This window comes from Mucilaginibacter sp. RCC_168, assembly GCF_041355315.1.
In the GTDB taxonomy this organism is placed as follows: Bacteria; Bacteroidota; Bacteroidia; order Sphingobacteriales; family Sphingobacteriaceae; genus Mucilaginibacter.
Window position 1 is genome coordinate 57,672 of sequence record NZ_JBFUPN010000026.1, and the last position, 53,934, is coordinate 111,605.

Annotated in this window: 39 protein-coding genes (1 of these 39 cut by a window edge); 28 read left to right on the forward strand and 11 right to left on the reverse strand. The window is 42.6% G+C overall.

Going from position 1 to position 53,934, the window contains the following annotated elements:
- Nucleotides 1–2,377, reverse strand: partial view of a TonB-dependent receptor gene (locus tag AB6735_RS22935; protein ID WP_370998424.1) — the 5' portion only. The gene continues 89 nt to the left of window position 1, outside the view; 2,377 of the gene's 2,466 nt are visible here — the first part of the coding sequence; the start codon lies at nt 2,375–2,377; its stop codon lies off the left edge, out of view.
- A gap of 124 nt (nt 2,378–2,501) precedes the next feature.
- Between AB6735_RS22935 and AB6735_RS22940 the strand changes: the two genes are divergently transcribed.
- The gene (locus AB6735_RS22940; RefSeq protein WP_370998425.1) at nt 2,502–3,155 is read left to right on the forward strand and encodes a metal-dependent transcriptional regulator; all 654 of its coding nucleotides are present in this window, start codon (nt 2,502–2,504) and stop codon (nt 3,153–3,155) included.
- A 101-nt stretch (nt 3,156–3,256) separates the two neighbouring features.
- Here AB6735_RS22940 and AB6735_RS22945 read toward each other — a convergent pair whose 3' ends face one another.
- Entirely contained in the window at nt 3,257–3,760 is a 504-nt protein-coding gene (locus AB6735_RS22945) for a hypothetical protein (RefSeq protein WP_370998426.1), read from the reverse strand.
- Between the two features lie 216 nt (nt 3,761–3,976).
- On the opposite strand from AB6735_RS22945, the gene AB6735_RS22950 reads away from it, so the two are divergent.
- Entirely contained in the window at nt 3,977–5,539 is a 1,563-nt protein-coding gene (locus AB6735_RS22950) for a M20/M25/M40 family metallo-hydrolase (RefSeq protein ID WP_370998427.1), read from the forward strand.
- A gap of 97 nt (nt 5,540–5,636) precedes the next feature.
- Here AB6735_RS22950 and AB6735_RS22955 read toward each other — a convergent pair whose 3' ends face one another.
- Entirely contained in the window at nt 5,637–7,040 is a 1,404-nt protein-coding gene (locus AB6735_RS22955) for an MBL fold metallo-hydrolase RNA specificity domain-containing protein (protein ID WP_370998428.1), read from the reverse strand.
- A gap of 167 nt (nt 7,041–7,207) precedes the next feature.
- Here AB6735_RS22955 and AB6735_RS22960 point away from each other — a divergent pair, with 167 nt between their 5' ends.
- Nucleotides 7,208–7,579 (forward strand): BlaI/MecI/CopY family transcriptional regulator, encoded by a 372-nt coding sequence (locus AB6735_RS22960; RefSeq protein WP_370998429.1) that lies wholly within the window; start codon nt 7,208–7,210, stop codon nt 7,577–7,579.
- A gap of 2 nt (nt 7,580–7,581) precedes the next feature.
- A complete protein-coding gene (locus tag AB6735_RS22965; RefSeq protein WP_370998430.1) occupies nt 7,582–9,435 on the forward strand; it encodes a TonB family protein in 1,854 nt (617 codons plus the stop codon).
- 118 nt (nt 9,436–9,553) lie between these two features.
- On the opposite strand, the gene AB6735_RS22970 is transcribed toward AB6735_RS22965, so the two are convergent.
- Nucleotides 9,554–9,691, reverse strand: a complete 138-nt coding sequence (locus AB6735_RS22970) for a hypothetical protein (RefSeq protein ID WP_370998431.1) — start codon at nt 9,689–9,691, stop codon at nt 9,554–9,556.
- A gap of 317 nt (nt 9,692–10,008) precedes the next feature.
- Here AB6735_RS22970 and AB6735_RS22975 point away from each other — a divergent pair, with 317 nt between their 5' ends.
- Complete coding sequence (locus tag AB6735_RS22975; protein ID WP_370998432.1) at nt 10,009–10,419, forward strand: SPW repeat protein; 411 nt, start codon at nt 10,009–10,011, stop codon at nt 10,417–10,419.
- A 109-nt stretch (nt 10,420–10,528) separates the two neighbouring features.
- On the opposite strand, the gene AB6735_RS22980 is transcribed toward AB6735_RS22975, so the two are convergent.
- Nucleotides 10,529–11,773, reverse strand: a complete 1,245-nt coding sequence (locus AB6735_RS22980) for a BamA/TamA family outer membrane protein (protein WP_370998434.1) — start codon at nt 11,771–11,773, stop codon at nt 10,529–10,531.
- A gap of 604 nt (nt 11,774–12,377) precedes the next feature.
- Between AB6735_RS22980 and rplM the strand changes: the two genes are divergently transcribed.
- The 6 genes from rplM to pyrH all read left to right on the forward strand — a co-directional run bounded on the left by rplM (nt 12,378) and on the right by pyrH (nt 17,392).
- Nucleotides 12,378–12,815, forward strand: a complete 438-nt coding sequence (gene rplM / locus AB6735_RS22985; RefSeq protein WP_370998436.1) for a 50S ribosomal protein L13 — start codon at nt 12,378–12,380, stop codon at nt 12,813–12,815.
- 25 nt (nt 12,816–12,840) lie between these two features.
- A complete protein-coding gene (gene rpsI, locus AB6735_RS22990) occupies nt 12,841–13,227 on the forward strand; it encodes a 30S ribosomal protein S9 (RefSeq protein WP_076371737.1) in 387 nt (128 codons plus the stop codon).
- An 18-nt stretch (nt 13,228–13,245) separates the two neighbouring features.
- Nucleotides 13,246–14,106, forward strand: a complete 861-nt coding sequence (rpsB, locus tag AB6735_RS22995; protein WP_370998438.1) for a 30S ribosomal protein S2 — start codon at nt 13,246–13,248, stop codon at nt 14,104–14,106.
- Nucleotides 14,107–14,322: 216 nt separating this feature from the next.
- Nucleotides 14,323–15,174, forward strand: a complete 852-nt coding sequence (gene tsf / locus AB6735_RS23000; RefSeq protein ID WP_370998439.1) for a translation elongation factor Ts — start codon at nt 14,323–14,325, stop codon at nt 15,172–15,174.
- A 162-nt stretch (nt 15,175–15,336) separates the two neighbouring features.
- A complete protein-coding gene (nagA, locus tag AB6735_RS23005; RefSeq protein ID WP_370998441.1) occupies nt 15,337–16,458 on the forward strand; it encodes an N-acetylglucosamine-6-phosphate deacetylase in 1,122 nt (373 codons plus the stop codon).
- Nucleotides 16,459–16,687: 229 nt separating this feature from the next.
- Nucleotides 16,688–17,392, forward strand: a complete 705-nt coding sequence (pyrH, locus tag AB6735_RS23010; protein ID WP_090469938.1) for a UMP kinase — start codon at nt 16,688–16,690, stop codon at nt 17,390–17,392.
- 229 nt (nt 17,393–17,621) lie between these two features.
- Here the strand turns inward: pyrH and AB6735_RS23015 are convergent, their stop codons facing one another.
- Entirely contained in the window at nt 17,622–20,126 is a 2,505-nt protein-coding gene (locus AB6735_RS23015) for a M1 family aminopeptidase (protein WP_370998443.1), read from the reverse strand.
- A gap of 295 nt (nt 20,127–20,421) precedes the next feature.
- Here AB6735_RS23015 and AB6735_RS23020 point away from each other — a divergent pair, with 295 nt between their 5' ends.
- From AB6735_RS23020 to AB6735_RS23050, 7 genes are all read left to right on the forward strand, one after another.
- Complete coding sequence (locus AB6735_RS23020) at nt 20,422–22,794, forward strand: ABC transporter permease (protein WP_370998445.1); 2,373 nt, start codon at nt 20,422–20,424, stop codon at nt 22,792–22,794.
- Nucleotides 22,795–22,883: 89 nt separating this feature from the next.
- Entirely contained in the window at nt 22,884–25,280 is a 2,397-nt protein-coding gene (locus AB6735_RS23025) for an ABC transporter permease (RefSeq protein ID WP_370998446.1), read from the forward strand.
- Nucleotides 25,281–25,336: 56 nt separating this feature from the next.
- The gene (locus tag AB6735_RS23030) at nt 25,337–27,718 is read left to right on the forward strand and encodes an ABC transporter permease (RefSeq protein ID WP_370998447.1); all 2,382 of its coding nucleotides are present in this window, start codon (nt 25,337–25,339) and stop codon (nt 27,716–27,718) included.
- Between the two features lie 75 nt (nt 27,719–27,793).
- The gene (locus AB6735_RS23035; protein WP_370998448.1) at nt 27,794–30,166 is read left to right on the forward strand and encodes an ABC transporter permease; all 2,373 of its coding nucleotides are present in this window, start codon (nt 27,794–27,796) and stop codon (nt 30,164–30,166) included.
- 45 nt (nt 30,167–30,211) lie between these two features.
- Entirely contained in the window at nt 30,212–32,587 is a 2,376-nt protein-coding gene (locus AB6735_RS23040) for an ABC transporter permease (protein WP_370998449.1), read from the forward strand.
- Nucleotides 32,588–32,625: 38 nt separating this feature from the next.
- Nucleotides 32,626–35,007, forward strand: coding sequence for an FtsX-like permease family protein (locus AB6735_RS23045; protein WP_370998450.1), 2,382 nt, complete (start codon nt 32,626–32,628; stop codon nt 35,005–35,007).
- A gap of 10 nt (nt 35,008–35,017) precedes the next feature.
- The gene (locus AB6735_RS23050) at nt 35,018–36,556 is read left to right on the forward strand and encodes an alpha/beta hydrolase-fold protein (protein WP_370998451.1); all 1,539 of its coding nucleotides are present in this window, start codon (nt 35,018–35,020) and stop codon (nt 36,554–36,556) included.
- Nucleotides 36,557–36,619: 63 nt separating this feature from the next.
- Here AB6735_RS23050 and AB6735_RS23055 read toward each other — a convergent pair whose 3' ends face one another.
- Nucleotides 36,620–37,030, reverse strand: a complete 411-nt coding sequence (locus AB6735_RS23055) for a BrxA/BrxB family bacilliredoxin (RefSeq protein ID WP_370998467.1) — start codon at nt 37,028–37,030, stop codon at nt 36,620–36,622.
- Nucleotides 37,031–37,241: 211 nt separating this feature from the next.
- Here AB6735_RS23055 and AB6735_RS23060 point away from each other — a divergent pair, with 211 nt between their 5' ends.
- The 4 genes from AB6735_RS23060 (at nt 37,242) to AB6735_RS23075 (ending at nt 41,296) form a co-directional block, all read left to right on the forward strand.
- Complete coding sequence (locus AB6735_RS23060; RefSeq protein ID WP_370998452.1) at nt 37,242–38,105, forward strand: M23 family metallopeptidase; 864 nt, start codon at nt 37,242–37,244, stop codon at nt 38,103–38,105.
- Between the two features lie 89 nt (nt 38,106–38,194).
- The gene (locus AB6735_RS23065) at nt 38,195–38,575 is read left to right on the forward strand and encodes a polymer-forming cytoskeletal protein (RefSeq protein ID WP_370998453.1); all 381 of its coding nucleotides are present in this window, start codon (nt 38,195–38,197) and stop codon (nt 38,573–38,575) included.
- Between the two features lie 185 nt (nt 38,576–38,760).
- On the forward strand, nt 38,761–40,077 hold the full coding sequence (ahcY, locus tag AB6735_RS23070) for an adenosylhomocysteinase (protein WP_370998454.1): 1,317 nt from the start codon (nt 38,761–38,763) through the stop codon (nt 40,075–40,077).
- Between the two features lie 223 nt (nt 40,078–40,300).
- Entirely contained in the window at nt 40,301–41,296 is a 996-nt protein-coding gene (locus AB6735_RS23075; RefSeq protein WP_370998455.1) for a serine hydrolase domain-containing protein, read from the forward strand.
- Nucleotides 41,297–41,311: 15 nt separating this feature from the next.
- On the opposite strand, the gene AB6735_RS23080 is transcribed toward AB6735_RS23075, so the two are convergent.
- Both AB6735_RS23080 and AB6735_RS23085 read right to left on the reverse strand, forming a co-directional pair.
- Nucleotides 41,312–42,313 (reverse strand): polysaccharide deacetylase, encoded by a 1,002-nt coding sequence (locus AB6735_RS23080; protein WP_370998456.1) that lies wholly within the window; start codon nt 42,311–42,313, stop codon nt 41,312–41,314.
- The gene (locus AB6735_RS23085; protein ID WP_370998457.1) at nt 42,294–42,428 is read right to left on the reverse strand and encodes a hypothetical protein; all 135 of its coding nucleotides are present in this window, start codon (nt 42,426–42,428) and stop codon (nt 42,294–42,296) included. The genes AB6735_RS23080 and AB6735_RS23085 overlap by 20 nt, the downstream gene beginning before the upstream one ends.
- Before the next feature lie 456 nt (nt 42,429–42,884).
- On the opposite strand from AB6735_RS23085, the gene AB6735_RS23090 reads away from it, so the two are divergent.
- Nucleotides 42,885–43,619: a pyridoxine 5'-phosphate synthase gene (locus tag AB6735_RS23090; RefSeq protein ID WP_370998458.1), complete on the forward strand. Its 735-nt coding sequence runs from the start codon at nt 42,885–42,887 to the stop codon at nt 43,617–43,619.
- A gap of 160 nt (nt 43,620–43,779) precedes the next feature.
- Here AB6735_RS23090 and AB6735_RS23095 read toward each other — a convergent pair whose 3' ends face one another.
- A complete protein-coding gene (locus AB6735_RS23095; protein ID WP_370998460.1) occupies nt 43,780–44,232 on the reverse strand; it encodes a hypothetical protein in 453 nt (150 codons plus the stop codon).
- A 416-nt stretch (nt 44,233–44,648) separates the two neighbouring features.
- Between AB6735_RS23095 and gcvP the strand changes: the two genes are divergently transcribed.
- Nucleotides 44,649–47,540: an aminomethyl-transferring glycine dehydrogenase gene (gcvP, locus tag AB6735_RS23100; RefSeq protein ID WP_370998461.1), complete on the forward strand. Its 2,892-nt coding sequence runs from the start codon at nt 44,649–44,651 to the stop codon at nt 47,538–47,540.
- A gap of 674 nt (nt 47,541–48,214) precedes the next feature.
- Entirely contained in the window at nt 48,215–48,613 is a 399-nt protein-coding gene (locus AB6735_RS23105; protein ID WP_370998462.1) for a response regulator, read from the forward strand.
- Here AB6735_RS23105 and AB6735_RS23110 read toward each other — a convergent pair.
- Nucleotides 48,610–49,377 (reverse strand): MBL fold metallo-hydrolase, encoded by a 768-nt coding sequence (locus tag AB6735_RS23110; protein ID WP_370998463.1) that lies wholly within the window; start codon nt 49,375–49,377, stop codon nt 48,610–48,612. The genes AB6735_RS23105 and AB6735_RS23110 overlap by 4 nt on opposite strands.
- A gap of 132 nt (nt 49,378–49,509) precedes the next feature.
- On the opposite strand from AB6735_RS23110, the gene recJ reads away from it, so the two are divergent.
- From recJ to AB6735_RS23125, 3 genes are all read left to right on the forward strand, one after another.
- Complete coding sequence (gene recJ / locus AB6735_RS23115; protein WP_370998464.1) at nt 49,510–51,207, forward strand: single-stranded-DNA-specific exonuclease RecJ; 1,698 nt, start codon at nt 49,510–49,512, stop codon at nt 51,205–51,207.
- Between the two features lie 92 nt (nt 51,208–51,299).
- On the forward strand, nt 51,300–52,040 hold the full coding sequence (gene lptB, locus AB6735_RS23120; RefSeq protein ID WP_370998465.1) for an LPS export ABC transporter ATP-binding protein: 741 nt from the start codon (nt 51,300–51,302) through the stop codon (nt 52,038–52,040).
- Nucleotides 52,041–52,253: 213 nt separating this feature from the next.
- Nucleotides 52,254–53,777 carry a GH3 auxin-responsive promoter family protein gene (locus AB6735_RS23125; RefSeq protein ID WP_370998466.1) on the forward strand — a complete coding sequence of 508 codons (1,524 nt, stop codon included), beginning with the start codon at nt 52,254–52,256 and terminating at the stop codon, nt 53,775–53,777.
- Nucleotides 53,778–53,934: the final 157 nt, after the last annotated feature.

Genomic DNA, 53,934 nt, shown 5'->3' on the forward strand with positions numbered 1-53,934 from the left:
AATACTTTAACCGGTTTAAGTTTGCCTGGTATGCGGTATCAAATAAATTATCACCTTGTATAAAAAACTCATAAAAAGAAGTTTTTGCCTTTTCTGCTTTAATCGTAAAACCAAGACCCGCGTTAAACAGGGTGTATCCTTTGGTAAAAGTTTCGGTATTATCCAGTGCATAAAAATGGTTCTGATTAGCATAAGCGTCGGCCTCGATACGGGCATTTAGCTTGGTAAATACGCCATAAGTTCCTGGCAAAGTAGCTCTCAATGCCGACCGGATATGCAGCGGCGGTATAAAAGGGAGGTATTTAGCAGCCTCGCCATATTTATCTATGAGCGCCTGGTTTTTGTTTAACCCGTTTACGTATGATATGCTATTATCAAGTGCCAGCCATTTAATACTTTGGGGATGTAGATTTAGCGTTAATTCAGCACCATAAAGGCGGGCTTTTGATTGCTGGTACTGGTAGGTACTGTTACCGGGTACAATAATGACCGGATTACCATTGGCATCATTCAATTTAGCCTGGTAAATATAATTGTTGATGTTATTGTTGAATACCTCGGCAATAATGTCCATATCAGGCAGGTAAGCGATAAACCCAAGATCCTGTTGCAGGCTGAATTCGGGGTTAAAACTGCGGTTACCCAGGTAAACGATATGTGCACCAGGATCAAGTCCGTTTGAACCAATCTCGGTAATATTCGGCGCCCGGTAACCCCGGGCAATATTAGCTTTAAGCAGCAGGCGATCGCTGATATTATAGGTAAGGCCTAAACTGCCCGAAAAGCCCCGGTAATTATGCGTAAAAGCTGGAAATTGCAAACTCGCGCCCGCCGTATCGGGTAGATGTACTTGTTTTCCAAAACCGGTTTGCGCATCAGTGCCCACATAAAAATTATTCCAGGTGACGTGCCTGGTATCATATCTTAGGCCACCGGAAATATCAATATGGCCAAAGCTTTTCTTGGCAAACAGGAAACCCCCGGCATCAAACAAGTTGTAATCGGGTATTGGAAAATCGGTAGCCGTTTTACTGCGGTTGCTTTGATACATGCCATTGATGCCCGCCGTAGTTTCAACTCCGCCAAATGAAGGGAGATTATATCGCACATCGTAATTAATGGTATTCAGCACCACGTACAGCCCTGCCTGCTCCGGGATTGTGGGGTGGTTATATTCCCGGCGAATACTTTGCTGAAAGCCTAATGAAGTATTGATGCTGCCATCCCCAATTTTGAAAGAGTTGGTGTTGTATACCCTGTAATGCTGTATGCGCTGGTGTAAAGGGGTGATGGAATAAGAATGTAATTCGTCGTTAGAAACTATAGGGCGGTTTTTGATATTGTCTTGTCCGGCCTCATAGATCTGTTGGGTAAAACGGCGACTGAGCGAATCGCGGCTGCCATCAGGGATCTCCTGCCGGTTATCATATAATGTAGCGCCAATTTGTGAGTAACCCCATGATTTATCAACCCGGGCAATGCCAGAGAGGTTAAATTCACGGAAACCGGTGTTATAAACAAAGCCATCAATTTTGTTCTGGTAGTCGTGCGCCGTTTTGGCTGTTGCCCGGAAAGCATATTTCCAATTGTTTTGCTTGTAGGATAAGCCCACGGAAGTACCGATCATGCCGTTGTTGGTATGGTAATCGGTTATGAAATCGCCGTTGAGTTTGCCGTCGTCGCCATTAGGAATGTAGGGAATCAGGTTGATCACACCAGCCAACGCATCGGAACCGTAAGTTAAACTGGCTGGACCCTTTACCACTTCGGCGCGACCAATACCGTACTGATCTATCTCGATACCGTGTTCGTCGCCCCATTGCTGGCCTTCCTGTCGGATACCATCGTACAAAGTTAAAACCCGGTTATAGCCGAGGCCACGGATAAAAGGTTTGGAGATATTAGGTCCGGTGGTAACTGCGCTTACACCTGGTACGCCTTTGACAATAGCATCAATGATATTGTTATTGACATGCTGTTCGATCTCTTTTTTACCCATTACCGTTATAGGAACCGGGTTGCTGCGTAGCTGCGTGGCCCGTGATACGCCGGTTACAACCACTTCGTTGAGTTTTGATGGCTTTTCTTTCAGGGTTACGTTTTTTATAACCGGTTCATCGTTGTTAATGGTGATGCGGATGGTGTCGGCTTCATAGCCGATGCTGGTAATGGTAATGCCGTAGGTGCCCGGAGGGATGTTTTTGATCTCAAAATAGCCTTTAGTATTGGTGCTTGCGCCTCTCCCAAGCCCTTTAATGCTCACCGACGCGTATGATAAGGGTTCATTATTGGCAGTAATACGACCCTTTAAAATGCCATTTTGAGCAAAAAGCTGATTAGTTATCAATAATATAAAAAGTAAAAGTAGTACCCGCATATAACATAAATTTATGCAAACATATTTAAATAATTTGATTAATTAAATATATAAAATTAGATAAGACTAATTTTATAATAAACGAAATGATTTTAGCTATGTTTGTGTGTAATCATAAAGGTGGATGTACACATTATCAGAAGAGAATTACCTAAAATCAATTTATCGGCTTAGTCAGCAACTTAATTTTAAGATAACGCCTACCGCTATTGCAGAGTCGTTAAAGAACAACCCGGCATCGGTAGTGGATATGATTCGCAAGCTGACCGATAAGCAGTTAATAGAGTACGACAAGAAAAAAGGTGTAAAACTGACCCCGGTTGGTTTAAAAGACGCGGTGCTGATTGTGCGCCGTCATCGGCTTTGGGAGGTGTTCTTGTTGGAAAAATTAGGGTATCATTGGGATGAGATCCATGATATTGCTGAAGAACTGGAGCACATCAGTGATGCTACCCTGGCCGACAGGTTGGATAAATTTCTGGGTTTTCCAGAATATGATCCGCATGGTGACCCCATCCCAAAAGCAAATGGTAAGGTACCCAAACCTTATTCCGTAACCTTAGCCGATCTGAAAACAGGAGACACCTGCAGGGTAGCAGCTGTAAAAGATACCAGCAGTTCGTTTTTACAATATCTGCAAAAATTAGATATAGGTATAGGTACCAACATCAAGCTGCTGGAAAAAATACCTTATGATAATTCACTGGTGATCAGTATCAGCGGCAAGGAAAGTACTACCGTATCACAAAAATTTGGTGAAAATATTTTGGTAGACTGAAGAGCTGAAAGCCTAAGGTAAAAAGCTTAAAGCTAATGAGAAATAATGAAAAAGGCCCAAAACTGAAGAAGCTTTGGGCCTTTAGCTTTCCGCTTTAAGCTCTATTGTGTTTTCCCGTTTATTTTGGCCGATTCTTCCAGTTCATTATCAACCTGGTCGTCAAAATACAAGCGATATATTACCCAATCATTTTTGGGCTTGTAAAACATAAAGGTAAAGCGTACCGGTTGGTTTTGATGTTTTACCAGGTAGCTGTATAATATCAGGCTGTTTGATGCCTTGCGCTGTACAATCAGTTCCTTGCCGATATACAGGCCGATCAAAGAACGGGTGGTATCAATTTTGGCTATTAATCCACGCAAACTGGTGGAATCAACTAATGGGTTGGTTTTAAAAATATTGATGATAGCCCTTGAAGTACCATCTTTTTCATATGTTTTAAAAAACTTATCAATGTAAGCGGTCGCACCGGTAACAGTGGTGGCAGGCGCTTTAGTAGGGGTGGTTGTAGCCGCTGATGTTTGCGCATAAGCGCTGTTACAGATAATAAAAGCTATGGCTAACAGAAATATTGATTTTAATGCTTTAGGATTGAAGTATTGCATACTGATGATTTATTAGCTAAAATAAGTAATTAAATAATAGGAGTCCTTCTTCATGGTAAAATGATGGTAAATTTATTGTTAGAAGTCACTTTTTAATAGAATGGCTTGTCGGTTCTAAAGCAATCACTTGTAACAAATTTGTTAGGATTGAGGTACTGTTTTTTCTAATGATTAATAGATAGATTTGTTATTGACTGATCACATAATTTATTATTCATGAAATTAAAACTACTTTTTTCATGCCTCGTTTCTGTAGGCATTACCTTACCTGTATTCGCACAGGAAACCGTTGACCCAGCCATTGTTCAAAAGATCCGTGAGGAGGGCTTAAACCACTCCAAAGTAATGGAAACCGCGTTTTATCTTACAGATGTTTCCGGGCCGCGTTTAGCAGGCTCACCCGGCTTAAAGCGGGCGCAGAACTGGGCGGTTAACCAATTGAAAACCTGGGGACTGGCCAACGCCAAACTGGAAGCCTGGGGCAAATTTGGCAAAGGCTGGGAAGTTCAAAAAAACTATGCCGCCATCACATTGCCCTATTACCATGCCATTATTGCTATCCCGAAAGCCTGGACGCCAGGCACAGGTGGCTTGATCAAGGGAGATGTTACAATAGTAAAGGCTGATTCGGCTGCAGAGTTAGATCAATATAAAGGTAAGCTGCAGGGTAAGGTGGTTATATTTGATATCAAGCCACTGGTTGAGCGTAGTTTTAAGGTAGATGCGGCCCGCTATACAGACGAAGAACTTGCCGAAATGGCCAATGCTACTATGCAACCAGCCGAAGGGCGCCGGCAATTTGATGCCAACTCGCCCCAGTTTGCCGCTATGCGTAAGTTGCGTGCTTTTCAAACTACTTTAAGAGCATTTATACATGATGAAAAAGCGGCACTGATATTGAGCCAGGCCCGCGGAACCGATGGTACGGTATTTACCACCAATGGCGCATCATATGCAGATACTGCGAAAGCGGTATTGCCTGAGTTGGAAACCAGCAGTGAAGACTATCAGCGGATATTACGTTTAGTAAAGGCCGGTCAGAAAGTGGAGTTGGAGGCCGATATCAAAACCCAGTTTTTAACTGACGATCTGCAAGGTTATGATGTAGTTGCCGAAATTCCGGGCACGGATAAAAAATTAAAAGACCAGGTAATTATGATAGGAGGCCACCTGGATTCATGGCATGCTGCCACCGGTGCCACGGATAACGCCGCAGGCAGCGCGGTAATGATGGAAGCCATGCGCATTTTAAAAGCCATCAACTTTAAACCAAAACGCACCATCCGTATAGCACTATGGAGTTCGGAAGAGCAAGGTTTATTCGGATCACGTGGATATGTATTGAATCATTTTGGGGATCCTAAAACGATGCAATTGAAACCAGAACAAGCTAAATTATCAGCCTATTATAACCTGGACAATGGTACAGGGAAAATACGTGGTATTTATTTGCAGGGCGATTCCGCAGCCGGCCCTATATTCAAAACATGGCTGGAGCCTTTTAAAGATCTGGGCGCTACTACAATAACCATCCGCAACACTGGCGGTACCGATCATCAGTCGTTCGATGCGGTTGGTATTCCAGGCTTTCAATTTATACAGGATGCTATTGATTATGGTACACGCACGCACCACAGTAATCAGGATACTTATGACCGGTTGATAGAAGACGATCTGAAACAAGCCGCAACCATCATCGCATCATTTGTTTACAATACATCGGAGCGTGCCGAAATGATACCAAGAAAGGCATTGCCTAAGGTACAGCCGGCTAATTAAAAAAAATTGTCATTCTGAGCGGAGCGAAGAATCTAATCTTCAACATGCTCTGGTAGCAGATAGATTCTTCGCTCCGCTCAGAATGACAATTTAGATACTATTCCAACTCTATCTTTTGATGTTGGAATGGTATTTCTACTTGCTTAAATCCTGCATCTTTCAGCTTATTGCTAAAGTGCTGTTGTACTTCATATTCACCATGAACCAAAAATATCTTTTTAACTTTTTCAACATCCTGGCAGGCCAGAAAATGTAATAGGTCTTCATAATCACCATGAGCGCTCATGGATCTGATTGATTTTACCTCGGCCTTTACTTCATACAATTCACCATATATATGCACTTGGTGGTCGCCATTAAGCAGGTGCCCGCCCAGTGAATTCGGCTCACAGTAGCCTACCATTAAAATAGTATTCTTATCATTATTGATGTTATTTTTAATATGATGCTTTACCCGGCCAGCCTCGGCCATTCCAGATGAGGAGATGATAACACAAGGGCGCTGGTCGTTGTTCAAGGCCTTTGATTCTTCTGTTGATTGTATAAAACGTAAACCTTTAAAGCCAAAAGGATTGGCATCGGTTTTTAAAACCTCTTTTACTCCTTTGTTATACACTTCCGGGTGATTCATCAGCACCTCGGTTGCTTTTTGCGATAGCGGACTATCTACATAATAATTAATATCTGGCAATACGCCCCTTAGTTCCAATGCATTTAGGGCATACAATAATTCCTGGGTACGGCCAACGCTGAATGCCGGAATGATCACTTTCCCTTTTTTGATCTCGCAAGTTTGTTTGATAATATCCAGCAGGGCATCTTCAATAGGCCCCTGCTCCTTATGGAGTGAATCACCATAGGTTGATTCCAGCAAAATATAATCTGCCTGCTCAAATGTTTCTGGATCGTTCAGTAACATATCGTCATAGCGGCCTACATCACCACTAAAAGTAATATGGGTGGTCTTGCCATCTTCCAGGATAGCTAAATGTACCGCAGCACTGCCCAAGATATGCCCGGCATCTGTAAAGGTGAGTTTTACCCGGGGAGTTATTTCGTATTCTTCGTGGTATTCAACAATTTTAAATAATCGCAGGGCTGCCATCGCCTGCTCGTCGGTGTACAGAGGCTCCAATAATGGCTGACCTTTACGGGCCCGGTGCTTATTATTGTAGGCGACGTCCTGCATTTGTATATGTGCCGAATCAAGCAAAAGGATCCTTGCGAGATCCATCGTGGCTGATGTACAAAAGATAGGACCAGTGAAACCTTCGGCCACCAGGCGCGGTATCAATCCGCAATGATCGATATGCGCGTGTGAGAGTACCAGATAATTTACTTTCTTGGGGTTGAAGCCAAAATGTTCGTTTAGGTCTTCCGAGTGTTCGCCCATGCCCTGGAACATGCCGCAATCCAATAAAATGGTTGTTTCGTCCTTAAGGCGGATCAGATGTTTGCTGCCGGTAACATTACGGGCGGCGCCATGAAAAGTTATATTCATTTATAATAGGTATGAAAGTACTTAACGAAGATGCACAATAAAGCGGATAAAAAATAAAAACTAAAACTTTAGTTGTTATTTTGATTTATAGTATCTAACTTAGATTAACCAATTGGATAATTTGATGCAGTGTTGGTTAATGCATCAGGAAAATTTACTCACGTACTATGGAAATTAAAGAATTAACGCGCGCCGAAGAACAAATTATGCAGGTATTATGGCAATTGGAGAAAGGGTATGTAAAAGATGTGATCGATCAGCTACCCGAACCAAAACCTGCTTATAACACGGTGTCAACTATTATCAGGATATTGGAAACAAAGGGTTTTGTAGGGCATGAGGCATTTGGTAAAAGCCATCAATATCATCCTGTAGTAAGCAAAGATCAATACCAGAACTTTGCTGCCGATAAGTTATTGAGTGGTTACTTTGACAACTCGGTGAACCGGATGTTATCCTTTTTTGTAAAAAAGGAAAAAATAGACCTGAAAGAGGCTGATGCCATTATGAAACTGATTGAAAAACTTAAAGACCAATAGTTATGAGCTGGTGGCAATATTTATTACTGGTAAATATTTACCTGGTACTGTTTTATGTATTTTATGTTTTACTGCTGCGCAAAGAAACCTTTTTTCAGCTTAACCGCATCTACCTGGTAACGGCCGCGTTACTATCGTTCGTTATACCAATGATCCAGGCAGATTGGGTGCAAAATTTGTTTATTACACAGCAGGTAAAATATACCATATACAGCAGCCCCGTAATCATTTACAGTTTTAAACCGGTTGCCGCCAGTCGCATTAGTATTGGTCAGATACTGGCCGTTTTGTATGGCACGGGTATATTGTTTTTATCGGTAAGGCTCACCTGGCAGCTTATCAAATTAAAAAGAGTGATCAACCAACCGCAGGCAACTGCCGCTTACTCTTTTTTTGGTACGGTACGGCTGGATGAGGCGAGTTCAAATAATACCATCATTGAGGCTCATGAGCAGGTTCATGCACAGCAATGGCACTCGGCCGATGTAATGCTGATTGAACTGGTAATGATCGTTAACTGGTTTAATCCGGTAGTATATATGTACCGTTTCGCTATTAAACACATTCATGAATACATTGCCGACAGGCAGGCTGTACAAGCTGGCACCAACAAAGCCGAATACGCCTTATTACTGCTGAGCCAAACGTTTGAATCACCGGCGCATCAGCTGGTTAATCCATTTTTTAATCACAGTTTATTAAAACAGCGTATTATCATGTTACAAAAAAATAAATCACAGCGCATATCGCTCATTAAGTATGGTCTTTCTGCTCCTCTGTTTATATTGATGCTTATTTTATCATCAGCAACTATTAATAATAGCAAACCGGTTTCTGTTATCAATAATAGCGCTCACCAACTATTTACTACACCTGCGACACCGGGTTTTTTAAGTGATGCGCTTCGTGAAGACAAGCCGTTAGAAAAAAAAGAGATCCCCCGCGCCATTCACGAAATTGGAATAGATACTGTCAGAAAAAAAGGCACTGTATATACATCTGTTGAAAAAGTACCGGAATTTCCAGGTGGGCTTGATGCCTTTGGTCAATTCTTAGGTAAAACTATCAAGTATCCCAAAGCCGATCGTGAGAACGGCACACAGGGAAGGGTTATTGTAACCTTCGTGGTAGAAAAAAACGGCTCCCTATCAGGATTAAAAGTATTAAGAGGTGTTAGTAGAACAATAGACGCCGAAGCCGTCAGGGTATTGAAATTGTCGCCTAAATGGAAGCCCGGTATCGAAAATCATAAAAAAGTAAGGGTTCAATATACCGTTCCGATCAGTTTTACCTTAAATGATGTTGCTGCCAAACCTGCAAATGAGGATACCAATACTGTATTTACCTCAGTTGAACAAGTGCCTGAATTTCCAGGTGGCCTGGAAGCCTTTGGAAAATTCCTGGGTGAGAATGTAAAATATCCAAAAGCCGACCGTGAAAAAGGTATCAAAGGACGGGTTATTGTCACCTTTATTGTAGAACCTGATGGGGCATTATCAAATATCAAAATTACCCGTGGTCTTAGTGAAACTATTGATGCAGAAGCCGAGCGGGTATTGGAGATATCACCTAAATGGAAGCCGGGCCTACAAAACGGTAAAGCCGTTAGGGTTCAATACTCTGTACCAATTAGCTTTACCTTAGCTAATGATGATAAATCAGGTAAGCCCGGGCCAGATAAAGTGGGAGTCATCGGAGCCGATCAGAATAAGGGAAAAATTAACCTGATTGCGCACAATACAGGCAAATGGGGTCGGGGCACTTCTCCTATTACTTTTAGCGATGGGAGTATCCTGAAAACCGATGCAGTACATCTAATAGATAATAAGGTTGCAGCGCCCTTTACACTCAAATAATATTGAATGTTGCATCGCGCTTAAAAACCGATGGGCTACAACAAGAAAATAATATCCTTAACCTTATCCGCAAAAAGCCTTTCATAGTTATATATGAAAGGTTTTTGTGTTTTGCGGGCTATTTTTTCTTTTTACCGCCTTCAGTAATAGGTTTTACAGAATCTTTTTTTCCTGATTGATAATCTGAGGGTGCTTTTTTGCTGCCTTCGGCCGCGGGTTTCTTTTTTTCCTTAATAGCTTGCCTGTCCTTGCTCATAGTTTTATGTTTTTTAATGTTTTTTTATAACAGGATGCAGATATTTACATCTGTTAAAAAGTACTGTTGACTGAGGTGTTTTTTCGGGACGATTCAGTTGATGCCCGGTTTAATGCAGAAAATGGTTGCATTAATTCAAAAACGCAATATCTTTGATCGGTTTTTATAGCAACTGATTAAAGATAGCTTATTTAAATTGATAATAGCTTTTTATATTATGCACATTTTAGTACCAAATGCCTGCATAATTTCTTAGCTTTGACACAGTTTTTGATACATATACTATTTATACAGATAAATTATACAATTCGTTTAAAATGAAAAGTTTTATTTCACCAACACTTTATGCGGCTTTTAACTACGTGATCGCTATTGTATTACTGACTTCACCGTGGTTATTTGGTTTTGAAGGTCATAAAATAGGAGCAGCTTTATTGTTACCCATGATCTTAGGATGGTTTCAGTTGATCATGGCGATTTTTAGTAATCACCAGTTTGGTTTTATTAAACAATTCCCTTTGCAAATGCACTTCTTTTTGGATGTACTGGGCGGCTCATTCCTGTTTTGCTCACCATGGATATATGATTACGCTCACATCACATTTTGGCCGCAGGTAATTATGGGTGGCTTACTCGTGATCTTTGGCGCATTTACTAAAGGTTCAAGGTTTTCAACTCCAGCTGTTCATCATCACGATGGCGGTTTAGCTACACTTTACCAAGACTAAGTAAGATTTAAGATGGTATACAAAGAAAAGGGATGCAAATTTTTGCACCCCTTTTCTTTTACCAGATTCCAGGCATTACAAGAAAGGCGACTCTAAGCCAACCTTTGTATTAAAATACCTCGTTAAGACCTAAGAAAAAGCCACTTGAGCCATAGCTGCCTCTGCCATAATCAATACATAGGTTGGAGCGGGTGTATTTGTTAAACAGCAACCGTAACCCTACTCCAGCTCCCGGCTCCCAATACCTAAGCAGTTTGATGTTGCGTTGATTGTCGGCCGATTCGATATTTACAAAAGTAACGCCGCTTAGGAGTTTATTGTCCGTGATCGGGAAGCGGTATTCCATCTCGTTATATACAAATGAGAGCCCTTTAAAACGCCCAATAATAAAGGCCCGTCCAATACGGCCATAAGCATCGCTACCCGTGCCTGGGAGATCAAGATAAGGCAAGGATCCGCTAAGCAGATAGTTAGCCCAATGCCAGAAGGCCAAAACTTTCTCGGGGTTACTGTCAGACAGGCTCCAGTATTTCCTGAATTCAATTTTTAGCTGTAGTGCTTTGCGGTCGCTGCCGAGCCAGGTTTCATTTTCCTTTAAAATAACATCGGCATAAATGCCTCGGAACGGCCGGTTGGGTTGGTCGCGGTTGTTGAACTGAAAGTTAACCAGTATGCCATTGGCCGCATACGCATCCGGCGAATAACCGTTTTTAATGCTGTACCTGAAATTATGGGTAGCTGTTATGGGTATGTTTTTGCGGTCGTCATCAATATGACTGTAAAAGTTAAAGCTTAAACCAGCGCCCGCATAAATATGGTTGGCCAGTTTACGGTATATCCGCTCGTTAATTTTGATGTATACGTACCGAACCGGGTACTCATCCGGGTTGTTTTCATAATGCTGACCACCCATATGAAAATCGCCTTCGCCAAAGCTGCGGCGCCCGGTGCCCAAACCGTTGTCTTTAGCTATAGTTTTACCAATTTGCATCACCCCCTGCAGGTTCCACCTATTTTCTGACGAGAATGCGTTATGCTTAAACTCGAACGTAGAAAGCTTATTGGTAGAGATATAAGCCCCCGCATTAATGACAGACATGGTAGTATTTTCCGGATTGCCGAAATACTTACCGCCCGATGTAATGGCCCCAATGGCGAAACCAACGCTGGGATTATAAGCTGCTGATGGTAATACCGACCAGGTAGAGGGCTTCTTTTTTTTGCCGGTATCTACTTTAGGGCTTTTGCCTCCAAAAAATGAACTTAAAATGCCATTGGCGTCCCTTTGCGTTTCCAGCGAATCGGCGTCCACGGAGCTTGTTTGTGCCAACAGGATGTTCGCGCTCAGGATCATTAAGCATAAGGCAAGCGCATAGCGACAGCGGCAAATCAACAGGGTCAATTAGATTTATTAATTAGAGTTAGTGCTAATATAGAATTATATGGTTACGATTAAAATACTACCCGGATAATTGATTGTTAAATTTTGAGCGACATCTTGGTCGGCAAAACTTTTTAAACCTTAAATTTTAACAAATTTCTGGTCGAAAACAGCATAAAAACCGCTCATAATCTCTCGAAAACATCGATTTTAACACTTTTTAACAAATTTTAAAGCGGTTTTACTATGTTTATGAAACTTTAAAAAGTATCCCCGCGGGAAAGCTAGTCACAATGTCCTTACAGTCGCACAGGTCACTATTGTTCTGCCCGCTTTCGCCCGAAGCTTATCTGCTAATGGGGAAAAGAAAAATCAATAATTCACTAACTCACTAATTCAATAATTAAAAAGCGTTAGGGCAATGAGGCGTGGAGAGGAATATGCCCATTGTTTTTTACTGCTATAACTTCTTTAATAAAAAGCTCAAAACCATTTGTAAATAACATAAATAGCTGTATCTTTGCAGTCCCGAAAATGCGGGGTATAATAAACGTTTAAACAATTTAATTTAAAGCAAGTGAATACGTTAAGTTACAAAACTGTCTCAGCCAACAAAAAAACCGTTAACAAACAATGGGTTGTTGTTGACGCACAAGGCGAGATTTTGGGGCGCTTGTCTACGAAGATCGCCATGATCATCCGTGGAAAAACCAAGCCAGATTTCACCCCGAACGTAGACTGCGGTGATAATGTAATAGTTATCAATGCAGACAAGGTAAAGTTGACCGGAAACAAATTCAGCGCAAAGCAATATGTTTCTTACACTGGTTATCCAGGTGGTCAGCGTTTCATTTCTCCTAAGGAGTTAATGGCGAAACATCCAACACGCGTAATTGAAAAAGCGGTGCGTGGTATGTTACCTAAAAATCGTTTGGGTAAAGCATTATTTGGTAATCTGCATGTATATGCAGGTTCTGAGCATCCTCATGCAGCACAAAACCCAACAACCATTTAACTTTTTATTTTAAAGGAGAAAAAAAATGCCAACAACTAACACTTCAGGCAGAAGAAAAACAGCCGTTGCCCGCATCTACCTTTCAGAAGGAAATGGTGCGATCATCGTAAACGGTAAAGATTACAAAGAGTACTTCCCAACATTGCCATTACAATACATCGTTACTCAGAGCACTGAGGTTTCTGGTTCAACCGGAAAATTTGATGTTAAAGTAAATGTTGCAGGTGGTGGTATTAAAGGACAGGCAGAAGCCGTTCGTTTAGCTATTGCGAAAGCCATTGTTGAACTTGATCCTGAAAAGAAACCTTCACTACGCGCTAAAGGTATTATGACACGTGATGACCGTATGGTTGAGCGTAAAAAACCAGGTCGTAAGAAAGCACGTAAGAGATTCCAATTCAGTAAACGTTAATCAAAGGAGGACAACAAAATGGCAAGAACAACATATCAGGATTTACTGGATGCAGGTGTACACTTTGGTCACCTTACCCGCAAATGGGATCCGAAAATGTCACAGTACATTTTCATGGAGCGCAACGGTATCCACATTATCGATTTAAATAAAACCTTAACTAAGGTTGAAGAAGCTGCTTCAGCTATAAAACAAATTGTAAAATCAGGCCGTAAGGTATTATTCGTAGCTACAAAGAAACAAGCGAAAGATATTGTTGCCGATTATGCAAAAAGCGTAAACATGCCATACATCACCGAGCGTTGGTTAGGTGGTATGTTAACTAACTTTGCAACCGTACGTAAGTCGATCAAAAAGATGTCAAACATCGATAAATTGACTAAAGACGGTACTTACAGCAACCTTTCTAAAAAAGAAAGACTGATGATTCAGCGTGAGCGTATCAAATTAGAAACCCTTTTAGGTGGTATCTCTGACTTGAACCGTTTACCTGCAGCATTATTCCTGATTGACGTTAAGAAAGAGCACATCGCGGTTTCTGAAGCATTAAAGTTGAACATCCCTACATTTGCTATGGTTGATACCAACTCTGATCCTTCAAACATCGATTTCCCGATCCCTGCGAATGATGATGCTACCAAATCAATTTCATTGATCACCAGCATTATCATCAAAGCTATCGAAGAAGGTTTGGACGAACGCAAACGTGAGAAAGAAGACGAAGCTGAAAAAGAAGCAGCTGTTGCTAAAGCAAAAGCTGATGCTCCTGAAGTAGCTGACAGAGCTGAAGGTGGTAAAAGAGCCCGCAAAACTGCTGAAGTAGCAGACGTTGTAGCTGATGCCGATACCGAAGCTCCTGCTGCCGAAACAGAAGAGTAATATTGAAGTCGTAAGTACGGAGTCGCGAGTCTGAAGTATTTAGACTTTGGACTTCATACTTACGACTTTTAACTTTTAGAGGTTGTGAGTTATAAGCTTTTATATCTGCAATTCACGACCCATAATTTTAATAATAAAAATAGTTACAGGTTATAGTGAGGCTCTAATTTAGCGGCCAACTGATAACTTAAAACTCACTACTTAAAACTAATAAAGATGTCTACAGTACAAATATCTGCAGCCGACGTAAACAAACTGCGCCAGCAAACTGGTGCCGGTATGATGGATTGCAAAAAAGCATTAACCGAAACTAACGGTGATTTTGAAGCAGCTATCGATTTTTTAAGAAAAAAAGGCGCTAAAGTTGCAGCAAGCCGTCAGGACAGGGAATCAAACGAAGGCGTTGTTATTTCACGCACTTCTGCTGATGGTAAAACCGGCGTTATTGTTGAGCTTAACTGCGAAACTGATTTCGTGGCTAAAAATGCTGAATTTATTGCTTTTGCAAATGAAATTGCAAACAAAGCAGTTGAAAACCAACCCAAAAGTATCGAAGAGCTTTATGCCCTTTCTATAGATGTTGATGCTACCACCACTACTATTGGTGAAGCGGTTATCGACAAAACAGGTAAAATAGGCGAAAAGATTGGTGTATCTAAATTAGAAGTGATCACAGGCGAAAAAATTATCGCTTATGTACATGGTAACTTCCGTTTAGGTGTACTGGTTGCTTTAAATGCCAACCCTGAAGGTGCCGACGAAGCTGGTAAAGACGTAGCAATGCAAATTGCCGCTATGAACCCAATCGCGGTTGATAAAGACGGTGTTGATGCTACTACTGTTGAGCGCGAATTAGAGATCGCTAAAGATCAGATCCGTGCAGAAGGCAAACCAGAAGAAATGGTTGAAAAAATCTCTTTAGGTAAGCTGAACAAATTCTACAAAGACTCAACCCTGTTAAACCAGGAGTTTGTAAAAGATTCATCCAAAAGCGTTGCTCAGTTCCTGAGCTCTGTTGAAAAGGGGTTAACAGTAACCGCCTTTAAGCGAGTAGCTTTAGGAGCTTAAATATTTTATCCCCCTCGTTTTAACGAGGGGGATTTTTTTTGTCATAAAAATCCACGCGTCATTGCGAGGTACGAAGCAATCCCCGATTTGCAGAGCCGCTCTGTATAGTTTAGAGATTGCTTCGTACCTCGCAATGACGGTTTGGTAAAATAGAACAGTTATATGATAACAGCGCTTCACAATCTAAAACTGATTTCTGGTGGCCAGATCACCGAAGGTAAAGCCGTTTTAATTTCAGATGGCCAGATCATTGATGTTATTGCAGATACTGCCATTCCGCAGGATGCTGTAAAGAAGGATCTGCAGGGTAACTACCTTGCTCCCGGATTTATCGATTTGCAGATATACGGCAGCGGCGGACAGCTGTTTGCAGGTAAACCCACGGTTGAGGCGTTGGCGCAGTTGGAAAACGACCTGCTGAAACAGGGAACCACCGGCGTGTTTGCTACCATTGGTACCAATACCAATGATATAGTAGAGACCGGAATTGAGGCCGCTAAAATATACCGTGCGCAAAGTAAAGGCGCTTTTTGGGGTCTCCATTTAGAAGGGCCTTACCTGAATCCGGCAAAAAAGGGGGCACACCCGGAAAAATTTATCAAGAAAGCTACCCTGGCCGAAGTGAAGGGCTGGTTGGAACGTGCCGATGGCGTGATAAAAATGATCACCATAGCGCCCGAGCTGCAGGATCAGGAAGTGATCGATTACCTGTTTAACCAGGGTATCATTATTTCATCAGGCCACAGCAATGCTACTTATGCCGAAGGGAAATCATTTTTAAATAAACCGGTACAGGCGGTAACTCACCTGTTTAACGCCATGCCGCAGATGCACCATCGTGAGCCGGGTTATATCCCTGCTATTTTTGAAGAGCGGCCATATACCAGCGTGGTGGCTGATGGCATCCATGTTGATTTTGCGATGATCCGCTTGGCTAAACGCGAACTGGGTGATAAGCTTTTTTTAATAACGGATGCGGTTACCTCCACCAAAGAAGGCGCTTATCAGCATGAATTAAGGGGCGACCGTTACACTATGCCCGATGGTACGCTGTCTGGCTCTACCTTAACTATGTTAAAGGCGGTTGAAAATTGTGTAAAAAAGGTAGGTATTGACCTGGCCGAGGCGGTAAACATGGCATCTTTATATCCGGCGCAATTAGCCAAGCAAACCAAAAAAGGTAAAATTGAGAAAAACTTTGATGCCGATTTGGTTGTTTTTGATGCGGAGTTTGAGGTGAAAGACACTATACTGAAGGGAGTAAGCACTAAGTACACTAATTGAGGCGAATTACACGAATTGCCTTGTTATTTGTGAAATTCGAAAAAATTGGAGCTAATTCGTGTCTATTTTTTTAACAAAGACAACATAAAATTTTAACACTGGCTTTTATTCTTTATTTTTGCCGAACTACCCATTATATGAACAGAGCTTTATCAATTCATGATATAAACGCAAGCAGGTTCTGTCTATTCCTATTACATCTATTTCTATTCATAACAAACCACACCAGATGAAGTATAAAAGAATCTTACTCAAACTTTCGGGCGAATCGCTGATGGGCGCAAGGCAATACGGTATTGATAACAACCAGGTATTGCAATATGCCCATGACATTAAAAACGTATATGATGCAGGTATTGAAATTGCGATTGTTGTTGGTGGCGGTAATATTTTCAGAGGATTAAGTGCCGAGAAATCGGGTATGGAACGTGCCCAGGCTGATTACATGGGTATGCTGGCCACAGTAATTAACTGCATGGCGCTGCAAAACGCGCTGGAAAGCATTGGGGTGGAAACACGCCTGCAATCGGCCATAAAGATGGAACAGATCTGTGAGCCTTATATTCGCCGTCGTGCCATGCACCATTTAGAGGTGGGCAAAATTGTGATATTTGGCGCCGGTACAGGTAATCCTTATTTTACTACCGATACAGCAGCTTCACTACGTGCTATTGAAATTAAAGCCGATGTGGTACTGAAAGGTACACGGGTTGATGGTATATACACTGCCGACCCGGAGAAAGATCCATCAGCTACACGTTACGACGAGATCTCATTCCAGGAAGTTTATGATAAAGGCCTCAACGTAATGGACATGACCGCCATCACTCTTTGCCGCGAAAATAAACTACCAATTATTGTGTTTGATATGAACCAATCAGGTAATTTCATGAAAATAGCCCAGGGCGAAGCCGTGGGTACATTAGTACATTAAATATAATTCCAACAAGAGCATTCCTTTCTGCGCGTCATTGCGAGGTACGAAGCAGAAGCCCCCTCTAAATCTCCCCCAAAGGGGGAGACTTCAAAAAAGTATTTTAAAGCCCTCTCCTTTGGAGAGGGTTGGGTGAGGCTTTTCCTCTGTGCCTCGCAATGACGTGGGGGATGAAACAACAAAAAGGCCGCCATAAAATGGCGGCCTTTTTGTTTAAATAGCAGTGAGATTATTTAACATCAGCACCACCAAGTTCCTTAGCTACATTATCTGCGGCAGTGGCCGATGCGGTATCATTTAACTGTGTACGTTGTGTTTTGATAGTTTGCATTGTGGTCGCTATAAATTTGTCGGCACCGTACATTTTATATTTAATACCAAACTCTTTAAGTTCAGCAATACCCTGTTGAGCATATTCCGGCTTTTCAACCCTGCCAATCATATCGGCAAATACTCTTACGCTGGCGAACTTATTGTTAATAGTACCATTTTTAAAGGTATCAAATACATAAGGCCATTCGGCTGTTCCTCCTTTTGTGGCGTACAGGCTAAATATAGCGGTTGTTAAAGCGCCTTTATTATCTTTCTCGAATGCTTTGGCTTGTTTTAAGGCTTCGGGTGCATCCACCTGGCTAAGCGCCGTTAATGCGGCTCCCTGCACCGCGTATGACTCGCTGTTAAGGGCCTGTTTGAACAAGGTTATATTACCAGAAGCATTTAACTTACCTAAAGCGGAGATAGCTGCTGCTTTGGCCAGGTTATTATCATCGGTTTGTGCCAATGAAGCCAATACAGGTTGTGCCGCGGTTCGGATATCGTCATTGGTGAGGTTCAATGCCCTGATAGCTTTGATACGCAAGCCATAGTATTTGTCTTTTAAAGCGGCTATGATAATTTTTTGATTAGCTTTTTCCTTTTGATTGGTGGCAGCAGCTTCAATGGCCTCAAACCTGTCCATATACAAAGGTGCGTTAAAGTACTGGTAGGAGAACTCCTCTATACTTTTATTGTCGGTTTTTTTAGCCAGCAAAATTTTATCGCCATCCACATTCACCAGGTCGGGTTTGGTAGCCAGGTGGAAGGTTAACGTATCCGCCTTATCATTCATCCACACTTTATGTCGTTCTTTTTTACCCCCAGCATAAATATCAATAGCCATAGGCAATTTAAAGGTTTGGCCATCCTGGTTTTGCTGCAGGTAAACGGTTTGGGTTTTGGTAGCATCGTCCCATTTATAGCTGATGGTTAAAATTGGATGACCGGCACCATAATACCATTGGTTAAAATACCAGTTCAGATCTAAACCACTGGCTTCTTCCAATGCCAGGCGTAATTGCTGGGCTTCGCCATTTTTGAAGGCATTTGTTTTGAGGTAAATACCCAGCCCTTTGAAAAAGGCGGCATCGCCCAAATAGTTACGCAGCATATTTAAAATACGACCACCTTTTTGATAGGTAACTGCATCAAAAACATCTTCCTTGTCGTCATAATGAAAACGTACAAGATCCTTGTTTTTGCCCTCAGGCGACCTGAAATAGGTTAACATGTCATTATGGTTATGCTCGTCGCCGGCATCTTTGCCATACTTATGTTCGGCCCAAAGGGTTTCGCTAAAGTTGGCAAATGATTCATTCACGGTTAGGTTGCTCCAGCTTTCGGCGGTTACATAATCGCCAAACCACTGGTGAAAAAGCTCATGCACAATGGTACTGCGGCCATCGTTGTAGTATGCATCAAGCAATTCGCGGTGTGTGCCCTGTACGTATTCGCCATGTAAAGTAGCCGTAGTATTTTCCATAGCGCCGCTTACATAATCACGTACCACTATCTGGGCGTATTTGTTCCATGGATAATCAACACCTAAGGTTTTGGAGTAAAACTCGATCACCTCGGGCGTAAATCCGAATATTTCTTTGGCGTAAGGAGCATATTTGGGCTCCAGGTAATAGTTTACCTCTTTATCGCGCCATTTGTCTTTATAGATCTTGAAGTCGCCAACGGCCATCATGAACAGGTATGGCGAGTGTGGGAGATCCATTTTCCAGTAATCGGTACGGGTACCATCGGCATTGGTTTTTTGTGATACCAGTTTTCCGTTTGATAGGGTAACGTACCTGGAGGGCACGGTCATGGTGATCTCTTCGGTAGTTTTTTGACTTGGCTTATCAATGGTCGGGAACCAGGCCGATGAGCTTTCGGTTTCGCCTTGTGTCCAAATCTGTGTGGGTTTATCCTTTTCGGTACCGTCTGGGTTGATGAAATATAAACCCTTGGCATCATTGATAGCGGCGCTGCCTTTTGATTTTAGCTCGTTAGGCTTAGCCGTGTAATCAATGTAAATGGTATAGTTTTCGTTGTTATGATAAACCTTATCCAGTTTTATGGCTACCGAAAGGCTATCCTGGTAAGTAAATTTCAATGGGATATTTTTACCATTTTTTACTATTGATATGTTTTTAAGATCCATGCCTTTGGCATCAAGCCTTAAGCTGTCGGTCGGGTAAAAATGGGGTTTTAAAGTAACCCACTCTTTGCCGTACAGGTAACGTTTCTTATAATCAAAACGTACATCGAGTTTGGTATGTACCAGGTCGTTAACCTTGGTTGGTACTGCACGATAAATTTTCATTTCCGGATCGTCCGGTTTCGGCGCCTGTTGGGCGTACGATGGGATGAGAGTTGCCGTTAACGCACAGGCTAACAGCAGTGTTGAAAATGGTTTGAGATCAGTCATAGAGCAATATTAGTATTTTGCCTTTAAAAAATATAAAACAAGGGGCGTAATTGTGAATTTGGCACATTCCCGGTTTAAACGGATTACGTTAAGTAGCTATGACGCTTTATGTGTACTATATGTTACTACGGATAAAATTTATTTCGGTATACATCCGCATAAAAGCGAACACCACCTGTACGGATTCGAACAGTATGAGTTGTTTTTGTTATTTAACTAATTGATTTATAAAAGGTTAAATAAATGGCACAATATTTTAGCCTAAGTGGAAGACGCAACAATACAAGCTTTTAATATGATCAAGAATTATTTAAAAATTGCCTGGCGTAATCTGCTCAGAAACAAGGCACATACATTTATAAACATCGCCGGTCTTTCCATTGGTTTGGCTTGTAGCCTGCTTATTATGCTTTGGGTGCAGAATGAGTTAAGTGTTGATGCTTTTCATAAAAATAAATCCCGCTTGTATAATGTATACGAGCGCCGGTATTTTGATCATAAAATTTCAGGGCAATTCCGCACCCCTGGTGTTTTGGCCGATGAGATGAAAAAGGTGCTCCCGCAGGTTGAATATGCTGTTAATGCCACTTATTACGAGCAAGGTACCTTTAAGGCTGGGGATAAAATATTAAAACTGGATGGCGCGGCCGCCGGCGACGATTTTTTCAAAATGTTCAGCTATCCGCTTTTACAGGGTACGGTTAAAGCCGCTTTAAATTCACCGCTTAGTTTAGCCATATCGCGTAAAATGGCCCGCGACTTTTTTGGAAGCCCTGAAGCCGCCATAGGTAAAACCATACGCTATGAAAATAAAAAAGATTTAAAAATAACGGCGGTATTTGATGATGTACCTGCCAACGCCTCTAATAAATTTGAATATGTAATGAACTGGTATGCCTTCCTTGAGGAAAACCCGAGTTCAAAAGACTGGAACAATAACGGGCCTTACACCAGCATTATGCTTCGCGCTGATGCTGACCCTGCTTTGTTTGAGAAAAAAATAACCCACTTTCTGGACAACTATAACAAGAGCCAAAAGAAAGGGACTTTTACAGTTGAGTTAGCTATACAACGCCATGATCAGGAGTATCTTCACGGTACTTTTGAAGACGGTAAACTGAGTGCCGGGCGTATTGAATATGTAAATCTGTTTAGTATTGTGGCTGTTTTTATTTTATTGATAGCTTGTATCAATTTTATGAACCTCACCACGGCACGGTCGGTAAAAAGAGCCCGCGAGATTGGCGTACGGAAAGTTGTTGGTGCGGTACGGTCGGTACTGATCAAACAATTCATCGGCGAATCGTTATTTGTTACTACGCTTGCGGTAGCCATTTCCTTAATACTATTGGTTTTACTGCTGCCTTTGTTTAACCAGGTAACCCAAAAACAAATTGCACTGCCATTTGATCAAACCGGGTTTTGGCTAAAACTTATCTCGCTTACGCTTATTACCGGTCTTGTTTCCGGTAGCTATCCTGCCCTGTTCCTGTCGTCATTTAATCCGGTTACGGTTTTAAAGGGTACTCTTAAACTGGAAGCTGGTACCACCTTGTTCCGAAAAGGATTGGTGGTTTTTCAGTTTGTGCTTTCTGTAGTACTGGTAACGGCTACTATTGTGGTGGCCCGGCAAATGAACTTTATTCAATCGCGCAATTTAGGTTATGACCGGGAGAATCTCATTTTTATACCGGTAGATGGCGAGCTTTCATCACAATATGATCTGTTTAAACAGGAAGCTTTAAAAATGCCGGGGATCCAGGCGGTCAGTGTTTCGGGCGCGAGACCTACACAAATAACCAGTGGAACAGTTGGTGTTGACTGGGCCGGGAAAGACCCCGATCTCCGGATCAGGTTTAACCAAAGCGCTGTTGGTTATGATTATATAAGCACACTAAAATTAAAGATGGCAGCCGGGCGCGATTTCTCCAAAGATTTTCCTACAGATACCGCCGGCTACATAATCAATGAAACGGCTTTAAAAAGAATAGGCTACACTAATCCTATAGGTAAATCATTAACCTTATGGGATAATAAAGGTACTATCATTGGCGTGGTTAAGGATTTTCATTTCGATTCCATGCACGAGCAGATCAACCCTTTGATCATTTGGCTGGGTAAAAACGGTACCTATGGTAATTTACTTATCCGTACAGAGCCGGGTAAAACCAAACAGGCCCTGGCCAGCCTGGAAACGCTGTGCAAACAGATCAACCCTGCGTTCCCGTTTAATTATTATTTCTCTGATGAGGAATATCAGAAGCTGTACCGCAGCGAACAGATAGTAGGAAAGCTGGCTAACGCGTTTGCTTTCCTGGCTATTTTTATTTCGTGCCTGGGGCTTTTAGGTTTAGCTATGTTTACTGCCGAGCAACGGGTAAAAGAGATCGGCATCCGCAAGGTATTAGGCGCCAGTGTTGGGTCGCTTTTCAACCTGTTATCATCTGAATTTTTGGTACTGGTATTTATTGCCCTGGTTATTGCTTCGCCTATAGCCTGGTACGCCATGAACAAGTGGCTGCAGGGTTTTGCCTATCATACCAGTATTGAATTATGGATGATCGCCCTTTCGGGAGGGATGATCATATTGATAGCCCTGGCAACGGTAAGTTTCCAGGCAGCGAAAACGGCGCTGATAAACCCGGTGAAGAGTTTAAGGAGCGAATGAGCTTGATTTCGGAATTGAGATGCTCGATTTCGGATTTAGAAATTAGTTTTTAGAGTTTAAGTGTTTAGATTTTAGAATTTTAAAAAATCATGATCAAGAACTATTTAAAAATTGCCTGGCGTAACTTCATCAAAAATAAGGTCCACAGCTTTATTAATGTGGCTGGCCTGTCGGTTGGCATGGCAGTGGTGATGCTCATTAGTTTATGGATCTGGGATGAGCTTTCCTATAATAAGTACTTTGCCAACTACGACAGGCTTGTACAGGTTTGGCAGCATCAGACCTTTAACGGCGAAGTTGGCAGCCAGACGGCTATGCCCATTCCATTGGGTACAAAGTTGCGCGAATCATACAAAAGTGACTTTAAACATGTAGTGCTTTCTACCTGGACACAGGAGCACATTATCACTTATGGCGATAAGAAGTTTACCCAACTGGGCAATTACGTGCAGCCCGAAATGCCTGATATGCTTACCCTTAAAATGATCAAAGGTACGCGCGGCGGATTAAAAGACCCTTCATCTATCGTCATTAATGCATCATTAGCGAAAACACTTTTTGGAGATGCTGATCCGATGGATAAAACGCTGAAAATTGACAACCAATGGGTGGTTAAAGTAACCGGCGTTTATGAAGATATGCCCAATAATACCCAGTTTAAGGATATTACCTTTTTTGCACCCTGGGATTTGTACATGACCAGCATGCCCTGGCTTAAAAATGCCGCGACCCGCTGGGGCAATAATTCATGGCAGATATTCGCGCAATTAGCTCCCAATGCCGACTGGCAAAAGGTATCGGCTAAGATCAAAGACATTAAGCTGATCAATATAGCCGCCCAGGGCGATAAAATTGGGGCTGATTTTAAGCCCGCCGTTTTCCTGCACCCCATGTACAAATGGCATTTATACTCGGAGTTTAAAAATGGCATCAACACCGGCGGTAGCATCCAGTTTGTGTGGATGTTTGGCATTATCGGCGTGTTTGTATTGTTGCTGGCCTGTATTAACTTCATGAACCTGAGCACGGCCCGGTCCGAAAAGCGGGCAAAGGAAGTAGGTATCCGTAAGGCTATAGGCTCGCAGCGTGTACAGCTCATCTGGCAGTTTTTTATGGAGTCGATGCTGATCGTGGCTTTTGCCTTTGTGCTTTCTATTATACTGGTTATGCTGGCGCTACCCTGGTTTAATGGTGTGGCAGATAAAAAAATGGGTATATTATGGAGCAATCCATGGTTTTGGACGCTTGGTCTTCTATTCAGTCTGATATCGGGTATTATCGCGGGAAGTTATCCGGCTCTTTATTTATCCTCATTTAAGCCTATTAAAGTATTAAAAGGTACGTTTAAAGTTGGCCGGTTGGCAGCTATACCCCGTAAAGTATTGGTAGTACTGCAATTTACGGTTTCTGTAACGCTCATCATCGGCACCATTATCGTTTTCAGGCAGATACAGTTTGCCAAAAACAGGCCAATAGGTTATAGCAGGGACGGCCTGATATACGTGGTAGAAAAAACAAACGATATACATAGCCATTATGCCGCATTGAAAGATGAGTTAATACGATCGGGTGCCGCGCTGCAGGCAAGCGAATCGGGAAGCCCTGTAACCGGGGTATGGAGCAATAACAGCGGGTTCGACTGGAAAGGAAAAGCTCCCGGTATGCAGGATGATTTCGCGACCGTGGGCGTAACCGATGATTTTGGAAAAACAGTTGGCTGGCAGTTTAAAGACGGCCGCGATTTCTCAAAAGCATTTTTGACGGATTCATCGGGCATTGTTATCAACGAAGCCGCCGCGAAATTCATGAATTTAAAAAACCCGGTTGGCGAAATTGTGAAATGGGGCGACAAGCCATTCAGGGTGATAGGTGTTATTAAAGATATGCTCATGAGTTCGCCCTATGAGCCGGTTAAGCAAACATTTTTTTACCTGGATAAGGATCCGGACGGGGTGATAACGGTAAAGATCAATCCGAAATCAAGTCCGCATGAAGCGCTGGAAAAGATTGGGGCCATCTTCCAGAAATACTCACCGGCAGCGCCGTTTGATTATAAGTTTGCCGATGAGGAATACGCCAAAAAGTTCGGCGAAGAGACGCGGATAGGTAAGTTATCCAGCTTTTTCGCCTTCCTGGCTATATTCATTAGCTGTTTGGGCTTATTTGGTATGGCCACCTTTATGGCCGAGCAAAGGGTTAAAGAAATAGGTGTTCGCAAAGTTTTAGGGGCATCGGTATTTAACCTGTGGCGCCTGCTATCAACAGATTTTGTAATACTGGTTATAATATCCTTCGTTATCGCATCACCTGTAGCCTATTATTTTATGCATGGCTGGCTGCAAGGTTATACCTACCGGTCAGCAATTCCATGGTGGATATTCGGGATATCGGCAGCGGGCGCTATAGTCATAACCCTGGTTACGGTAAGTTTCCAGGCTATTAAGGCGGCGCTGGCAAATCCGGTAAAGAGTTTGAGAAGCGAATAATAGGCTGAAAGCCTAAGGCAAAAGAAACGTATTACGTACAACATAAAACGTACAACATGATCAAAAACTATTTAAAGATCGCCTGGAGAAACCTGATCAAGAATAAGGCTTCGTCCTTTATTAATGTTGGTGGACTTGCCGTAGGCATGGCTGTAGCTATGCTCATTGGGTTATGGATTTGGGATGAGTTATCGTTCGATAAATACCATCAGAACTATGACCGTGTAGCCATAGTGATGCAAAACGAAGTTTTTAATGGTACTATCAACACAGGCGAGCCCATTCCTTTGCCTTTAGATGCCGAACTGCGCAAAAGTTATGGAAGCGATTTTAAGCATATAGCCTTATTGTCATGGACAAACAGCCATATTTTAAATGTTGCCGATAAAAAGCTTTCTTTTAAAGGGAATTTTATGGGTGCCGAAGCGCCGGAGATATTTTCGCTTAGGATGGTGCAAGGTTCACGTGGTGGACTGAAAGACCGTTCTTCTATACTCATCTCGCAGTCGGTGGCTAAAGCATTGTTTGGGAATGCCGATCCCATGAATAAGATCATCAGGATGGATAATAAGGACGGTTTTAAAGTTTCGGGGGTTTATGAAGATCTGCCTGGCAATACCACCTTGCATGATGTTGCATTTATTGGTCCCTGGGAATATTACATTCATGCTCCGGGCAATGAAAGATCACCGACTGATTGGGGCGATAACTCCCTGTTTATGTACGTGCAGATAGCCGATCATGCGGATATGGCCAAAGTTTCCGAAAAGATAAAAAATGTTAAGCTCGATAAACTGGAACGGGAAGATAAAAAATTCAATCCTCAACTATTTCTTCAACCGATGAGCAAATGGCATTTATATGCCGAATTTAAAAATGGCGTTAACACGGGCGGCGCTATCCAATATGTATGGCTTTTCGGTATCATAGGCATATTTGTGTTATTACTGGCCTGTATCAATTTTATGAACCTGAGCACAGCCCGCAGCGAAAAGAGGGCCAAAGAGGTGGGTATACGCAAAGCGGTAGGTTCATTGCGTGGGCAATTGATCAAACAATTCTTCTGTGAGTCGTTCCTGATAGCTTCTTTGGCTTTCACCTTATCGCTGGTGTTAGTTTGGCTGGCTATGCCGTGGTTTAACGATGTTGCCAATAAACAGATGACTATTTTATGGAGCGCTCCGCTTTTCTGGGCGGCTGGTATCGGGTTTACACTGTTTACGGGTACAATTTCCGGGCTTTACCCGGCTTTGTACCTTTCGTCATTTAACCCGGTTAAAGTATTGAAAGGTACTTTTAAGGCGGGCCGCTTCGCAGCGCTTCCGCGTAAAATTTTGGTGGTGACGCAGTTTACGGTGTCTGTTATCCTCATCATTGGGACTATTATTGTTTTTAAACAGGTACAATTTGCCAAGAACAGACCGGTGGGATACAGCCGGGATGGTTTGGTAGATATCCAGGTAACTAACGATGACCTGCATAAACATTTTGACGCTTTACGTGCCGACTTGCTTCAATCAGGGGCGATAGCCGAAATAGCGGAATCATCCAGTTCAACTACCGGGGTAAACAATCACCGGGGCGATGTTAGCTGGAAAGGAAAAGATCCATCCATGACCTCTTTCTTCGGCAATATCAACGTTACCACAAACTACGGTAAAACGGTGGGCTGGCAATTTACAGATGGCCGTGATTTTTCCAGCCAATCTGTTGCCGATTCTACAGCGATTGTGTTGAATGAAGCTGCCGTAAAATATATGGGGCTGAAAAACCCTGTTGGCGAAATAGTGCGGATAGGGAAATGGGATATGACCGTAATTGGCGTAGTGAAAGATATGGTAATGGAATCGCCTTATGAGCCGGTTAAGCAAACTATCTTCCGAATAGGCAGAGGTGCCATGGATGATATTCTGATCAAAATAAATCCGAAAATAAGCACACATGAGGCACTTGGCAAGATCGAAGCGGTTTGTAAAACTTATTCACCTTCGGTGCCGTTCACGTATCGCTTTGCTGATGATGCCTACGCCCGAAAATTTGCTACTGAAGAACGCATAGGCAAGCTGGCAAGCTCGTTTGCCATGCTGGCTATTTTTATCAGCTGTTTGGGACTGTTTGGTATGGCATCTTTTGTAGCTGAGCAGCGGGTAAAGGAAATTGGAGTACGCAAAGTTTTGGGTGCAAGTGTGTTTGGTCTTTGGCGCTTAATGTCTAAGGACTTTGTATTATTGGTGCTTATTGCATTGTTTATAGCCACACCTGTTGCTTACTATTTTATGCATAACTGGCTGCAGCATTATACTTACCGGGCCGAACTTTCCTGGTGGGTATTCGCAGCAACTGGTGCAGGGGCTATTATGATAACCCTGTTAACTATAAGTTATCAGAGTATCAGGGCAGCACTGACTAACCCGGTAAAAAGTTTGAGGAGCGAGTAGGGAAGTAGTGAGTGGTGAGTTTTGAGAAAAAGACGTAGCCCATTTTAGGTTTTAGTATTTAGAATTTAAGAGATCATGTTAAAGAATTATTTAAAAATTGCATGGCGAAACCTGATTAAGAATAAGGCGCATAGTTTTATTAATATCGCGGGTTTGTCGGTAGGGTTGGCTTGCAGCCTGCTCATTTTATTGTGGGTGCAAAACGAATTGAGTATCGATCAGTATCATGTTAATGGCAAGCGCTTGTATTCGGTATATGAAACGCAATATGTTGATAATAAGGTAGAGGGCCAGTACAGCACGCCGGGATTGCTGCCAGAAGAATTAAAAAAACAGATTCCGGAGATTGAAGCTAGCACCGGGATCAGTTACGGAGAAGAAAATACCTTTCAGGTGGGTGATAAAGTATTAAAGATGAATGGCACCGATGCCGGCACCGATTGCTTTAAAATGTTCAGTATCCCTCTTTTGCAGGGGAATGCGCAAACAGCTTTAAGTTCGCCGGTAAGTCTGGCTATATCCCGCAAAATGGCCAGGGCGTTTTTTGGCAGCCCGGAAGCCGCTATAGGTAAAACTATCCGTTACGATAACCGGAAAAACTTTACTGTTACGGGTGTATATGAAGATCTGCCCAATACCGCCTCCCAGAAATATGATTATCTCCTGAACTGGTATAATTATATAGAAGAGAACCAATGGGCCAAAAGCTGGGGTAATAACGGGCCGGCCACAGTTATTATGCTGCGTGCCGACGCTAATCCTGATGTGGTTGAAAAAAAGGTAGCGCACTTTTTAGATAACTTAAACAAAAGCCAAAAGAAAGGCACTTTTACCGAAGAATTAGGCCTGCAACGCTTTGGCGATGGCTATCTGCACGGCAATTTTGAAAGCGGGAAACCGCAGGGTGGCCGTATAGAATATGTGCGTTTGTTTACTATAGTCGCTATTTTTATTTTATTGATAGCCTGTATCAATTTCATGAACCTCACCACGGCACGGTCAGTAAAGCGCGCCCGCGAAATTGGCGTGCGGAAAGTAGTGGGTGCCGTTCGCCCGGTTTTGATCAAGCAATTCATCGGCGAATCGTTAATGATTACTTCGCTGGCCGTAGTGGTTGCATTAGTGCTGCTAACGCTTTCATTACCAGTGTTTAATCAAATTACACATAAAGAAATAGCACTGCCGTTTCAGCAGCCCTTGTTTTGGCTAAAGCTGGCCGGGATCACTTTAATTACGGGTTTAATATCAGGTAGCTATCCTGCTTTATTCCTATCGTCGTTTAACCCGGTGAAGGTTTTAAAAGGGACTATGAAATTAGATTCAGGTGCCATGCTGTTTCGCAAAGGCCTGGTTATATTTCAGTTCGCGCTATCGGTAATCCTGATAACCGCTACTATTATTGTTTCCAGGCAAATGGCCTATATCCAATCGAAAAACCTGGGATATGACCGCGAGAACCTCATATATATACCCATGCGTGGTGAGCTTATAAACAAATATACTACCTTTAAGGACGAAGCTTTGAACTTACCCGGGATACAATCGGTTACCCGCATCAGTAATACCCCAACAAATATTCAAAACTGGACAGGCGACGTTAGCTGGCCCGGTAAAGACCCAAATGTAATTATACAGTTTACGCAGGTTTCAGTTGGCTATGACTTTGCTAAAACCATGAAATTAAAAATGGCATCCGGGCGCGATTTTTCAAAGGCCTTTGCAACCGACTCGATAGGATACCTGATCAATGAGTCCGCTTTAAAAAGAATAAAATATGCCGATCCTATAGGCAAACCACTCACTTTTTGGGATAAAAAAGGGGTTATTGTTGGGGTGATCAAAGATTTTCATTTTACTTCCATGCATGAGCAGATCAAACCATTGGTGATCCGCCTTCGTGAGGACGAAAAGTATGGTAACGTTTTGGTAAAAACGCAGCCCGGTAAAACCCGCGAGGCGCTGGCAGGATTGGAAGCTTTGTGTAAGCAAATTAATCCTGCGTTTCCGTTTACTTATAATTTTTCAGATCAGGAATATCAGAAATTATATCAGAATGAACAGATCGTAACCAAACTCTCAAACGCGTTTGCTTTTCTGGCCATATTTATATCATGTTTGGGGTTATTAGGGTTGGCCATGTTTACGGCAGAACAACGTTTAAAAGAGATCGGCATCCGCAAAGTGCTGGGTGCCAGCGTAAGTTCATTGCTTACGTTATTATCAATGGAATTTTTGGTGTTGGTGCTTATTGCTTTGTTAATTGCATTACCGGTATCCTGGTATAGCATGAGCAAATGGCTACAGGCGTTTGCTTATCGTACACCCATGCAGTGGTGGATGTTTGGTATGGCAGGTGGTATTATTATCATGGTAGCCATGATAACAGTTAGTTTCCAAGCCATTAAAGCTGCTCTTGTTAATCCTATAAAGAGTTTAAGAAGCGAGTAAAAGCTAAAAGCAAAAATATATCCCGTACAACTTAAAACGTACAACATGTTAAAGAGCTATTTAAAAATTGCCCTGCGCAACATCGCCAGAAACAAGGCGCACACTTTTATTAATGTGGCCGGTTTATCGGTGGGTTTGGTGTGCAGCCTGCTTATTTTGCTATGGGTGCAGAATGAATTGAGTGTAGATGGTTTTCTTAAAAACCGTTCGCGTTTGTACTCGATATATGAGCATCAGAACTTTGATCATAAGATGCATGGCTCTTATAATACCCCGGGGCCAACCGCTGAACAGATGAAAAAGGTGTTGCCAGAAGTGGAGTATGCAGTGAGTTTTGGTTTTGATCAGTGGAATACATTTCAAGTTGGAGACGAAATAATAAAACAGCAAGGTTCATCGGCAAGCGCTGATTACTTTAAGGTCTTCAGCCTTAAATTGCTGCAGGGTAATACGCAAACTGCATTAAGCTCACCAGTAAGTTTATCTATCTCCCGAAGAATGGCCAACCGTTTTTTTGGCAGCCCGGAAGTAGCTATTGGTAAAACCATACGTTATGAAAACCATAAGAATTTTACGGTAACCGCCGTATTTGAAGACCTGCCTAAAAACTCTTCGCAAAAATTCGATTACCTGATTAACTGGTATGCTTTTCTGGATGAGAATGCCTGGGCAAGGGAATGGGGCAATCAAGGCCCTGCCACTTTTGTGCTGTTGAAGCCCAGTGTTAACCCCGCTGCCTTCGAAAAAAAGATAGCACATTTTTTGGATACCTATGACGGCACCAATCGCAAAACATCAACTTTTCTTATCGACCTGGGCATACAGCGTTATGATGAAGGGTACCTGCATGGTACCTTTGAAGGGGATAAATTTGTAGGCGGCCGCATAGAATATGTGCGCATTTTTAGCATTGTTGCCATATTTATTTTACTGATAGCTTGTATTAATTTTATGAACCTAACCACAGCCCGGTCGGTTAAGCGGGCTAAGGAAATTGGTGTACGTAAGGTAGTAGGCGCCGAGCGCTGGGTTTTGATCCAGCAATTTATCAGTGAGTCGTTATTGATCACTACCATCTCGGTGGGCATAGCCTTGTTATTGCTGGTGCTGTTGCTCCCCATATTTAACCAGGTTACTCAAAAACAAATGGAACTACCTTTTAGTCAAATCTCGTTTTGGGTTAAATTAGGGCTGATCACCTTAATAACCGGGCTCGTATCAGGTAGTTATCCGGCTTTGTTTTTATCGTCATTTAACCCGGTGAGGGTTTTAAAAGGCACTTTGAAGTTAGATGCAGGCACAACGCTTTTCCGCAAAGGCCTGGTCGTATTTCAGTTTGTGCTGTCGGTAATACTCATTACCGGCACCATTGTTATTTCGCGGCAGATGAATTATATCCAGTCAAAGAACCTGGGATATGACCGCGAAAACATGGTCTACATACGGCTTGAAGGTGACCTGTTGCCTAAATACAACCTATTTAAGGAAGAAGCTTTACGCATGCCCGGGATCCAATCGGTAACCCGTATCAGTATCGAACCCACCAACATACAAAATAGCACGGGTGGGGTAAATTGGATAGGGAAAGATACAACTGTAAATGTTCAATTTACCCAGGCTTCTGTAGGTTATGATTTTGTGAAAACCATGAAGCTGAAAGTACTTTCGGGTCGTGATTTTTCAAAGGAATATCCAACGGATTCGGTTGGTTATATACTGAACGAGGCAGCTCTGAAAAGGATAGGTTATAAAGATCCCATAGGTCAACCACTTACTTTTTGGGGAAACCGTGGAAGGATAATAGGCTTGATAAAAGATTTTCATTTTAACTCGATGCATGATGAAATACGGCCGTTAATATTAAGATTGAGAGAACATGAAACCTATGGAAGTATATTGGTAAGAACCCAACCCGGCAAAACACGGGAGGCATTGGCCGGTATGGAAAAACTATGCCGCCAGCTGAATCCCGCATTCCCGTTCACCTATAATTTTTCGGATCAGGAATATCAGAAGTTATACCAAAATGAGCAGATAGTTGGTAAATTATCAAATGGATTTGCTTTCCTGGCTGTATTTATTTCTTGCCTGGGTTTATTAGGCCTGGCCATGTTTACAGCCGAGCAACGCGTTAAAGAGATCGGGATCCGCAAAGTGCTGGGCGCCAGTATTAGTTCATTGTTTACTTTATTATCATCAGAGTTTTTGATATTAGTGATTATTGCCCTGTTTATTGCATCGCCTATTGCATGGTATGCCGCAGTCAAGTGGCTACAGGGCTTTGCCTACCGCACGCCGGTGCAATGGTGGATGTTTGCCTTGTCGGGAGTTATTATCGTCTTCATTGCCCTGGTTACCGTAAGCTTTCAGGCGGTTAAGGCAGCATTGATCAACCCGATAAAGAGTTTAAGAAGCGAATAAGCTTGACTTTGGGATTAGATTTTAAAGTTTTAAGAATCATGTTAAAAAACTATTTCAAAACAACAGTGAGATATCTGTTGGTTAACAAAGTATTCAGTATTATCAATATCATAGGCCTGGCAACAGGTATTTGTGTTTGTTTTTTTGCTTTGTTGTATGTGCAATTTGAACTTAGCAGGGATAGTTATAACAAACAGGCCGATCGTATTTATCGCCTGGTAACGGATATTAAAACTCCTTTGGGTATTAATTATGAAAGTGCACCTGCGCCTATGGGGCCGGCCATAACCGCTGCTTATCCTGAAGTAAAAGCTGCTGCGCGGGTATTTATGGATGATATGATCATTCAAAGCAATCCAAATAACGCCGCCAAAGTAGAAATAGCTTATGCCGATGCTTCTGTATTTTCCATTTTTACCTGGCCGCTATTACGTGGTGATTCCCGGCACTTATTTGATGCACCATATAATGTAGTGCTATCGGAGTCAGCTGTAAAAAAGTATTTTGGCGATGCCGATCCGATTGGTAAAACACTGCTGATAAACGGGCAACAAAATGCCGCGGTAACGGGTGTAATGAAAGATATACCTTATAATTCACATCTTCGGGTCGATATGCTTTTTTCCATATCATCTCTGGTCAATGAAAATTGGAATCATAATTGGAGAAGTTTTGGCTTTTATACCTATTTGCTTTTGCAGCCAGGTGCTGATGAGGAACGGTTAAGTGCAAAACTGCCGGCTTTTGTTAAAGCCAATATGGATCAAAGCAAGGTGAAATATAAATTATCCATTGAGCCTTTAAAAAAAGTGTATCTGTACGGCAATCCGCGTGGCCACCGTACCGGCAGTTCAGAAAGCGGTAGTATCAATAACATATATATCTTTTCAATCGTAGCGATATTTGTACTTTTTATTGCCTGTTTTAATTTTATTAATCTTACTACCGCTTTCTCCCTAAAAAGGGCCAGGGAGGTTGGTGTACGTAAGGTGCTTGGCGCATCAAAAAAACAATTGGTATTCCAGTTTTTTATGGATGCGGTCTTTCTTTGTTTAATAGCCTTTTTTATCGCTCTGCTGATGGCAGCATTTTTACTGCCTCTGTTTAACCAATTATCGGGCACAACTGTGAGTACGAATGTATTTGACCATTTATACTATGTTGTTTGTTTGTTGCTGATAGCGATAGTGGTTGGTTTATTATCGGGTATTTATCCTGCTTTGTTTTTATCAGGATTCAATCCGGTGAATAGCTTAAAAAAACAGTTTATACCTGGAAATAACAGTTTGCTGTTTCGTAAATTGTTAGTTGTTGCGCAGTTTACCATTTCAATTATACTTATTATAGCCACTCTTACAGTTTATACGCAGCTTGATTTTATGCAAAATCAAACGTTAGGATTTAAGAAGGAACACAAACTGGTAATTGATTACCAGTTTGACAGACGTATTAATGAGCATGCCGCTGCTGTAAAACAACAGCTTTTGAGTGTTTCCGGAATAAAAGGAGCCTGTTTATCATCAAGTATACCCGGTACACCCAATAATAGCTACAGTGTACTTTTGCAAGACAGCCACAACCTGCAGCAGGAAATACTTGCAGATTCATATTATACCGACGATGATTTTTTAAATCAATATGGTATAAAGGTTATTGCCGGGCGCGGCTTTACGGCGCAATATGATACCGAGCGCGACAAAGCTTTGCTGATTAATGAGGCCATGGTGAAAAAAATGGGTTATAAGAACGCAGATGAAGCAATTGGTAAGGGCTTTAAACAGTTTGCTGGAGAAGGCACAGTTGTTGGTGTGGTGAAAAACTTTCATGTCCACTCTTCACAAGAGGTAATAAAACCCTTGTTTATAAGACCTGCTAATGGCTTTTTTACTTGCCTTACTTTAGATATTAACGCTGATCATATTCAGCAAACCGTAAACGAAATTGAGAAACAATGGAAACAAATAGCTCCTGGCTTGCCCTTTGTTTACTTTTTTGCTGACGAAGCTTACAATAAACAGTTTACGGCCCAGTTACGTTTTGGCAGGTTATTCCTCTGTTTTTCAGCGCTGGCTGTATTAATATCTTGTTTGGGGTTGATAGGGCTTTCGGCTTTTAGTGCAGCTCAGCGTAAAAAGGAAATCGGTATACGGAAAGTTTTAGGAGCCTCGATAATCAATATAACGGCCTTACTGTCTAAAGATTTTGTAAAGCTTGTTTTATTGGCATTTATTATCGCTTCGCCATTAGCAGGGTGGGCCATGTACAACTGGCTGCAAGACTTTGCCTCCCGTATTCAAATATCATGGTGGTTATTTATATGTTCAGGCGCTATGGCATTGCTGATAGCCCTATTCGCAGTCAGTTTCCAGGCTATTAAAGCAGCAATAGCCAACCCGATAAAGAGTTTAAAAACGGAGTAATGATCCCTAAATGAAAAATAAAATCTACCTTTTCCTAATACTGTTCATATTCATGATCGCCGGCTTGATTAATCAGGCCAAAGCTCAGGATACCGTTGTCACGAAAACCTATCACGGTAAGCTCGACTCCATAAACTCAGGCGTACTAAAACAAAAAAGGTTGATACAGGTATTTACTCCTGCTAATTACAAACCAGGCAGTACCGATAAATATGATGTACTGTATGTACTTGATGGCGGCAACTGGAATACGGGCCTGATCCTTCAGCTCAAGAATTTTTTAGAAGGAGAACCCTATGTGCCTCCAATTATCATTGTCAGCGTTTTAAATATCGATCGCATCAAAGACTTTACACCCACTCATGCGGATGATTGGAAAACTTCGGGCGGGGCAGATAACTTCCTGAGTTTTCTTAAAAATGAATTGATCCCCCATGTTAATAAAACATACCCCTCCAATGGTAATAATACACTCTGGGGGCATTCATTGGGGGGCTTATTTGTAGTATACGCGCTGTTAAATGAACCCAAAACTTTTAAATCATATATCGCGGCTGATCCCAGTCTTTGGTGGGATAAGGTTTATCTGCCCAAAATGGCCGCCGGTAAATTACCTGCTTTAGCCGGTTTAAATACCACCCTTTTTATGGGCGGTCGTGATAGTGAAGACGGTAAAAGCATGAAGATTGATACCATGGATACCATACTAAAAAAAATGGCCCCCGCAGGTTTTACCTGGAAAACGATGATGTATCCTGATGAAACGCATAGCTCGGTACGACTAAAGCTCACGCACGATGGGTTGAAATTTATCTACAAGGGGTATGGCGCCCAAGGCCCCACAATTCATCCAACAAATGGGATCTTCTTAAAGAATAAGCCGATTAAAATGTGGTTTTTTGGCGATTCATCAAATGTAAGATATACTACCGATGGCACGGAACCTACTTTAGCATCTGAAAAAATAAGAAAGGAGTTTACTTTATCAGCGCCGGGCAAACTAATTGAAAAAAGGTTTTCGAATAATGGTAAGTATGATATTTCCAGCATCGCTGAATTTAAAGAAGGAACCTATCTGCCTGGCCTTTCGAAGGTGAAAAATTCAATACCGGGTGGCTTTCATTACGCTTATTATGAGGGTAAATGGGATAAACTACCCGATTTCAGTAAATTAAAGCCCCTTAAATCGGGGCTTACAGATACAGCTTTCAAACTCAATAAACTTCCCGCCAAAAATAACTTTGCCCTGCTTATTAATGGCTGGCTGCAAATAAAAGAAGATGGCTATTATTTTTTTGCGCTGGTTTCTGATGATGGCTCAAGATTTTACATTAACAACCAGTTGGTGATTGACTATGATGGATTACATGGTGGTGATGGAGCCAGATCATATATAGCGCCATTAAAGAAAGGCTTTTATCCTATCCGGGTGGAGTACTTCCAGAAAGAAGGAGACGCTGACCTGGACCTGCTTTACCTCACACCCGGCATTTCCGATATTAAAAAGCTTATTTCGGTGCCTTTTGAGTTGCAGTACCACCATCAATAGAAACAAAAAAGCTGAAAGGAGTTGATCATCCTTTCAGCTCTTTGCTTTAAGCCTTCAGCTTAATTAGCAATATTGTTCAAACGCACCAATTAAGTTATCGGCGATCATTTGTGCCGGGCGACCTTCAATTTGGTGGCGCTCAATAATATGTACCAGTTTGCCATCTTTAAATAAAGCCATAGCTGGTGATGATGGAGGATATGGCAGCATGTAGTTACGGGCGGCATCAACAGCTTCTTTTTCCATACCTGCAAAAACAGTTACCAGTTTGTCAGGGTGTTTTTCATTGGCTGCTGCGATTCTGGCTGCAGGGCGCGCGTTGGCTGCTGCACAACCACAAACCGAATTTACCATTACAAATACAGTGCCTTCGCTTTCAATAGCATGCTTTACAGCATCGGCATCCTTAAGCTCCTCAAAGCCAACTCTTGTCAAATCTTCCCGCATTGGGGCAACTAAATATTCCGGATACATCATGTTTTTTGTTTACACTAAAATTTACTTCAAACAAAAATAATAAATGATTGGCAGCTTATATGTAAAAAACACAATAATAACACTTTGCTGACGATGAACGCGTCAAAAAGCACAACCGTTAATTGCTTATTAGTTATTGTTTTATTCAAAGCAGGGGTTGATTTATAAATAGTAATAAGTATATTGCGTACCCTAAGTAATGAATTGGATGAACAAAAAACCTTCTGAGATTAGTACGGTTGTTATTATTAGCAAGAACCATCAGCATACCAAATCGGTACAAATAAAAACCAAACATTTGAACAGAATACGGCACTATGTGTATAGCACACTGAGTGTTGTGGTAGTGTTGGTAGGTTTGGTGATTTATTTAAGAGCACAAAATACCAGGCAGGAACAGGAAAAACAACAGTTACTGGCGCAGATAGTAAAATTGAAGGGAGCCGTTCCGGTTGTATCTGTCGAAGGAAAAGAAGGCAGCGCCCAATCATACATTCAGGCTATTGAGGGAAAGTTAAAAACCATTAACAGTTATTTAAAACGCCGGGGCCTGAAAGGCTTTGCAACCAATAGTGTTGGCGGTGATAATAATGCCGAGGGTAAAAAACTAAGTGATAAGGAAGTATATTCCTTGTATAATGATTATTTGAACCGTTTGGTGGGTACCATCGCCTTTACGCCGATGGGATACCCGCGCATCAGCTCTTTTACTTCATTTTTTGGCTACCGTAATGACCCCTTCGATGATGGTCATGCCGAGTTTCATCCAGGCATCGATTTTAAAGGGCACAAAGGTGATGAAGTAAAATGCACCGCAAGCGGTAAAGTAGTTTTTGCAGGCTGGAGCGGTGGTTATGGCAATTGCATCCGCATTGCGCATATCAATAACCTGGAAACTGTTTATGGCCACCTGTCAAAGATCAAGGTAAAAGTAGGTCAGGAAGTAAATGTTGGCGACGAGATAGGCCTTGTTGGCTCTACTGGTCATTCCACCGGCGCACATCTGCATTATGAAGTACGCAAAAATGGCAAACCAATTAATCCCGTTAACTTTTTAACGCTCAATAAATAAATTGGTGAGTAGTGAATAGATAGTAGTGAGTAGTTTTCATTCACCACTCTCCATTCACTGCTCACTACTCACCAATTCATTAAATAACGATGGCTATTTTCGGAAAAAAAGACAAAGTTGCGCTTGATCTTCAGGCTATCTCCACGCTGATTGGTGATGGCGGTATTTTAGATGGTAACCTTAAAGCTCCGGCTTTTGTCCGTATTGATGGTCAGGTAAATGGAAACGTGACCATTGACGAAGGATTGATCCTGGGCGAAAAAGGCGTGATCAGCGGAAATATCCTAACCAAAGAAATTGTTGTATACGGAACAGTTTTGGGTGACATCCAAACCGATTCGCTCGAGATAAAAGCCACAGGTAAAATTACCGGCGAAATAAAAACGCAAACCCTGTTGGTTGAAACCGGCGGCGTGTACAACGGAAAGCTTACGATGCAGCAAGGGGATAAAAAACTTTTGGGGGCGTAATAGGTTTTACGTTGTAAGCTTTACGTTTTTTCTCGGACGGTAAAGAAACGTATAACTTACAACGTTACACTTATTACCTGCAACGTCCAATTGTCCTATGGCAACTAATTGCATCTGCTCAACCCGTCATTTCATTTTGATGTTTTTATGAGTTATTTTTGTGCCTCATAAAAACCCGAAATGTTATGTCATCAGTAGAAACTGCATTCGTTAAATACAAAGTAAAAGATCTTTCACTGGCCGAATGGGGCCGCAAGGAAATTGAGCTGGCCGAAGCTGAAATGCCGGGCCTGATGGCTCTGCGTAAAGAATATGGCCCGTCGCAACCTTTAAAAGGCGCACGTATTGCAGGCTGTTTGCACATGACCATCCAAACCGCTGTTTTAATTGAAACCTTAATTGCCCTTGGCGCCGAAGTTACCTGGTCGTCATGTAATATATTCTCAACCCAGGATCATGCCGCTGCTGCAATCGCCGCTGCCGGTATTTCTGTTTATGCCTGGAAGGGTATGAACGCCGAAGAATTTGACTGGTGTATTGAGCAAACCTTATATTTTGGCGAAGACCGCAAACCACTGAATATGATCCTGGATGATGGCGGTGACTTAACCAACATGGTACTGGATAAGTACCCTGAGCTGATCGGCGATATCAGAGGTCTATCAGAAGAAACCACTACTGGTGTTCATCGTTTATATGAGCGTGTTAAGGCCGGTACATTACCAATGCCTGCTATCAACGTGAACGATTCGGTTACCAAATCAAAATTTGATAATAAATACGGTTGCCGCGAGTCATTGGTTGACGCTATCCGTCGTGCTACCGATGTGATGATGGCTGGTAAAGTAGCTGTTGTTTGCGGTTATGGCGACGTAGGTAAAGGTTCTGCCGATAGCTTACGTAACGCTGGTGTGCGTGTTATTGTTACCGAAATTGACCCTATCTGCGCATTACAGGCAGCTATGGAAGGCTTTGAAGTGAAAAAACTTTCAACCGCTATTGCCGAAGCTGATATCGTAGTTACCTGTACCGGTAACAAAAACATCGTTCGTGAGCAGCATTTCCGCGCTTTAAAAGATAAAGCCATTGTTTGTAACATCGGTCACTTTGATAATGAGATCGATATGGCCTGGTTAAACGGTGCCTACGGTAATACCAAAATTGAAATTAAGCCACAGGTTGATAAATATACCATTAACGGTAAAGATGTTATTGTACTGGCCGAAGGCCGCTTAGTGAACCTGGGTTGTGCAACCGGTCACCCAAGTTTTGTAATGAGTAACTCGTTTACCAACCAAACTTTAGCCCAGTTGGAGCTTTGGACAAATGGCGCTGCATACGAAAACAAAGTATACACCCTGCCAAAACACCTGGACGAAAAAGTTGCCCGCTTACACCTGGCCAAAATTGGAGTAGAGCTGGAAGTGCTTGATCAGGATCAGGCAGAATACATTGGGGTAACTGTTGAAGGTCCGTTTAAACCGGAGTACTACAGGTACTAAGTCAAAAGTCAAAAATAAAAAGTCAAAAGGGCATGGTTTTCGGATCATGCCTTTTTTGTTGGATGCAACCTGCTGATAGTCACAAGTCATCCCAGCACCGGCTACCGCACAAGACTTGCGCCAGAGAAAGTAAAATCTCCTCATTTTTACTACTTGTCAAAAGCCTTATCCCATTCGTCAAAAAGAAAAATCGACTACATAGATCCGTGCTTACCTTTAATCTATGAAAAGAATCGCGATACTTTTGGTCTTGTGCTTTATCAGTTATGTTCAAAGCTTTGCCCAAATCCATATTGATACCACGGGGTATATCAAAAACAATCCCCTCCTATATTCGCTGGTCATTTCAAAGAGCGATAAGATCATCTGCCAGCAGTATTTTAACGGGCAGGATAGCACCACTTTGTTTAATGATCAGTCGCTTACCAAAAGTGTAACTGCTTTACTTATTGGTATCGCTATTGATAAAGGCTATATCAGATCGGTAGATGAAAAGGTGGCCAACTTTTTCCCGGAACTAAAAACAGATACCGATAAACGGAAACAAGATATCACCATTAGACAGGTTATGAACCAGGCTTCCGGTTTTTATCACGAAGGTGTTAATGTGGGCGCCTTGCTGAACATTCCTGATCCATCCGGCTATGTGATCAAAGCACCGTTGGTGTCGGAGCCGGGCAAGGTATTTCGGTACAATAACGCGGCTACGCATTTATTGTCTGTGATTATTACCAAAAGTACAGGGATGGACACCTATTCCTTTGCTAAAAAGTTCCTGTTCGATCCGCTGGGTATTACCACGTTCGACTGGAAAAAAATGAACGATGGCTATTATGATGGCTGCGGATTATTAAGTATCCGTCTGCGCTCTGTTGATATGCTGAAACTGGGCAACCTGGTACTAAATAAAGGAGTTTACCATAACCGGCAAATCATCCCGGCTAAATGGATAGCCTCCATCATCAATCCTGAGGTTACTTACAAAACACCCTGGGGGCTGGATAATTCCTTATACGGCCAGTGCTGGTACCATGCCGACTACCAGGGGATAAAAATAACCTACGCCCTGGGTTGGGGCGGACAATTTATGTTTGTGATCCCTTCCCTAAAAGCCGTAATCACGACCAACTCCAGCGTTGCCGATGCCACTGCCATTAAAGAAGCGGCCTTGATCACCAGGAGACTTTTTCCTGAACTGTTGAAGCAGTTGAAAGATTGATCAAAAGCTCCTCCTTCAAGGGGCAGGGGGGCTAAACTCATCCTCCATGCTTTCCCTTAAATCATATAGCAGCCATTGTTTTTTGGCGATGGAGCCTGCTTCTGATTTTAATAATTTGATAAAGTCATTTACGCCGGTAGGTTCATTGCCATTGCCGTGGATGAGCACGATACTGCCCGCCTGCGGTTGCTGCCCTTTGGCCAGCCAGGCATCGGTACCAATGGGGATCAAACCATAGTCGGTTAGTTTATATACCAGTTGCTGGTCCGATACCAGACCCGGGAACCTGAAAAATACTGATGGGAGCAGACCATTCTTGAGCATGGCCTTTTCGGTTTCCAGTATCTCGTAGTTCATGTCTGTGCCCGGCTCCAGCAAAAAATTTTCTTTGAGCGGCGCTTTCGCGCTTACCCGGTGATTAAAGGAGTGGTTGATCCAGGTGATATAGATCTCATGTTTGGCCTGCATTTGTTTGAGCCATTCCAGATCCTGCGGGTGCTGGCGCATCCAAACGCCGGTAACGGAGAGGGCGATAGGTGCGGGGCGCTCTACTTTCTGGAATTCTGTAAAAATGTCGGTAAATATGCGCCTGTCGAGTGGGCGATGAGAGGGACAAAGATCGGCCGTTAAACTGATGCCAGTTTCTTTAGGGATTCCGCTTTCAATACCCGCGTCCTGCAGGGCTACCGATTGTTTTTCGGCCTTGCGCAACGCTTTTTGGTAAGGGGTGCTTTTGAAAAAGTCGCGTGCTTCGGTAATATTCATGGGTTTTACCTGGTAAAAGCCGGGCTCATCAATTTTGGTCACCAGGGTTTGTGGATTTACCAGCAGATAATAGGTTTTGCCTTCGTTCTCGAACTGACGCAGTATCATCCAATCCTGCGGGGCATGGTGCGCCCAGCCGTAAAAAGGCTTGTAGTTTTCTATTTTGCGATAATTGGCTTGCGCGGCGACCTGGTGTTGTAAGCAGCTTAAAATGAGTATAACAAGCAGGTATTTAAGCAGGGGTTTGTTCATTCTTATTTAAATTCCAGTTTTTGCCTGTAAGTATAGCGGTTATCACCAATATCAACATAAAAATAATGATCACAATTAAGGTCGTCTGCTTAATAGCGTAAAGTGTATTTTCCATTTTCTGTTCATAAGAAGGTTCTGCTTTTGGCAAGGCCGATAATGGTGGATAAACTGTCCAGCCTGGTTAGGCATCATATTCAATAATGCAGAAAACGGGTATATTACGATAAGGAATAGAAAGTTAGCGATTATCAATATTAGGTTTTGCAATCTTCTTTTATAACGATAAAAGCCTTCTTTAATCAAATAGATAAGAGTGGTAAGCATTAAAAATATCGGAATATTGATAACTGACCGGTCGATAACAAAATAAGTGTCATGCAAATTAATATCGAGAGAAGCGTTTCCTCCCCATAATGCGGTTAAGAAAGGGATGAGTAACCACGTCGCTATATAAATAACAGCAAGGATAATAACTTCTATGATAACAGGTTTAAGTTTCATAACTTAAATATAAAACTTAGTAAATAAGAATAGGTTTATTATTGTATAAAGGATGTATTAACTTTGAACCATGACCCGCTTATCTGTCAATATCAATAAAATAGCCACCCTGCGTAACTCGCGTGGAGGTAATAACCCCGACCTGATACAAGTTGCCAAAGATTGCGAACGTTTTGGCGCCCAGGGTATCACCGTGCATCCCCGGCCCGACGAAAGACATATCCGGTACAACGATGTTTTTGAATTGAAAAAGATCGTAACTACCGAGTTTAATATTGAAGGGAATTGCCAGGAACAAAAATTTATTGACCTGGTGCTGGCCAACAAACCCGAGCAGGTGACCCTGGTGCCCGATGTATTGGGACAGATCACCTCCAACCACGGCTGGGATACCATCACGAATTATCATTACCTGAAAGATATGATAGCGGTTTTTAAAGAGGCCGGGATCCGCGTATCCATATTTGTTGACCCGATTGCAAAAATCATAGAAGGCGCCGCCAAAACCGGTACCGACCGCATTGAACTGTACACCGAGGGCTATGCCACGCACTATCATCAGGGCCGCGAACTGGCTATTGCACCCTATATTGAAGCCGCAGAAGCCGCTCAGGCCGCAGGCCTGGGCATCAACGCCGGGCATGATCTTGACCTGAACAACCTGAAATATTTTGCCGAACTGGTGCCCGGATTGCAGGAAGTAAGCATAGGCCACGCACTCATTTGCGACGCGCTTTATTATGGCCTGGAAAACACCATTCAACAATACCTGCGGCAACTGGTCCCGGCTGAGACGGATCTTTAATCTTTTGAATATCGAACACAGAATATCGAATGTTGGATAATGAAGTAAAATAAGGATGATGTTCAATATTCATTATTCGATATTACTTCCTCCCCTGTAAACCCTTTTTCGTCCCCTTAGGGTCTCCTGAAAGGGACCCTAAGATTTCCTGGGAATAAGGCTATAACTCAGGGTCTCTCGCAGAGGACCCTGAGTGGACATAAAACCAGTTTTTAAGTTCACCTATCATTTTATCCTGCTCAGGTGGTAATTCCGTTTTACCGAATATCAATTCATCAATTCCTGTAGCTATATCGGTAGCTACAGTTCTATGTCTGATAAGGTTTATAATCCAATTGACACCGCACAGCCATAAAAATGCCACTATACCTACCCACCAGGGGCCGCTATTTACTAACATAAAAACGGCCATAATAATTGACATTGTTGATGTGGTGATAAATAACTTATGCATATTTATTTGATAGTTAAGTAGCCAACTATTGTTTTCATGAATCAGATTGAAAACACCATTATCAACACTACCAAACAATGAGCCCCTCCAATTAGATGTTGAACCTTTATAATTAACAGACAGGTTTTTAACAATAACGTTATCTGCTTTACCATTCAATATGCTTTCTCTAATATATTGTAATATCTGTCCTTTGTTGTCAGGTGTTATTACTGTTTTTAACGATCTATTAAAGATAACAGAAAAAGGAAAATCATTATTAGCAAACTTTGTATAAAGATAATAGAATATTTTTCAGCGTTAGAGATAGGAAGTTTGAAAATGATGAATATGAAAAAGTACAGTAATATTGAGTACTACTGCGCTTTTGTGACTCTGTGTGGACAGAATATCCAACATAGGATATCTATGAATGTTGAATAATGAAGGAAGGTTCGAATAAATCCGAAATCCAACATCCCAATTCCGAAATCCTTCCTCACCCCTGTAAATCCTTTGTCAATAATATATTAGAGAATTGTTACTCATGTTGTAAAACTGTACCTTTGCGCTAAATTTAGAGGGACACTTGATTCATGATGTTGAACGCAGACTACCAGGAGAAGTTTCAGTCGAGACATATTGCTCCAAATGAAGCCGATACGGCAAAAATGTTAAAAACTGTCGGTGTAAATTCACTGGATGAATTAATATCGCAAACCGTGCCTGACAGGATCAGGTTGAAAGCTCCGCTTAACTTACCGCCCGCCAAAAGCGAATTTGATTACCTGAACACTTTAAAGCAAACCGCTTCCAAGAACAAGGTTTTTAAATCATACATCGGTAAAGGTTATTACGATGTGATCGTGCCTGGTGTAATTCAACGCAACATCCTGGAAAATCCGGGCTGGTACACGCAGTATACGCCATACCAGGCCGAGATTGCGCAAGGTCGTTTACAGGCATTGCTTAACTTCCAAACCATGGTCATCGACCTTACCGGGATGGAAATTGCCAATGCTTCGTTATTGGACGAAGGTACTGCCGCTGCCGAAGCGATGTTTATGCAGTATAGTCTACGTAAAAATAACAACGCCAATGTGTTCTTCGTATCTGAGGAACTGTTCCCTCAAACTATTGATATTTTAAAAACCCGTTCGGAACCTTATGGTATCGAACTGCAGATAGGCGATCACCGTACCGTGGAGCTAACCGAAAATATGTTCGGCGCTATTGTACAGTATCCGGCTGGTAATGGCGCGGTTTACAACTATACCGACTTTGCCGCCAAAGGGCATGAAAAAGGCATTAAATTAACCGTTGTTGCTGACATCATGAGCCTGGTGCTGTTAACGCCTCCGGGCGAATGGGGCGCCGACATTGTGGTGGGTTCTTCACAACGTTTTGGCGTACCTATGGGCTTTGGTGGACCGCATGCCGCTTTTTTTGCTACTAAAGAAGAATACAAACGCTCTATTCCGGGCCGTATCATCGGTGTTACCATTGACAGTGCCGGTAACTATGCCCTGCGTATGGCGCTGCAAACCCGCGAGCAGCACATCCGCAGAGATAAAGCGACCTCAAATATTTGTACCGCGCAGGCCTTACTGGCTATTATGGCTGGTATGTACGCTGTATATCATGGTCCGCAAGGGGTTAAATTAATCGCCGAGCGTATCCATGGCCTTACAGTTTTATTGGCTAAAGCTCTTGGGGAATTAGGTTACGAACAACTAAATGAATCATACTTTGATACCTTAAAGTTCGATGTTGCTCATTTAGCCGGTCCTATCCACTCAGAGGCCTTAAACAACGAAATGAACCTGAGCTATAACGGTTCGGTAGTTACTATTTCGCTTGACGAAACCACCTCTGTTGAAGATGTTAAAACCCTGGTTAGGTTTTTTGCCAAAGTAAAAGGCAAATCACTTACCGATGTTAATATCGATGAGCTGAAAGCTGACCTGCAAACGGTTATCCCAGCTGATCTGCAACGTCAGTCGGCTTATTTAACGCACGCCATATTCAATACGCACCATTCAGAACATGAAATGCTGCGTTATATCAAATCATTGGAGAACAAAGATCTTTCGCTTTGCCATTCCATGATCGCTTTGGGTTCATGTACTATGAAGCTGAACGCCACTACCGAAATGGTGCCGGTTACCTGGGCTGAGTTTAGTAAGATCCATCCATTTGCCCCTGCCGACCAGGTAGGCGGTTATATGCAGTTGTTTGATGAGATCAACAACTGGCTGAGCGAGATCACCGGCTTTGCGGCCATGAGTTTGCAGCCAAACGCTGGTGCCCAGGGCGAATACGCCGGTTTGATGGTGATCCGCGCTTATCATCACGACCGTGGCGATCATCACCGTAACATCGCTTTAATTCCATCATCAGCACACGGTACCAACCCTGCGTCAGCAGCTATGGCCGGTATGAAGATAGTGGTAGTAAAATGCGACGATAACGGTAACATTGATGTGGCTGATATGAAAGCCCGTGCCGAGCAATATAAAGATGAACTTTCCTGCTTAATGGTTACTTACCCATCTACCCACGGGGTATTTGAGGAGTCGATCATCGAGATCTGCGATATTATACACCAGAACGGCGGCCAGGTTTATATGGATGGCGCCAACATGAACGCGCAGGTAGGCTTAACAAGTCCGGCCAATATCGGTGCCGATGTTTGTCACCTCAACCTGCACAAAACTTTCTGTATCCCACATGGTGGTGGTGGTCCGGGTATGGGCCCTATCGGCGTTGCCAAGCACCTGGTTCCTTATTTACCGGGCCATGCGGTGGTTGATATCGACAGGGGAAAATCTATCCACGCGGTATCAGCAGCTCCATGGGGTTCGGCTTCTATCCTGATCATATCACACGCTTATATAGCGATGATGGGCGGCGATGGTTTAACCAATGCTACCCGTTATGCTATCCTGAACGCCAACTATATCAAGGCTCGCTTGCAGGATCACTTCCCGGTACTATACACCGGAGCTAATGGCCGTTGCGCGCATGAGATGATACTGGATTGTCGTTCATTTAAGTCGTTTGGTATCGAGGTAACCGATATCGCTAAACGTTTGATGGATTATGGTTTCCATGCGCCAACTGTATCGTTCCCGGTTGCGGGTACGGTGATGGTTGAGCCAACTGAATCGGAGCCAAAGCACGAGCTTGACCGTTTTTGTGATGCGATGATCGCTATACGCCATGAAATTGCCGATGTTGCCGAAGGCGTATCAGATAAAACAGATAACCCTTTAAAAAATGCACCTCATACCGCCGCCGTTATTACCGGCAACGAATGGGAGCATAGCTATACCCGTCAAAAAGCGGCATTTCCGCTAGCTTACGTGGCCGCATACAAATTCTGGCCATCTGTAGGCAGGGTTAATGATACCTATGGCGACCGGACACTGATCTGTTCATGTCCGCCGCTGGAAGATTACGCCTTTGAAGAAAGTGTGATTGAGTAACGGATGTGCGAATGTGCGGATGTGCAGATTTCAAATGTGCAGATGTGCAAATGAGGAACAATAAAGAAATGTGCAGGTGGTTTAAAATCATCTGCACATTTGAAATCTGCATATCTGCACATTTTCAGGATCATCTGCACATTTAATTAGTGAATTATTGAATTAATGATTTCATCAGCACATTTGGAATCTACACATCTTCAAGCTCATCTGCACATTCGCACATCTGCATATCTGTACATCTTTCTCGTCTTCTCTTTTTAATCATTTAATATGCGATTAGTCATTTTATTCACTGTGTTCTTTTCTGACATTATTTGTGTTTATTTGAAACTTTCAATACACCAATAGCTGTTATATTGGATAATTAAAATGCGGTTTTCGTGTTTTAATTATTGGTTTTTAGCTTTTTTAGGGTGTTTTTATTGTTTGAGAAGAAATTTGCTGAAGCGAAATCTGGAAAATTCAATACACTTTAATCTGATGTTTTTACTGGAAAAAGCCGGAAGATTTAAAATAAATATATCACTTTGCGGTTATTAATACACCCGGTTAAAACAATACCAGACTTAACAACTTGTAGGAATATAACTTTTTAATTTCACGTATCGTATAAATACATCTATAAAAAGCACATCTATTTTAAATGCCTTATGACCATTAATGATAAACCTGTGAGTGTATTATTAATTGATGATGATGAGATCAATAATTTCATCTCCATTAAGTTAATAAAGAAAGCGTTGCTGAATACCGAAATCATGGCGTGTTTAAATGGAAAGTTTGCCATTGAACAGTTAACGGATATACAGCGGAAAGATCCGGCTAAAATGCCCGATTATATTTTGCTGGACATCAACATGCCTATTATGAATGGCTGGGAATTTTTAGATGAGTATAAGCGTCTGAACATCGACCCTCAGGGTAAAAGCAAAATCTATATCATTTCATCATCGGTGTTTAGTAACGATATTAACAAAGCTAAATCATATCCGCTGGTAAAAGATTTTATATCAAAGCCCCTTAATGTCGAAAAAATAAAAGAACTTTTTGAGGTAAATGCCCACAATTAAGCAGGTTCAACTTTAAAATGCTCGTCATTACGCGTTACCTTGCCTATAGCAAAAGATTTAGCATGGTAAAAAAGGCAGATCCATCCCTCAGCGGCTGCCTTTTTTCCATATTCTTCGCGTAATTGCATTGCCTTACGGCCGTCCATATCGTATTTTGCAATAAACTTTCTGATCAGCTGTTCGGGTTCAGGTAGCTCATCACCTCCAAAAAACACTTTCCTGCCTTCCAGTTCTATCCAGAATACCTGGTGATAGGGGCAGTGTCCTCCTGAATGTTCATACCTGATACCAGGCTGCAATTCCCCGCTGCCCTCCACGAACGTAATGTTGACCCCCTGAAGCGCTTCAAATATTTCTTTATGATAGGATGAGGTTTTACCCGCTAAACCGGTTTCCCATTCCTGGCGTTGGATCACATGCTTTGCTTGCGGAAAGCTGGGCTCCAGTTTGCCGTTCCGCTCAACAACCAAACCGCCGGAGTGATCATAGTGCAGGTGCGACATCAGTACCAGGGTAACATCCTCCGGATCAAAACCAGCGTTGCGTATATTTTGGTGCAGCAGTAACTCATCCCGGGTATCTTTAAAACCAAGGCCTGTATCCAGTACGATGAGATCGTGGTCAGTCTTGATCAGAAACGGGTTTACGTGGATAAATAAGGATGCGGGGCGATCTTTCGGATTGTCAGTTTGCGGATCAAACGGAATAAATTTCTTACTTGCATCAACCGAATAAGAGCCCTCACCTAACGCGAAAATTTCCATTTTTTTAGTATCAAGTAGCGAGTATCAAGTAGCACGACAAAAATCTTTTGCAAGTATTCAAAAATCTTGATACTTGATACTCGCTACTTGATACTAACTATAGTTATCTTTACTGTTTTTATTTGCAAATGTATGAATAAACGCTGGACGGTAAGGGAAAATGCTGATCATGAAGTAGTCAAAAAATTAGCCGCCGACCTGAATATTGATGCCGTTTTAAGTACCCTGCTGGTTAACAGGGGGATAAGCACATTTGATGAGGCCCGTTACTTTTTCAGGCCTGACATTTTGCACCTGCATGATCCATTCCTGATGAAGGATATGGAAAAGGCTATCGAACGTATTGAAGATGCCATAGCCGCCGGCGAAAAAATACTGATCTTCGGCGATTATGATGTAGATGGCACCACTGCCGTTGCTACGGTTTATAGTTTTTTTAAAGAGCGCTATGAAAACCTGGAATATTATATCCCCGATAGATATAAAGAAGGTTATGGGATATCAACCCAGGGTATCGATTATGCTGCTGATAATGGTTTTACCCTCATCATAGCATTGGATTGCGGTATTAAATCGGTTGATAAAATTGATTATGCCAATAGCCGCTGTGTTGATTTTATTATCTGTGATCACCACCTTCCAGGTGCTGAGTTGCCCGCGGCCGTTGCGATACTTGATCCCAAACGAAATGATTGCGAATATCCCTATAAAGAGCTTTCGGGCTGTGGTATTGGTTTTAAGCTGATACAGGCTTATGCCGAAACACATGATATTCCCTTTGAGGAAGTAGCCCGTTATCTGGACCTGGTAGCTATCAGCATCTCCTGCGATATTGTACACATCACCGGCGAAAACCGCACGCTGGCCCATTTTGGTCTGCAAAAGATCAATAGTGATCCGTGCATGGGCGTAAAAATCCTGGTAGAGATTGCCGGCAGAACAGGCAGCCTGACCATATCAGACGTAGTGTTTTTACTGGGCCCCCGTATTAATGCTGCCGGTAGGATAGATGATGCCAAACACGCTGTTGAACTGCTGATTGCCTGCGACGAAAAACTGGCCCGCGAAAAAGGCATGATGATCAATACCCATAACGCCGAACGTAAAGGGCACGATTTGGATATTACCGGCGAGGCTTTAAATATGATTGATAATGACGAGGAGTTGATCGGTCGTAAATCAACCGTGGTTTTTAATGAGCATTGGCATAAAGGGGTGATCGGTATTGTAGCCTCGCGCCTCACCGAAAAATATTACCGGCCAACCATTGTGCTTACCCGTTCCAACGGACATGTGGCAGGTTCGGCCCGGTCGGTATTAGGATATGATCTTTATGAAGCGCTTTGCGAGTGTAAAGATCTGCTCATTCAGTTTGGCGGTCACAAGTATGCTGCCGGCCTAACCATGGAGCCCGAAAACGTGGAAGCCTTTAAAGCACGCTTTGAAGAAGTAGTAAGCGCTACTATTTCCCCGGAACAATTAATACAGCAGATACAAATTGACGCGGAATTACGTTTAAGCCAGATAGAACCGAAATTCTTCCGGATCCTGAACCAATTTGCACCGTTCGGGCCCGAGAATATGTCGCCGGTTTTCATCAGTAAAAATGTGTATGTTAGTGGCAATGCGGCTTTAGTAGGCGCTGCCCATATTAAAATGTCGGTAATGCAGGAAGGCTCAGCAGCGTTTGATTGTATCGCCTTTAACCATGGTGAATATCTGCCGCAATTAAAGCCGAGCATGCTGTTTGACATTTGCTACAGCATTGAAGAAAACGTATGGCGCGAAAGGCGCACTATACAATTGAATATAAAAGGAATAAGGTTTTAAGTCTTAAAGTCGGGAGTTCTGAGTCTCAAGTCAGGAGAGCATAACTCAGAATTTAAGACTTAAAACTTAAGACTCAGAACTCAAGACTTAGAATGATATTAAGAGCAGACCATTTAGTAAAGAAATATAAGCAACGCACGGTTGTTAACGATGTATCGTTTGAGGTATCACAGGGCGAGATAGTAGGTTTGCTTGGGCCAAATGGCGCCGGAAAAACCACCTCATTTTATATGATCGTAGGACTAATAAAACCAAATGAAGGCCTTATTCACCTGGATGATCAAAACATTACCCAGGACCCAATGTATCGCCGGGCGCAAAAGGGTATAGGTTACCTGGCCCAGGAAGCATCGGTGTTCCGCAAACTTTCTGTTGAAGATAATATCAAAGCTGTACTGGAAATGGGCAAGATGACCAAAGAAAGGCAACGCGAAAAACTGGAAGAGCTTATTGACGAATTTAGTTTGCACAAGGTTCGTAAGAACAGGGGCGACCTGTTATCGGGTGGCGAGCGCCGACGTACCGAAATTGCCCGTGCCCTGGCTGCCGAACCCAACTTTATTTTGCTGGATGAGCCATTTGCCGGTGTGGATCCGATAGCGGTGGAGGAGATCCAGGCCATGGTGGCTAAATTAAGGCACCGGAACATTGGTATCCTGATCACCGACCACAACGTACAGGAAACATTATCCATCACCGATCGTGCTTACCTGCTTTTTGAAGGCAAGATACTGGAATCGGGCGTTCCGGAGGTACTGGCCGAAAATGAAATGGTGCGTAAGGTGTACCTGGGATCGAATTTTGTTTTGAAAAGAAAAGTATTTCCGCAATAATTTGGGGAACAACGATTGTTGGAACAAGGAGCAAGGATTTTGAGAATATGGATTCATTTGTCCTGTATTTAAAACTTAGCTTCTACCTGTTTAATGTCTTTGCTCCTTGCTCCAAAAATCCTTATTCATAAAACCAATGGATAGGCTTTTTACTATTAACTGTATTTTTTCCTATCTTGACTCTTGATTCTAATTTCTTGACTCTGCTACACTATGACGATCTTTAACTCTGTATTTACCTGGTTCATGAAAAAGCGGATCCATCAGATAGAGCTTTTTATGAAGTACCCCAATGAGGTGCAGGAGGAGTGGTTTGAGCAACTGATATCCGGCGCCGAAAGCACCGAATGGGGGCGCAAATATCAATATAAAAGCATCGAGAACCTCAATCAATTTAAAGAACGGGTGCCTATACAGAGCTATGATACGCTAAAGCCCTATATTGAGCGGATGCTTATGGGCGAAAAAAATGTACTGTGGCCCTCAGAGATCCGCTGGTTTGCCAAATCATCCGGCACTACTAACGACAGGAGCAAATTCATCCCCGTGAGTGAAGAGGCCCTGGAAGAATGCCATTTTAAAGGCGGTAAGGATCTGCTTACCATTTATTTTAATAACCAGCCCAATGCCCGTATGTTTACTGGGAAGATACTGACGCTTGGCGGCAGTCACCAGATGAGTCAGCTGAGTGCAGATACTTCTTTTGGCGATCTTTCGGCGGTGATCATGAAAAACCTGCCCCTTTGGGCCGAATTTCACCGCACCCCCGATCTGGATATAGCCCTGCTGGAGAACTTTGAGGAAAAAATTGAAAAGATAGCGCAGGCTACCAAAGATGTAAACGTGACCAGCATCAGCGGAGTACCAACCTGGAACCTGGTGTTGTTTAAACGCATACTGGAAATTACCGGCAAAAAAAACCTGCTTGAGGTATGGCCCAACCTGGAAATGTACTTTCATGGCGCGGTTAATTTTACCCCCTATCGCGAGCAATTTAAAACGTTGATCCCGAGCGATGACATGTATTACCTGGAGAACTATAATGCCTCAGAAGGCTTCTTTGGAATCCAGGATACCAAAGAGCCTGGCGACATGCTGTTGATGCTGGATTATGGCATATTCTACGAGTTTTTGCCCGTGGAAAATCTGCCCGACGAAAATCCTAAAACACTTACACTTGATGAGGTGGAACTGGATAAGAATTATGCCCTCATTATCACCACCAACGCCGGCTTGTGGCGATATATGATCGGCGATACTATTAAATTTTCGTCGCTGTCGCCATTCCGTATTCAGGTAACCGGGCGAACGAAACATTACATCAATGCCTTTGGCGAAGAGGTGATCATTGACAATGCCGAGCGCGCCCTGGAAGAGGCCTGCCGCCAAACCGGCGCCATCATTAAGGAATACACAGCGGCTCCCGTTTACTTTAATGGTAATGATTGCGGCGCACACGAATGGATCATTGAGTTTGAAAAGAAACCCGCCGAATTTGAACGTTTTGTAGACCTGCTTGACGAAACCCTGCGCCGTATCAATTCGGACTATGATGCCAAGCGCTTTAAAGATATGGCTCTGCGCCGTCCCATCGTGCGTCGCGCCCCCGAAGGCACTTTTTTCAATTGGATGAAAGAAAAAGGTAAACTGGGCGGTCAGCATAAAGTACCCCGCCTGGCCAATAACCGCGAATACATCGATGCCATTTTGAAAATAATGGAACCGGTGGGGAGTTAGATTTCGTCGGCCGGAGGCCGGGAGATAATCGTCACTCGGCTGGAGCCCACAGGTGTTGGGAAGAGTTACCAGAAAGGGGTATGATGGCCGTTCGGAGGCGGTTTGTCAGGGTCTCCACCATAAAGTCTTACAATAAACTTCATGAGTTCGGCCTCCA

Coding starts and splice junctions, on each gene's coding strand:
- AB6735_RS22940 (WP_370998425.1), top strand. CDS start 2,502: ATGTACACATTATCAGAAGAGAATTACCTAAAATCAATTTATCGGCTT.
- AB6735_RS22945 (WP_370998426.1), bottom strand. CDS start 3,760: ATGCAATACTTCAATCCTAAAGCATTAAAATCAATATTTCTGTTAGCC.
- AB6735_RS22950 (WP_370998427.1), top strand. CDS start 3,977: ATGAAATTAAAACTACTTTTTTCATGCCTCGTTTCTGTAGGCATTACC.
- AB6735_RS22955 (WP_370998428.1), bottom strand. CDS start 7,040: ATGAATATAACTTTTCATGGCGCCGCCCGTAATGTTACCGGCAGCAAA.
- AB6735_RS22960 (WP_370998429.1), top strand. CDS start 7,208: ATGGAAATTAAAGAATTAACGCGCGCCGAAGAACAAATTATGCAGGTA.
- AB6735_RS22965 (WP_370998430.1), top strand. CDS start 7,582: ATGAGCTGGTGGCAATATTTATTACTGGTAAATATTTACCTGGTACTG.
- AB6735_RS22970 (WP_370998431.1), bottom strand. CDS start 9,691: ATGAGCAAGGACAGGCAAGCTATTAAGGAAAAAAAGAAACCCGCGGCC.
- AB6735_RS22975 (WP_370998432.1), top strand. CDS start 10,009: ATGAAAAGTTTTATTTCACCAACACTTTATGCGGCTTTTAACTACGTG.
- AB6735_RS22980 (WP_370998434.1), bottom strand. CDS start 11,773: ATGATCCTGAGCGCGAACATCCTGTTGGCACAAACAAGCTCCGTGGAC.
- rpsI (WP_076371737.1), top strand. CDS start 12,841: ATGCCAACAACTAACACTTCAGGCAGAAGAAAAACAGCCGTTGCCCGC.
- rpsB (WP_370998438.1), top strand. CDS start 13,246: ATGGCAAGAACAACATATCAGGATTTACTGGATGCAGGTGTACACTTT.
- tsf (WP_370998439.1), top strand. CDS start 14,323: ATGTCTACAGTACAAATATCTGCAGCCGACGTAAACAAACTGCGCCAG.
- nagA (WP_370998441.1), top strand. CDS start 15,337: ATGATAACAGCGCTTCACAATCTAAAACTGATTTCTGGTGGCCAGATC.
- pyrH (WP_090469938.1), top strand. CDS start 16,688: ATGAAGTATAAAAGAATCTTACTCAAACTTTCGGGCGAATCGCTGATG.
- AB6735_RS23015 (WP_370998443.1), bottom strand. CDS start 20,126: ATGACTGATCTCAAACCATTTTCAACACTGCTGTTAGCCTGTGCGTTA.
- AB6735_RS23020 (WP_370998445.1), top strand. CDS start 20,422: ATGATCAAGAATTATTTAAAAATTGCCTGGCGTAATCTGCTCAGAAAC.
- AB6735_RS23025 (WP_370998446.1), top strand. CDS start 22,884: ATGATCAAGAACTATTTAAAAATTGCCTGGCGTAACTTCATCAAAAAT.
- AB6735_RS23030 (WP_370998447.1), top strand. CDS start 25,337: ATGATCAAAAACTATTTAAAGATCGCCTGGAGAAACCTGATCAAGAAT.
- AB6735_RS23035 (WP_370998448.1), top strand. CDS start 27,794: ATGTTAAAGAATTATTTAAAAATTGCATGGCGAAACCTGATTAAGAAT.
- AB6735_RS23040 (WP_370998449.1), top strand. CDS start 30,212: ATGTTAAAGAGCTATTTAAAAATTGCCCTGCGCAACATCGCCAGAAAC.
- AB6735_RS23045 (WP_370998450.1), top strand. CDS start 32,626: ATGTTAAAAAACTATTTCAAAACAACAGTGAGATATCTGTTGGTTAAC.
- AB6735_RS23050 (WP_370998451.1), top strand. CDS start 35,018: ATGAAAAATAAAATCTACCTTTTCCTAATACTGTTCATATTCATGATC.
- AB6735_RS23055 (WP_370998467.1), bottom strand. CDS start 37,030: ATGTATCCGGAATATTTAGTTGCCCCAATGCGGGAAGATTTGACAAGA.
- AB6735_RS23060 (WP_370998452.1), top strand. CDS start 37,242: ATGAACAAAAAACCTTCTGAGATTAGTACGGTTGTTATTATTAGCAAG.
- AB6735_RS23065 (WP_370998453.1), top strand. CDS start 38,195: ATGGCTATTTTCGGAAAAAAAGACAAAGTTGCGCTTGATCTTCAGGCT.
- ahcY (WP_370998454.1), top strand. CDS start 38,761: ATGTCATCAGTAGAAACTGCATTCGTTAAATACAAAGTAAAAGATCTT.
- AB6735_RS23075 (WP_370998455.1), top strand. CDS start 40,301: ATGAAAAGAATCGCGATACTTTTGGTCTTGTGCTTTATCAGTTATGTT.
- AB6735_RS23080 (WP_370998456.1), bottom strand. CDS start 42,313: ATGAACAAACCCCTGCTTAAATACCTGCTTGTTATACTCATTTTAAGC.
- AB6735_RS23085 (WP_370998457.1), bottom strand. CDS start 42,428: ATGGAAAATACACTTTACGCTATTAAGCAGACGACCTTAATTGTGATC.
- AB6735_RS23090 (WP_370998458.1), top strand. CDS start 42,885: ATGACCCGCTTATCTGTCAATATCAATAAAATAGCCACCCTGCGTAAC.
- gcvP (WP_370998461.1), top strand. CDS start 44,649: ATGATGTTGAACGCAGACTACCAGGAGAAGTTTCAGTCGAGACATATT.
- AB6735_RS23110 (WP_370998463.1), bottom strand. CDS start 49,377: ATGGAAATTTTCGCGTTAGGTGAGGGCTCTTATTCGGTTGATGCAAGT.
- recJ (WP_370998464.1), top strand. CDS start 49,510: ATGAATAAACGCTGGACGGTAAGGGAAAATGCTGATCATGAAGTAGTC.
- lptB (WP_370998465.1), top strand. CDS start 51,300: ATGATATTAAGAGCAGACCATTTAGTAAAGAAATATAAGCAACGCACG.
- AB6735_RS23125 (WP_370998466.1), top strand. CDS start 52,254: ATGACGATCTTTAACTCTGTATTTACCTGGTTCATGAAAAAGCGGATC.